A 57,671-nucleotide genomic window follows, 5' to 3' on the forward strand; every position below is an offset into this window, starting at 1 on the left:
AGTAGAAGCTTGGCAAGAGGAGCGCAATCAAGAGAAGACCTGGATTGATTGGCGATTTACGACCGCAGATGCCAGGATAAAACTGCATCGACTTTACCCGTCAACTAATAATTGACTGACTACTAGGAATCCGCAGATCCTCCTAGTAAAGCGCGATTTAACTCTAGGATGGGACAAAACAAACGAGCTTCCGCCGGAGTTAAGTGCTGCCGCACCACATCTTGCATGAGTTGGTAGGTGACATCACAACTCCGTTCGGCTCCAAACGCTTTCATCACCGTTTGCATCCAGTACAGCAGGCGATCGCGTAGCCAATCGGCGTCATTGAGTAGCATGGCGATCGCGGAATAGCGCAAGACTCGGAGGGTATCTCGCCGCCATTTCCCAGTTACATCTTCAGCGCCATTCTGCAACAAAGTTGGGTCGAGCGATCGCATCTTAGCTTGCACCTGTTGGACAATGGTAGCCTCAGCCACTTGGAGTCTGGCATAAGCACTTTGTCGGAGATTAAAAGACTGGAGATAGTCACTGAAGAACTGTAGCTCTTCATCGGTGGCATAACGACCATCTACGATTTGGCTCAAATATTGTATTTGACTCAGCATGTAGTTAATTGCTCTTAAACATCAGTGGTATGAGGGAAATATTCCCCGACTTTGAAACTCGTGTCTTCTAGTTGTTTCAGCATCGAACGAGTAATCAATTTTCCGACTTCAACCAGCACTTGGCCTGTAATCGGGTGGAGTAAATCTTGCTCGGCACGTCGCCCAATTAACGCCTCAATATCTTGTAGCGAATTAATATACATACCAGGTGGCAGTTCTACTACCACACCATTGCCCAAAACCCGCGATTGACAAGCGAGGCGCGAGTTGGGTTTACAGGTAGTAATGATTTCTAGAGTCCGCTGCTCCCGGCGATTCATAGCGGAGAGGGAGTCCATCCCCTGACTCACATAAACGTGACAGGTGGCACACATGCCACGACCACCACACTCTTTGAGTACGTCTAAGTCTTTGTTAATCAGAATGGAGAGCAGACTACCGTTGGTTTCAACAGAGGTTTGTTGAGCGATCGGTTCTAGTCTGACAATTTTGGCCATATTTTTAACACTGAATGCTGTAGAAAAACTTATGGAGATTGCTGTAATAAGATTTGTTTTTGGCGATCGTTGAGGGCTCTTTGTTCTACGATGGTCGGGAAATCCCGAATGACTTGCGAGCACCGCTTGATAAAGGCCATCACCCATTGCTGAATCCACTGCTGCTGCTCAGCCGTAATGAGTTGGTTGGTGCCTTGAGCTAACGGACTCGAGAAGTTGAGGTGCGCAGAACGGTCAACCTGGAAGTTGTGCAGCCAGTCGAGATCGGGGCGGCTCGATTTCCAATAGTTAGTGATCACTGCCGTACCCAGATACTGAGTGGTGAAATGGCTGAGGTGGTTGAGCGTTGCTAGTAGTTCTTTGAGATCCACCGAAGCATCCACTTCTGATGGCGGTGGCGGCGTGGGCTTGGGTTCAGGAGGGGACGCTGTTGGTGCAGGTGATTCTACTTTGACAGCAGGGTTTGCTTGGGATGGGGCAGGAGAGATCTGCGCTCCATTGGGGGTGGCAGTTGGCTCCGCGTCGGAGGATGTGGGGTTGGTAAGAGCAGAGGAACCGCTCCTAAAGGCATGAGAGCCTGTCGCTAAGGTGGAGTCGAGGGTGCTGGTGGGATTGCCGTCTATCCGCTGCTTCCAGTAGTTGTGGCCTGATATTGTGACATCACTGGCCAATAGCCGGAAGGTCGCGATCGCCGTGGTGATGTCTTCTTGCAAAGCGGCTTTGAGGTTAACGATCGCTTCTGAATAGTCGGCATAAACTAACTGCGCTCGTGCTAAAACGAGCAAGATAATGCCGTGATCAAGTTTATAAATGTAAACTTGGTGCCCCGTGAATTGAAACACGAATGATTCAAATCCATCTGGGGTCGTTTCAACAACTTGCCGAATTCCTTGAGCGAGTGCTTCTTTTTGTTGAAAGTTCAACGTTTGATCGACACCGCAAAAGTAAGGGCGCGATCGCCCATCCATTAGGGCAACACCCGCAATTCCTGGTAAATTCAGAAAGTCCCGGACAACCTCCCGCTTCATAGGTGCTCTAAACGCTAAGTTTCATTTATTTTCGATTTCGCTGCAATGGATTCGGTTCAACTTATGCCACAAAGTAGTGTGGGGAGGAAATTTGGTTTTCGATTGCCTAACTAGCATCATCCTAGAATCCATACAATACATGCACCCACTATCCCAAATTTCACATTTCCCTAAATTCTGTAAATTCTGTTAATTTCTGTTCATTGACTTGGTGCTACTAGGCTCCTTTTTCGCAGGTTTAGCCGTTATGTCTGACCTTCCTTTTACCTTGGATCAACTCCGTATTCTCAAAGCGATCGCCGCTGAGGGAAGTTTTAAGCGAGCCGCTGACAGCTTATATGTCTCCCAACCTGCTGTCAGTTTGCAAGTACAGAATCTAGAGCGGCAACTCGACGTGCCGTTGTTCGATCGCGGTGGCCGCCGGGCACAACTGACTGAAGCAGGTCACCTACTCCTCAGTTATGGGGAAAAGATCTTAACTTTATGTCAAGAAACCTGTCGCGCGATCGAAGATCTGCAAAATCTCCAAGGTGGCACCCTAATTATTGGAGCGAGTCAGACAACCGGAACCTACCTACTTCCCCGGATGATTGGTCTGTTTCGGCAGCAGTATCCTGATGTCTCGGTGCAGTTGCACGTTCACTCCACCCGTCGTACGTCCTGGAGTGTAGCAAATGGGCAAATCGACCTAGCGATCATTGGTGGCGAGGTTCCTCCCGAACTACAGGACTCATTAGAGATTATTCCCTACGCTGAAGATGAACTCGCACTCATCTTACCTGTGTTTCATCCTTTTGCTAGGGTTACCACGATTCAAAAAGAAGACCTTTATAAACTGCAATTTATTGCGCTGGACTCGCAGTCCACCATTCGTAAGGTAATTGATCAAGTCTTAACGCGGTGCGGGATTGAAACTCGTCGCCTCAAGATTGAGATGGAGCTGAATTCTATTGAAGCAATCAAAAATGCGGTGCAGTCGGGCTTAGGCGCTGCCTTCGTCTCTGTTTCCGCCATTGAGAAGGAGCTTCAAATGGGAGTCTTGCATCGAGCCAGAATTGATGAAGTGGTGGTCCAGCGGATGCTCTCAGTGATTCTCAACCCCAATCGTTACCGCTCGAAAGCTGCTGAAGCGTTTCTCAATGAGGTTTTGCCTCGCTTCAGCAATCCGACTCAGGCGATGAAGCAGCATGATAGTGAATTACTAGAATCACCCGCTTTGACAGCTGTGGTTCCTAGCTCTAGCGGTATGGACTAGCACAATTGCCATCACCTGACTGACTAAGCTCATGGATCTTTACTGCACCCGTCCAGGCTGTCCCAGACCGCAAAACTCATGTCCCGACCTAGATAACACTCAAATCTTAAAAACAGTGGCGCAGAAGTATTGCACCACCTGTGGCATGTCTTTAATTTTAATTGGTCGCTACTTGCCCCTAAAGCTATTGGGTAAAGGTGGCTTTGGGGCCGCATTCCTGGCCCGCGATCGCTATACTCCAGCGATGCGGCAATGTGTTGTAAAGCAATTTCAACCTTCTGGCGATCTCAATCCTGATCAGATAGAAGTTGCTAAAAATCTGTTTGAGCGTGAGGCAGAAGTTTTAGAACAACTTGGCAATAACCACCCTCAAATTCCCGACTTGTTTGCATTTTTCTCTTTGACGGTGCCGAGCCGTACTGCGAACAAGCAAGATGAGTTTTTCTACTTGGTGCAGGAGTTTATTGACGGCCAAACTATGGAGGAGGAGCTAGCTCAAAAAGGGCAGCTTTCTCCAGATGAGGTGGCGGAAGTTTTGGTTGAAGTGCTGAAGATTTTGCGATTTGTGCATGACAACCATTCGATTCATCGCGACATTAAACCCTCTAACATCATGCGGCATCGGAATGGCCGTATTTACTTGCTAGATTTTGGCGCAGTTAAAAAGGCCGCAGGCGCTGCTGCAAAAACATCGACAGGGATCTACTCCACCGGATATGCTCCACCCGAACAAACTTCTGGTGGCCAGGTCTACCCTGCTACAGACTTATACGCCCTTGCTGTCACTTGCCTTCACCTACTAACTGGAAAAGAACCCGCCGATCTCTTGGATTCCTATAGTAATTCTTGGAATTGGCGATCGCAGGTAACCGTGAGCGATCGGTTGGCTGCGGTTTTGGATCGGATGCTTTTATCGGCACCTAGTCAGCGCTTTCAGTCTGTGGCCGAAGTCACAGCAGCGCTAGCGCCCAAGCCTACTCCATCTGTTGCCCCGCCCCTTTCTGTTTCTCCCGCTGCGGTAACTCCCCCTTCGCCTGTCCCAATTCCTCCTCCGCCTGCTCCAGTTCCTGTCACTCCACCTGCCCCCCCTGCTGTCGCTCGTTCGCAATTCTCCACCCTGGAGTTAATTGGCGGCGCGGCGTTTACAGGGTTTGAAGGCGGACTGATTGCGATCGCCTTAACCAGCCTTTTGCAACCAATCTGGCTGGGAGCGGGTGTTTCGCTCTTAGTCCTGAGTGCTTTAGTGTTGGCTCAGGCTCGTCGGGTGATTGAAAAGGTGGATCTGGTGATTATTACCGGAATCACCTTAGGGCTAATGTATCTGCTTAGAGGTTTCTGGAGTCTCGCTTTTGTCCTTTGACCCGGAGTTTGTACGTGGTTATTCAACAAAATGGTCAAGCTGAGGAGCAAGCAGGCGAAGCTTACGCTAATTTTTTATTGACAGAAGAAGGCCAGACTTTAATCGCCAAAGCAGGTTTTGTCAGAATTCGTTGAGCAGCTATGTCCCCCAAAAATGAAACGACCGTTCTTGCTGTCTCGTTGCTAATTACCCTAGGTCTTCTGGGTGCTGGTGCTTGGTGGCTGACGCATCGCACCCCTGGTTCGGGGATCGGGGCTTTGTTGGGTTCTCAAGGTGACAGGGTCGCTAATCCTGATCTGTCTGTCCCAGGGTCAGCGCAAATTAGCTTTGGCGCACAATCTCTAACGGGTGGGACGCTTAGCTCTAGCAAACAACAAGGCATGAAAGCCTTGGCTCAAGAAAGCTATGACCAAGCCGTTGCTAATTTTACGGCGGCTTTGCAGGAGCAGCGCAATGATCCAGAGACTTTGATTTTTCTCAATAATGCTCGGATTGGACAGCGCAAAAGTTATGCGATCGCGGTTGTTGCTCCCGTTAAGACTGACTTAAATGGAGCGTTAGAAATTTTTCGGGGGGTTGCTCAAGCCCAAAGCGAAATCAATCAGGCTGGAGGCATTAATGGTGCTTTTCTCAGAGTGGCGATCGCTAATGATGATAACGATCCAGATACAGCTAAACGACTCGCCGCCAACTTAGTTGAAAACCAGCAAATCTTAGGTGTGGTCGGTCATTACTCTAGCGATGTGACTTTAGCTACTAAGCCAGTGTATGCAGATGGAGAGCTGGTGGCAATTTCTCCGGTCAGTACTTCGGTGGAGCTATCAGCTTCAGGCGGCCAGCCAGCAGGTTCCCCCCACTATGTTTTTCGCACTGTCCCTAGTGATTATGTAGCGGCTAGAGCCTTAGCTGACTACATGCTGACGAAGTTGCAGAAACAAAATGCCGTGGTTTTCTTCAACTCGCAAAGCAATTACAGCAAATCGCTTAAGTCCGAATTCGTCAGTTCGGTTCTGACCCGAGGTGGACAAGTAATGGCTGAAATTGATTTGTCTGACCCCAGCTTTAGTGCTGCTAAGAGCATTGAGCAAGCGTTGAAGCAAAATGCTGAGGTGCTGATGTTGGCAGCGAACACGAGTAGTTTGGACAGGGCTTTGCAAGTGGTGCAACTCAATCGCCAACGCCTGAGTCTTTTGGGCGGCGACGATGTTTATACGCCTAAAACTTTAGAGATAGGCGGTGATGCTGCGGTTGGCATGGTCTTATCTGTGCCCTGGCACATTGATGGCGATGCCACGGCTAAATTTCCTAGCCAATCTCGACAGCTGTGGGGTGGGGATGTCAACTGGCGGACGGCTCTGGCTTATGATGCGACTCAAGCACTCATCGCAGGTTTGCAGCGTAACCCTACCCGCGCGGGTGTTCAGCAAACACTGTCTAGCTCAGACTTTTCAACCACGGGTGCGTCTGGAACCATTCGCTTTTTGCCATCTGGCGATCGCAACGCCTCTGTGCAATTGGTTAAGATTGTGCCAGGACAGCGATCGGGAACTGGATACGATTTTGTGCCTGTACCATTACAATAGTTTGCGTTAGAGCAATTCGTGAATTAGTTTTTTGCCCTAACCAAAAAATTTGGTGAGAACCCAGAACTTTGCTTCCATCTACAACAGTTCTGGTATGAGGTTGCGGAAAAAACACGTTTTTCTACTGATGTCTCTGGCCGTTCTTTCCCTAATATTAAAACCAGTCGTTCTGATACCAAGGTAGCTTTAAGTTTTCTTTTTTCTCTGTGCCAAATGTTAAGGCAAGTCTTTTAATATTAAGCTCAAATCTTAATCTTTGTTTGCAGCTCCAAACAAGTTTTGGTTCTCAGTTTGATCATAAATCTAATTTAGACCCTGATTTAGCTTCTGATTCAGGTATCTGAAAAACTAGCTTGATTGTTGATAGTCAAGCGATCGCCGCTCTTCTCAAAGTTCTTATCATGGCTACAGCGATTCCTTAAAACGCGAAGACCGTTGTAACTACGTGATGCTGCCTTAGCTTTCTTATCAGAGTTTTCTCCAGATTTCTCTTAGTTCCGTAAACCCGTCTCGCTGCCGATGGATAGCCTAAATCAATTACTGCAACATGCACCCATTGGTATCCTCTACGAAAGTTTAGATGGCGGTATCTTGAGGGCTAACACTGCTTTTTGCCGTTTGATTGGCTATAGCGAAACTGAACTGCGGCGCTTAGATTACCGCACTATTACTTATCTCCCCGACCTGGCCTTAGAACTCAGTTTGTTACAGCAAATAATTCAAGGACAACAGCGAGAAATTACCCTAGAAAAGCGATTTCTTTCCCAGGACGGCTCTATCATTTGGACTGAAGTAAAACTGGTCTTAGTTGGCGAGTTGGAAGATGAAGATAGCTATATTCTGATTTTTGTCACAGATCTCAGCGATCGCCAGAAAGTAGTGGCAGAAATTCAACAACGGCGAGAACGCGAAGCTCTGTTGAGTAAAATTTCAGCCCAAATTCGGACAACTTTTGATTTTTCGGCCATCTTGCAGTTAGCTGTAGCGCAACTACGAGAGGCACTAGATACAGATCGGGTCTTAGCTTATCAGTTGCTGCCCGACCAGAGTGGTACCTGTATTGCCGAGTCGGTCAACCTAACCTATCCGCCGATGTTAGGGCAGAATTTTCCAGCCGAGTGTATTCCTCCTCCTCACTTAGAGTCTTATCGTCTTGGTAAGCTCTGGTGCATTGCCAATGTTGAGCAAGAACCTTTGGCAGACTGTCACCAAACCATGTTGAAGCAGGTGCACACCCGCAGCATGGTTGCCGTCTCTATCCAACACATTCGAGAGGCCTTAGATCCCCAAAAGCGCAGTTTATGGGGTTTGCTGGTTGTCCACCACTGTCGAGCCCCGAGAAACTGGACTGCCGATGAGCAACAACTCATCCAAGCCGTTGCCGATCAGGTCGCGATCGCTTTAGAGCAAGCAAATCTTCTGCAACAGTTGCAAGCCTATGCTCAAGAACTAGAAGGTCGGGTCAACCAACGCACCCGCTCCTTAGAGCGATCGCTACAGTTTGAGCAACTGATTCGCAACCTCACAGAAACCCTCCGCAAAGGCTTAGATGAAGATCAAGTGCTGCAAGCTGCTGTCGAGGGTCTAGTAGAAACTTTAGCGGTTGATGGATGCTATGCCAGCCTGTTTCACTCACAACAGCAAGCCCTAGAAGTACGCTCTGAGCACTGCCAACCCTCCTTTGCTCAGTCCTTAGTAGGTCAATCTTTTAGCATTCAAAGCTGGCCTCCCCAGTATCGCCAAAAGCTTTTGGCGGGTGATGTTTGTGTGCATGAAGTTGCTTTAGCGGCACTCTCAGATTTACCCTTACCTGTACCGATCTGGAGCGATCGCCCTAGCTCAGATCGCTTAGACGCCAATGCCACCGTGATTGCCCAACTGGTTAGCCCCATCCTCGACGACCAAGGTTTGATTGGAGCCTTGTGTGTTTACCACACTCAATCACGCTATTTTGAGCCATCGGAGATCAAGCTGATCGAGCAAGTCGCCAATCAGTGCGCGATCGCCCTACGCCAAGCCTACTTGTATCGACAAGAACATCAGCAACGAGCCAGCGCCGAACATTTCCGCTTGTTTCTAGAAAAATCAATTGACATCTTTGTGGAATATGACCAAGAGCATCGCTACATCGCCATTAACCCTGCGGGGATCGCACTCTTGGGATATTCCCTCCCCGAAATCTTGGGTAAAACGAACCAAGAGTTACTAGGCTCCTCCGCCCAAGAGTTGGATCACCTCATTCATCAAGCCTTCAAAACTGGAGAACCTGTTTTTGTCGATCACGAATTATCCCTGCCTTCTGGCTTCAGGTTGTTTGAAACCATTTATACGCCAATCACCGATCCAGCAGGGATTGTTCAACGAGTGGTGGGAGTTTGTCGAGACATCACTGAATTTCGTAGGCAGTGGCAGCTCTTAGAAACCCAAAACCATCAACTGACCGAAACGACTCGCCTCAAAGAAGAATTTATTGCTACCACTAGCCATGAACTACGAACCCCTTTGACAGCAATCTTAGGCTTCTCCAACGTTTTGCTACAAGAATTTTTCGGTCAGGTGAATCCTAAGCAAAAAGATTACATCGAGCGCATTCATACCAGCGGTCAGCACTTACTGGATCTGATCAATGACATTTTAGATTTGTCACGCTTAGAAGCCGATCGCCTAGAACTCGAACTACAGCACATTTTCATCAACGATATTTGTGAAAGTGCCATTAGTTTTATTCAAGAGCGAGCCGAAAACCAAAATCTGCGCTTAGAAATGGAGATTGAGCCAGAACTGGAATACATCGTGGCTGATCCCAGACGGTTGAAACAAATGCTGCTTAACTTAATGACTAATGCTGTGAAATTCACACCTACTGGAGCAGTGGGCCTGAAAGTTTACCGCTCTTGCCAGCAGCGATCCGACAATATTCCAGATACCATTAACTTCTTGATCTGGGATACAGGCATTGGCATTGCCGAAGCGGACCAAGCTCTACTCTTTATGCCCTTCTCCCAAATTGACAGCTCTTTGTCTCGGCAGCATCAAGGTACTGGACTAGGTCTTGTCATTACCCGTAAGTTGGCAGAACTCCACGGCGGTTCGATCACCTTAGAATCGGCTTGTGGGGAAGGTTCACGGTTTATTTTGTCCTTACCGCTGCAACAGCCATCTCAGTTACTGTTGGGCTGGAGCTATGCAACCATGCAGCACCCGCTGTAAAGTGAGCCTGCGTGGGCAAAACGCAGACTCTGCTTTACAAGCCAAGCAACGATTTTAACGATTTGCTAGAGAATCAGCAGGCAGACACAACAAGTTATCGCCCTGATTGTAAATCAATCCCTTTTGGCGCAGCTTACCCATCAAGCGTGTCACTGTAACACGAGTGGAACCGATCGCGCTGCCAATTTGGGCATGGGTGAGAGACCAAGGCAGAAAATAACCGTTCTCGCAAGGTTCCCCAAATTCTTCGATTAATAAGGTGAGGAATCCTAATAAACGGTCAATGGTGCGACGCTGCCCTAGAGTACTCAACCACAGTAGTTTGCGCTGGTGCTGGTAGCGGAAGGCATCTAGCACTTCACGGCGGAAATGGGGCCAATTGTCCAGGTCATGCCAGTACATCCAAACTACAGAAGTTTGGTCTACGTGAGCATAACTTTGTAGGGTAAAGGGAGACTGGGCCACAATTTCAAAGGGTTGTCCTGCACCTACAAAGCCCAAGAAAGCTTCTTCAGGGCTAATGCGAGGCAAGCGTGAATTGCTAGTCGCACTAACTTGGGCGCTGCCAACTAATCGGACAGAACCTTTCTGCACCAGATACAGTAAGCCAGGGCGAGCTGGAATCTTTTCATCTTTGCTGAAGACACGACAGCGGTAGTGCTCCTGAGACCAATCTAAGATGCGCTGCCAGGTTAGGAAAGGTCGAGATGCTTCTGAAGGTGAGGATACTGAGTACATAAAACCAGGCTTTTAGAAACTAAACAAAATAGATCTAAGACGGCAAGCTTAATAAGGGGGCAAGGATTGTTAAGCTCAACTCGACTCCTTAGGCCAAGGCAATTTGATACCGCTAGCTTAGATCTAGCTTTTTCCAATGTTTCCATACCCGTACTAAAAATCGTACATAAACTATGTAAACAGGTGTGTAAACACGGAGAAAGCTAAATGTACTAGACTTTCATTATTTTTGAAAGTTTCAGTAGCTTTTGGCCCGTTAGCCTAAAGTGAGCAAGGTTGAACCTGGTTATCCTCGTACCATACATGAGTAAGAGTTTACCGATCGTTACCTACCCTGCGCTGCAATTATTGTTACTGAGGCGGTTACAAGAGGTAATCTGCCTACGGAGTGATGTTTTTCCTCTTGATTGCTTGTCAACACCCCTAAAGACAGAAGCAGGATTGCTACTTCTAGGAGAGATAGATCTACCGATTTCTCTGCAACGAGTAAAAGGGACGCTGCCAGTTTTGTATAGGTCTGCGATCGCTTTGCAACTCGCTAAGCCTTGCCGTCAGCCAGGGCTAAAACTTGCAGGTGCAATCGCTGAGGGGTTTTCTCAAGGGGCGATCGCTCAGGAGGGATCAGATTGCTCAGGGCTGGGAATCAAGGAAGTGATTCTCCGAAATTTTACGGTAAAAGTAGATCCACCGGGTTGGCTATCTTTTGAACTCGCCACCTCTGGTTTAGCGGCTTGGTTGCAGTGCTTAACCCAAGCCTACGTGCCTCTACTAGAACAGGAGTACGATTTAGTTTCTCAAGGCTTCCCGCTAGGATTCACGCCAGAGCACGCATTGCCGAACTCATCAGATTTCTCTAGGGGTCAGGTTTTTGACCTATTTACAGTTCAGTATGCGCACGCTCGCTGTGCTGCTTTGCTACGCTTAGCGGGTAGACATGGCATGACTGGAGATTTGACCAACACGGACCAGAATCTACCGAGTGCGATCGCTCCGCAACCGATTCCTTGGCTGAGTGCCGCAGGTGAGTTGCGCTTAACTCACGCTTCCGAACAAAGTTTAGTTTTTGCCTTGATAGACACAGCGGATCAATTGTTAGATCTGATCACAAGTGCAGCGATCGCTCAGTCACCGCCTTTAGGGTGGCAAGCCAAGGTGGAGAGATTAGTCTCAGCTTTGGCCCAAGCCTTCCTCGATTTCTATGCCGCTTGTCGGCTTTGGGGAGAGGTCCAGCAACGAGATCCAGCTTTGGTGCAAGCGCGACTTGGTTTAGTGTTGGCCACTCAACTGATGCTACAGGGAATACTCCGTGATTTTTTAGGTCTCATGGCACCTACCGAGTTATAGAAATTAATCGCTGCTGGGAGGAAGAAGTTTGGCTAGAACCCCTGACGTGAAATCGCTCTAGCTTCAAATCCCTTATCACAGAACTCCCATATTGGAGCTATCTAACGTTGTATCTTATGAAATTTATTTGAAGAAGGGGTGACAAAGCTGTGTCAGTCAGTTATATTAATTCTTGTGTGAGGAGCGAACCAGTCAGGGCACCGAGACGAAACACGGCCAGTCGTCGGTGCCCTTTCTGACTTTTAAACCAAAATCACCCAAACCAGCTTTTATAAACCCGAATTACAGTACAAACTCTTCAATCGCAGCGGCGGCTCCATCCAACTCTACGCTGGGAGCAACCCAATCAGCGATCGCTTTTACGTCATTGGGTGCATCTCCCATCGCCACACCAATTCCAGCGTATTCCAGCATTTCTACATCATTAAAGTTGTCGCCCACAGTCATGACATTCTCGGCTTGGAGGCCCAGGATTTCTTCGGCTAGGTGCCTTACAGCGACTCCTTTATTCACTAAAGGATTGGTGGCTTCAAAGAAGGTGGCGACAGATTTGGTCAAGTAGAGTTCTGCGGGAGTGTAATGCTGGCGCAGACCACCAAATAATCGCTCAATTACGTCTGTGTCATCGCTCAGAGCCAATACCTTAGTCGGTTCATCGCTCAAGGCTCGGCGTAAGTCCCCCACCACAATCGGCTCCACTTCCGATCGCTCCGCATAAATCTTGGTCTCTGGCGTCAGTTCCCGAACGTAGAGCTGGTCATTGATATAGAAATGCACCGATAGCAGCGATCGCAGTTCTGGCTGTTCGAAATAATCTAACAGGCGATGAGCAGTTTCCTTCGACACAGGCCAATGGCGATGAACTTGTTGAGTCACGACATCTTTAATCAAGGCTCCTTGATAGGCCAGTAGAGGCAAGTCGGAGCCAACAGCTTGATGAAAGCGTACCGCCGAACAAAGCATTCGACCTGTGGCGATCGCCACCTTCACACCTTTGGCTTGAGCGGCTCGAATAGCTTGCTTAACAGGTTCACGAACTTGATTTGAGGTTCCGGCGATCGTGCCATCAATATCCAAAACCAATAACCGGATGTCTTTGGGCGTAACCTCTGTAGACTTTGCCGCAGTGGGTTGAGCAGCGGTAGATTCCTTCATCGTGACCTCCTCAGGTGCTAGCTGGTAAGAGTTGGGCTGCTGTGCCAATTTTTATCCCCAGCGTATCAGGCTCAGCCAACCTTGCTCTAGGTGGTATCAAGAGAGCACTATCCAGGCTTAGATAGGCGCAAATGCAGGACTCAGTCTGGCACAATCCTTTCAAACTATCATTACAGCAGGAGAGTCGCAGTGGCGCAGGAACCTGAGGAACTTCAGGGAGAGCAGGCAGCAGAATGCGATCGCGCTCTGACCCACAAACAACAGCAACAACGATTAACGGAACTCGCACTGGTATTTTTACGGTTGGGGGCGATCGCTTTTGGGGGGCCTGCGGCTCACATCGCCATGATGGATCAAGAGGTCGTGAGCCGCCGTTAATGGATGAGCCGAGAGAAATTGCTCGATTTGTTGGGGGTAACAAACTTGATTCCAGGCCCCAATTCGACCGAGTTAGCCATTCACATCGGCTACGAGCGAGCAGGCTGGCGCGGCTTGTTGGTTGCGGGAGGTTGCTTTATTCTGCCTGCGATGCTGATCGTTTGGGCCTTAGCTGCTATTTATGCTCGCTATCAAACGGTTCCTCAGGTGGCATGGCTGCTCTATGGCATTAAGCCTGTGATCATTGCCATTGTGGTTCAGGCGATATTGAATCTGGGCCAGAAGGCAGCCAAAGATGGGCCTACGATCGTCGCAGGTGTTGGTGCGATCGCCGCCTACGTGGCTGGTTTTAACGAAATTTTGGTGCTGATTTCGTTGGGGGTCGTGGTGATGCTAGCCAAGAACTGGCAAACCAGAGGTAACTCAGTCGGAGCATTCTTGTTACCTTTTTCGGGAATTTTGGCCCAAGGTGGTACCACTACAGCAGCCATCACATCTGTTAGCGGGGTCAGTATCTTTCTCTTCTTTCTCAAAATTGGCTGTGTTCTCTACGGCAGTGGTTATGTATTACTAGCCTTTCTCCAACGGGATTTAGTCGATCGCCACCAGTGGCTGACATCGCAGCAGCTTTTAGATGCCGTTGCCATTGGTCAAATTACACCGGGTCCAGTCTTTACTACGGCCACCTTCATTGGCTATCTGCTGGCAGGAAATTCTGGGGCCATTGCTGGAACCATCGGCATTTTCTTACCCGCTTTCGTGCTGGTGTGGGTTATTAATCCTTGGGTGCCTAAGTTGCGGCAATCCCTCTGGGCCAGTGGTTTTCTAGATGGTGTGAATGTGGCTTCTCTGGGATTAATGGCAGGAGTCACCTACACCTTAGGACGAGCCGCACTGATGGATTGGTTAACCGTGCTCGTGGCAATTTTGAGTGCGATCGCGGTGTTTCAATTCAAAATCAATACAGCCTGGTTAGTGCTGGCAGGAGGAGCGATCGGATTTGTCTCACACCAATTTGGATGGATAGGCTGAGCGAGCCATCGACAAAACCTACACAACGGCTCAGATCCCTTACTGATGCAGGAATAAATTGTGATAGCCTTTGGGCTATGGCTGAGGCATACAGTCGCCGTCGGGCGATCCATCAAGTTTTATTGGCTACTCTTTGGTTAACACTGCTAATTTTTGCAGTGAAGGTTTGGGCTGGCTGGGCAGCTAAATCTCTCAGTCTGTTAGCGGAATCGGTACACACCTTAATCGATGGGTTTAGTACGCTTCTCAGCATCTTAGCGGTCACTTCGCCCTATCGCACCACGGGACGAGAAGTGTGGGGGCATGGTCGCTTAGAATCCGTTGGTGCCCTCTTACTTGTAGCTCTGCTAGGTTTTTCGAGCCTCAGCTTGCTTGGTGCAGCCTTGCAGCAATTAGAAGCTTCGACTCGCAACGGTGCTTTGCCCTTTTCTGTCAGCATGAATCTGCCGCTGATCCAACTCTTAGGGGTTGCGATCGCCATTGGTATTTGTTTAGCGTTTTTCGAGCGCTATGAAGCGAGAGTCCTCGAAAGTGTGGCTCTACGACTCAATGCTAACCATATTTTGCAAGATGCTTGGCTGAGCGTTGTCGTTTTGATTGGGCTCGTAGGAGTCTGGCGCGGCTACGTTTGGCTCGATCCGTTACTAGCGATCGCAATGATCTTTGCTGCCATCCGGAGTTGTTGGCGAGTGCTGAACTGGCAGCTACCCCTCTTAGTGCGGCAAGTGGCGATCGCCCCAGAAATTTTGGCGCAACTGGCACGGCAAGTTGAAGGGGTAACCCACTGCTACCGGATTGAGTCGCGTGGGATTGTCGGTCGGCAGGTATTTGTCGAAATGTACTTAGTGTTGCACCCCGAATTTACGGGAGCCGCCCGCGTCATTGCCGAACGAGTGGAGGGCGCGATCCGGGAACGCTACGGCCCCGTACAAACCATTATTCATATAGACACGGATCAAGCCTCCGCAGAAAATTCCCACGACTCGCTCGGAACCAACCACACCCACGACAAACCCAGGTAAAGACTAGGTAAGGAGCGGAACTCGCTAGAATGGGATCTATGGCTCAATCTACTTCTGCTGCTGTGTCTACTCAAAATTCCCTGCCAGAAAAGCATCCCAAGGTGATTCTGGTTGATGGTCATTCTTTAGCCTTTCGCTCGTATTTCGCCTTTGCTAAAGGGCGAGATGGGGGGTTACGCACTTCCACTGGCATTCCCACCAGCGTGAGTTACGGTTTTCTCAAAGCCCTGCTAGAAGTGATGGAATCTGAGCAGCCAGACTACATGGCGATCGCCTTTGACTTGAGTGCGCCCACGTTTCGCCACGAAGCCGACGAAACCTACAAGGCAGGCCGTCCCGAAACACCAGAAGATTTCAAGCCAGATCTGCAAAACCTGAAAGAACTGCTCCAAGCCCTCAACTTGCCCGTGGTCACAGCTCCTGGTTATGAAGCCGACGATGTGATTGGGACTTTGGCCCGACGAGCCAGTACAACCGGGTATCCTGTCAAGATTTTGAGTGGTGATCAAGACTTATTTCAACTAATTGACCTCAACCAAAATATTAGAGTGCTGCATTTGGGCAACCCTTTTGCTCGCGGCAACACCGGGCACCCGAATGAATTTGGCGCTGAACAAGTAAAAGCCAAATTGGGCATCTTGCCTAGCCAAGTTGTTGATTACAAAGCCCTCTGTGGTGACTCCTCCGATAACATTCCAGGGGTGAAGGGCATTGGCGCGAAAACAGCAGTGCAATTGCTCAGCACCTATGGCTCTTTAGAACAGATCTATGCCTCCTTAGATGAGATCAAAGGAGCCGTGAAGCAAAAGCTGGAAGTGGGGCGAGAAGAGGCGCGTCACTCGCAATGGATGGCCCAGATTCATCTGGATGTACCCTTAGACATCAGCTTAGAAGACTGCCAGCTCAAGGGCTTCGATCGCGAAGCTGTGGTGCCATTGCTCGAAAAACTAGAGTTTCAGTCTCTGCTCAAGAAAACCTTACAACTGCAAAAACTCTTTGGGGGTGCGGAGTCTGACAATGATGCTACCCCCGATTTCTCAGAAACTGACGGAGTCGCAGCCGCATCAGCTGCTCAGGAAGGCACTGCCACGACTCAACCGTTTCTGTCAGACTTTGAAAGCGAGGACTTAGCTTTTTTCAGTGCCGAAGAAACTGATGCTGCCCAGCAACAGAAGCATGGCCCTGCCCTGATTCAGCCCCAAATCATTCAATCGCCAGAGCAGCTAGCCGAACTGGTGCAGCGGTTACAAGCCTTGAGCGATCCAGCGACCCCCGTTGCTTGGGATACCGAAACCAGTGACCTAGAGCCACGAGATGCTGAGCTAGTTGGCATTGGCTGCTGCTGGGGAGCGGGCGAAAGTGACATGGCCTATCTGCCCGTGGGACACAAAACTGGCTCTAACTTGGACAAAGCCACGGTCCTAGAAGCGCTACGGCCCATCTTGGAAAGCACTGCATACCCGAAAGCCCTGCAAAATGCCAAATTCGATCGCCTGGTGTTCCGCTGCCAAGGCATTGAGCTAGCAGGGGTAGTGTTTGATTCGATGCTAGCCAGTTATGTGCTTGATCCAGACAATAGCCACAACCTCACCGACTTAAGCCGCCGTTATCTAGGGATCACGCCGCAAAGTTATACCGAACTGGTTCCCAAAGGCCAAACGATCGCGGATATTGATATTCCTTTAGTCGCTAACTACTGCGGCATGGATGTCTACACCACCTTCCACTTAGTCGCTAAGCTGAGAGCTGAGCTAGTAGAGGTTCCAGAGCTACACCGCTTGCTGCTGGAGATAGAACAGCCGCTAGAACCTGTGTTAGCGGAGATGGAATATTGTGGGGTCCGCATCGATCAGGAATATCTGCGGGAGTTTTCGCGATCGCTAGAAAAAGAGCTAGCTTTGATCGAGGCCAGAGCCTACGAAGCAGCGGGTGAGAAATTCAATCTTGGCTCACCCAAGCAACTGAGTGAGCTGTTATTCGACAAACTCAAGCTCGATCGCAAAAAATCCCGCAAAACTAAAACAGGCTACTCCACGGATGCCGCCACATTAGAAAAGCTGCAAGGTGATCACCCTGTCGTCGATGCCATGTTGGAGTCTCGGACTCTGTCCAAGCTCAAGTCTACCTATGTCGATGCGCTGCCCAATCTAGTGCGGCCCGATACGCATCGAGTCCATACCAACTTCAACCAAACAGGCACCACCACAGGACGGCTCTCCTCCTCCAACCCCAACCTACAAAACATTCCGATTCGGACTGCCTTTAGTCGGCAAATTCGCAAAGCCTTTATTCCAGAGGAGGGGTGGCTTTTAGCAGCGGCTGATTACTCCCAAATCGAGTTACGGATTTTGGCCCATCTTAGTCAAGAACCTGTTTTAGTTGAAACCTACCGCAACAATGAGGATGTCCATACCCTCACCGCTCGGTTACTGCTGGAAAAAGACACCATTACCTCTGAAGAACGCCGCTTGGGTAAGATCATCAATTTTGGCGTGATTTATGGCATGGGGGCGCAGCGGTTTGCTCGTGAGTCAGGCGTGAAAGCTTCAGAAGCCAAGCTCTTTATCGATCGCTTTAACCAACGCTACCCGAAAGTTTTTGCCTACTTGCAGACCATGCAACAACAGGCGATCGCGCGAGGCTATGTTGAAACCATTTTTGGTCGTCGGCGCTATTTCAACTTTACGAATGACAGTTTGCTAAAGCTACGCGGTCGTAAGCCCGAAGAAATTGATCTCGATAGCTTGCGGCCTGGTCAATACGATGCAGGTTTCCTGCGAGCTGCGGCCAACGCCCCGATCCAAGGCTCTAGTGCTGACATCATCAAGATTGCGATGGCAAAACTGCACGAGATTTTGCGCTCTCACCAAGCTAATTTGCTGCTACAAGTTCACGATGAACTAATTTTTGAACTGCCCTTAGAAGAATGGGAGTCACTAAAACCCCAAATTAAATCCACGATGGAAACCGCTGTTCAACTCAGCGTACCGCTCTTAGTGGAAATAAACGCAGGTAAAAACTGGATGGAAACCAAATAACAAGCTGATTGGAATTAGCAAGCTCTTATTCTTGGCTCAAGGAGCATTGGCGTGACCTTCCGAAAACCAATTACCACTTTGGGTGGCCTCATGTGGTGGCAAAACATCAAGCAAGACATGTACTTCTTGATGCAGGAGCATAAAGTTGGTTTACCGATTTGGCCCTATAAATATCGCATCCTGCTTCGCGAGAACAGAATGGAGATTGCTAACTCCAATGACCTCCAAGAGATTGAGCTGGATTGGGAATATTTACAGGTTCATGCAGTTCCTCAGTTGAATCAAAAGATTGATTTGGGAGCGATCGCTCCTGTGGACGTGATGACAGTTTTGGCAGGAGTCATTAAAGTTTTTGTCCTCTAAAAAAGCCTGTTGAAGGCATTACAGCACTGTCAGAAGACCCAAAAAAAAAGCTTCTGTCCACTCCACTACGGCTCCGTAGGTATCACCCGTATGACCGCCGAGCTTGTGGTTAAACCATGCGCCCATTAGCCAAGCGATCGCCACGCCTCCCACAGCCATCCCTAAGGCAACAGGCCATTGAGCTGGATCGAGCGCCACTTGCAGCCCACTCAGACCCAACAACAAAAACAAGCTAGGCACTGCCTCCCAGAGCGAACGAATGGCTTCCTTATGAAATGCCCCTTTCCCTGTGGGTTTGAGGTACGGATAACGCGCGATCGCCACGAGTTGTCCCCAGCGGCCCCAGCCTGCCGCCGCCATCAAAGCCAGCCATCGATCTCCCTCCAAGTCATTCAGAGCTGTGGTTTTGAGCAAGACGAGAGCGATCGCCACCATCACTCCAAAAGCACCGGAGCGGCTATCCGTCATTACCTCCAAGCGGCGTTCTGGGTCTAAAACCGCCAGACCGTCTGCAGTGTCCATCGCTCCATCTAAGTGCAAGCCACCTGTCACAGCTATCCAAGTCGCTACGATCAAGGCACTGCGAGTCAAAATAGGCATCGCGATCGCTTGTAAGCCCGCATCCAGCAAGCCTAACAACCCCCCGATGAGCAACCCTATGCAAGGCGCGAGACGAGCTACTCCTTGAAACTCTAAGGCCCAATTTGGGGGGATGGGCAGACAGGTATAGAAGGCGATCGCCGCCGCTACTCTAGAACTAACTCCCACAAATACTCCATTTTATTAGCGCCACTACCCCGGCGTTGATTCGCCCCGCTGACCAGTCTCGGTGATTAGAGGGTAGTTTTCAGCCTTTTGACCGAACTCATACTTCCCTGAAACCAGCAAAATTAAGGAGAAGAATAGACTTTATGGTGGCTTTAGGTTCCTTACTTTAAGACCCCTTCTATGCGGTTGGATCAGAAACCGAGTCCTTAGCTTGGACCCATCTTAGGTTGGAAACACTCAATAAATTTATTCAAGTGAACTATGGTGACCAACCACCCAAGAGGGTGTTGCTAAATCGGGTAAAATCAGCAGATTCTCTCAAATTTTGTTAGTAGCGAACCGAAAATCTTGAGCTAAGATTGTTTCGTACCCAACCTTTTCCTGATCCAGCAGGCACCCTCTCAGGGGCTAGCTGTCCTGAAGTCGTCCCGTTAGCGTATCTTTAGAGCTGCTTCTAGCTTTGGTCACCAAGTCCTTGGTTACTAAATTCTTAGCCGAGTTCTAGCGTCAATTCTAATCCCTGCATCCCGCTATAAGGCCCATTTGAGGCTGTTTCCCATGAGTCATGATCCCCTGTCTAGAGATATGAGGTTGCCAGCCCCCTGCATTGTTGATACTGGCATCATTGTGAGTAAACAAGATATGCAGCGGCTGCTAGCTGACTTGGGCCGAGTTCGCTATGTCTACACCCAAGACGGCAATCTTCTCAGTGAAGGGGAAGGATGCGTACTAGAAGTCTTTGCCGATCCGCAACAGTCAACCCTCGTTGCCAACCACGCGCTGTATTTAAACGTTTATAGCTTTGACTACTTAAAGCTAAAAAAATCAGTTGAGCTACAACCTTGTTTTGATCTAATTCAAGATGCAAGACAACTCCGGCTGATTCCTGTCTCCAATCCTCTGCAAGATCAAACTACCCGAAACTTGAATGCAGCCGCTCTAGAAGCAGTCGTAGCTGAGGTGCTGTCTGCTAATTGGGATGTCAGAATTGATGATGAAGAGAACTTTTCTTTTTAAATTCATCTTTACGTCTGGTTTTGATGAATGAAGGTTGCGGTCTTCAGTAGCAAACCCTATGACCAAACGTTTCTAGCAGCTGCCAACACCCAACACGGTCATGAGCTGCATTTCTTTGAATCTCACTTAACTAGCCAGACTACGGTGCTAGCGGCTGGTTTTTCTGCAGTTTGCGTCTTTATCAACGATTCTCTAGATGCTGAAGCGCTAGCTGCTTTATTGCAGTAGGGAATTCGCTTGGTTGCGCTGCGTAGTACAGAATTTAATCATGTGGATATAGCAGCTGTCGTTTATTGGCATACGATCGCGTTCCCAATCCTGCTTATGAGGCGATCGCGGTGGAGTATGTTTTGTTAGCCAACTTACTCGCAGCCTCCGATATTATTACGCTGATGCTACCCAACAACCCAACCTAAGACAGATTCAGGGTTAAGGTTCTGATTTTAGGCTTAGGGGATGCTGTAACAGGCTGGTTTAACTGAAACTTTACTTCACAAATTTTGAAGTTGTTGTTGTTAGCTATCTTGCAATTTGTGAAGCTCTGCTTTAGTGTCAGATATGTTTGAAAACTAGCAAAAACAGTTCTCTAGCTCTGCTAATGTCTACCGTTAGTTGGAGCTTCTCCAAGCTAGTAATCACCCAGGTCGTCCTTCTAGAGATATTCGTATGAATCCCGAACTAAAAACATCTGATTATATTGAGTCCAGCACCCCTGAGTTAGCTGACGTTGAGGATAGAGCAGACATTGATGTAACTTCTGCTGAACCTGCTCCAATCGTGGTGTCGCCTCAAACCTCTCAGTCTTCTGATCAATGGTCACAAATCGGAGAGCGCGTTTCTTACTATCTAGGACAGCTACCCGATCTGTTATCTGATTTCTTTAGTCAGAATCAGCGCCTTCTGATTAACTTGGGTCTTTTGTTTGGCGGCATCGTTACTGTCAAGCTGACACTAGCGATTCTAGACGCTGTCAATGACATTCCTCTCCTCGCCCCCACTTTTGAACTTGTGGGGATTGGTTATTCAGCTTGGTTTGTGTACAGATATTTATTAAAGTCTGAGAATCGCCAAGAGCTATCTCAAGAAATTGATGCGCTCAAGCAGCAAGTTGTCGGCAGTCAGAAGTAAGTAGCCTCAGCGTTGCTAAACTTGACTGCTGCTGATGTGCTCTTGAAGATTTATCCATCGATTTAGTGAAAAAGCCCGCTATTGAAGCTAGTGGGCTTTTTTGTGCTAGAACCAAAGCCTTGGGGGCGCTTGCCCCCAAACCCCCGCTGAGGGACGGCTGCGTCCCCCAGACCCCCTCCAGAAGGGTATTGAGTGTTTGACTCTTTACGCGCCTGATTGGAAAAAAGGGGGATGGGTTCAGTTAAGGGGTTATAGGGCGGAAACAGTGAGTTGATTAGGTTGAGCGGGGTTGCCGTGGATGGTGAGGGTACGCTGGTTAGCGGCTAGATGACGGACGATTTTATAGATCGACTCAATTTGGTCGGGGGAACCTGCTTTCTCCGCGATCGCTGCTAAGGAGAGGGGTTGCCCGGATTCCTGTAAAGCTTTGACCACTTGTTTTTGCAGGTCGAGGACGGAGGCGGCTGCTTTTTTACCTGCCTCTACGCCGGGTTGATGGTAGGCGTTGACGTTGACTAGGAAGCCGTACAAGCCTACAGCTCTTTCGTACAGAGCAATTAAGGCTCCGACGTTGTAGGGATCAACTTGCGGAATAGTGACGGTGATCGAGTCACGCTGGTTTTCGTAAAGAGCGCGCCGAGTGCCTTGCAGCAAACCGGAAAGGTAGTCGCCTGAGGTGACTCCGGGTTCGACTTCTAAGGATGGGCCTTGGCGATCGCGCAGTACTTCAATCAAGGTGATAAAGAAATTGGCGACGCCTTCTCGCAACTGTTGCACATAGGCGTGCTGATCGGTAGAGCCTTTGTTGCCATAAACGGCGATGCCTTGATGTACCACTTGGCCGTTGAGATCTTTCTCTTTACCCAGAGACTCCATGACTAACTGCTGGAGGTAGCGGCTGAACAGCAGCAAGCTATCTTTGTAGGGCAGCACCACCATGTCTTTTTCGCCCCGACCATTCCCGGCGTAGTACCACGCCAAGGCTAGGAGAGCGGCTGGATTGCTTTTGAGATTGGGAATCCGGGTCGCAGCATCCATTTCCTTGGCACCCTCTAGCATGGTTCGGATGTCAATTCCTTGTAGGGCAGCGGGCAACAAGCCTACAGCGGAAAGCTCGGAAGTGCGTCCTCCCACCCAGTCATGCATCGGGAATGTAGCTAACCACTCTTCGGATTTAGCCAGCTTGTCTAAGCCGCTATCTCGGCCTGTGATAGCGATCGCATACTGAGAAAAATTCAGCCCCTGATCGCTGTAGGCTTTTTGCACTTCCAGCATGCCGTTGCGCGTTTCGGGGGTACCGCCAGACTTAGAAATCGTGATCACCAGGGTGCTAGAGAGACGGTCTTTGAGTTGAGTCAGGACGCGATCGATGCCTGCGGGATCAGTGTTGTCAATGAAATGAAGATTAAGGGGCGGAAAATCTGGTGCTAGGGCTGCGGCAACAAATTGTGGCCCTAAAGCTGAACCCCCGATACCGATGGAAAGGACATCGGTGAATTTTTCAACCTGGGGAGGACGAATTGCCCCAGTATGGATTTTTTGAGTAAATGCTTCAATCTGCTCTAGCGTTTCAATAATGTCTTGTTTGAGTTCTGGGGTGGGGGCTAAGTCGGGATCGCGAAGCCAATAGTGGCCGACCATCCGATTTTCGTCCGGGTTGGCGATCGCTCCTTGCTCTAGATCTGCCATGTCCCGAAAGGCTCGCTCAAATTTAGGCTGTAGTGCTGCGACAAAGGCATCATCAAACCGCATACGGCTGATATCGAGATAAAATCCCAAGCCCTCGTGGTAGTAAAGCCAGTCTTGGTAACGTTGCCAAAGTGCAGCGGCATCCATAAACAGTATTTCCACCTATTATCTTTACCATTCATCAGTTTACCGATGGAGTTAGAGTCTGTATGAGAACTCTAAACATTCGGCTTCGGAAGGATACGCAAAAATTTGATAATTTGACCTGTAACTTCGATGCCAACAAGGTGCTGATCGAGGGTAAACCGATAAAAAATTGCCCTAGACCCCATTTGGCGGAGTTCTGGCAAGTCTTGCAATTGTGTGAGCTGTAAAAACTCCACAAAGACAAATCGGCAAACCCGCTGATACACAGCTGGCTCTAAATCTTTTAAGTCTAAGAGAAAAGACCTCTCGTAACGAATTTCCAGCTTCAAAGGCTTTCGCAATCTATATTTCTAGCGGTAATTCACGTATTTTGGCATTGCCGCAGCGCTAAATGAATTACAACGTTCTTTATAACAAGGGCAGCGATCGCAACGCTTCTTCTAGAGTTAGCGTGTCACCTGGCTGTAGGGTCTGCTTTGACTCTTGGATCGCCCGAATCATATAAAAGTCGTAATAAAGTGCTTCTAGAACTGGACATAGACTCTCTACCTCCTCATCGGACAATTGATCAATCAAGCGATGTACCCTACTTCTCAGAGGATTCATATTCAAATCTGCTGTAGTAACCGATTAGCCCGCGATCGCGCCGCTACTTTTACAACACAACAATACTGCATTGGCTGAATTTGGTTGCGAAACTATCTAGAGAGATGTGACTCACCTGCCACTCTGAAGCCGATAGTTGTTGCCAATAGCTGTTGACTGAGGTTGACTGAGGACACCGAGATGATGCAGATTGCTTAATGCAGCGATCGCACAAGTCATGAATATTCGCATTGGCAACGGTTACGACATTCACCGCTTGGTAGAAGGACGCTCCCTGATTTTGGGTGGTGTGAACATTCCCCACGAACTTGGCTTATTGGGTCATAGTGATGCAGATGTGCTGACCCACGCCATTATGGATGCCATGCTGGGGGCACTGAGTCTGGGTGACATTGGCCTCTACTTTCCCCCATCTGATCCAAAGTGGGCAGGGGCTGACAGCCTCAAGCTACTAGAGCAAGTACACCAATTAATCCGAAACGAAGGTTGGCAAATTGGCAACATTGACTCTGTGATTGTGGCGGAGCGGCCCAAACTCAAGCCCCACATCTCAGCCATGCGCGATCGCCTTGCCACCGTTCTAGAACTCAACCCCAACCAAGTGGGTATCAAAGCCACAACTAACGAGAAGCTAGGCCCCGAAGGTCAGGAAGAAGGGATTTCCGCTTACGCAGTCGCACTATTGCAGCAAGCAATCTAGCGAGTTATTGCAGCAAGCAATCTGGCAGGTAGAATCGAGGCAACCGAGCCACCCCTTTAAACATGTTTGATCCGTTGCGCCGCTTAAAATTTTTACCTTGGCGATCGCTAGCCTTACTGACCCTTGCGACCTTCGTGATTGTGGCAGTGATAGAAGTGATATTAGGGCTGGGCTACACCCAAGTTAGTGTCGTTCGAGCCGTGTTAAATCCCTTGTTTGGCGCACCCTGGGTGGTGTTGACACTTCTGGCCGCTGGATTTGGTATTGGAGTGTTAGCAGTTTTCCTACTAGAGACTAAGTGGCCTCAGGTATCGATCAATGCTGGTGTATTGTGGGCACTGGTGCTGTGCTTGATTTTGGGGGCAGTCATCCGATCTCTAATGCCATTGCCAATAATCTTGGTGAGTCCTGGTCAAACTCAGTTTATGGGTTTCCTGGTGGGAATATTTTGGCGCGGTCGTCCCTATTGGCGCTAAAGCACTCACAGCATCACTTGGACTGCTGCCGAGAAAACTGACTTTTCGCTTCACCTGCCTACTTCCGAGAAATTGAGATCTATGATGGCAAAGAAGCTTGATGTTCGTGCAACATGTTCTCTGCTGCTTTTTTGACTCTACCGCTGCGTCGTTTGGGTTTAGTTGCTTTGGTCGCGACTGTGGCGATCGCCCTGGGTGCTTGCAATCCCACTGACTTAAAGACTGAAGCCGCTCAAGTGCCTCAGATCGTAGTCAGTGCCCTCAGTGACCCCAAAACCTTCAACTATCCGCTCAGCCAAGAGTCGCCCAACGTTTTTACCTACATTTACGAAGGGTTGATCACCGAAAATGGCAATGGTGAAGTTGAGCCAGCCCTAGCAGAATCTTGGGAGATTTCTGACGATAAGCGGCAAATTATTTTTACGCTACGCAACGGGTTGAAGTGGTCGGATGGAGCCCCGCTGACAGCAGACGACATCATATTTACTTACAACGACCTCTACTTCAACGAGAAAATCCCTACCGATGTGAGGGACGTTTTGCGGATTGGCGAAAGTGGAGCCTTACCCACTGTCACCAAGGTTGACGATCGCCGGATTAAATTTACGGTCCCGGAACCTTTTGCTCCTTTCTTGCGGATTACTGGGTTAGCGATTTTACCTCGTCACGCTCTGATTGACTCGGTAAAGACCTTGGGTTCGGATGGCAACCCCAAGTTTTTATCGATTTGGGGCGTTGATACAGATCCCAGCAAGATTATTGCTAATGGGCCTTATATGCTGTCAGGCTATGTTCCCAGTCAGCGAGTGATTCTTCAGCGTAATCCTTACTACTGGCGCAAGGACGCTCAAGGCAAGGCTCTGCCCTATATTGAACGCTTTATCTGGCAAATTGTTGAGTCTACTGATACATCGTTATTGCAATTTCGCTCTGGTGGTTTAGACACTTTAGGAGTTTCGCCGGAAAATTTCTCGCTACTGAAGGGGGAAGAAAAACGCGGCAAATTCACGATCTATAACGGTGGTCCCGCAGCTGGCACCAACTTTATTTCATTTAATCTAAACAAAGCGCGTCGGCCCGATGGTCGGCCCCTGGTGGACCCGATTAAGTCCAAGTGGTTCAATACGCTGGCGTTTCGGCAGGCGGTTGCTTATGCGCTCGATCGCCAAACCATGATTAATAATACGTTTCGGGGCATTGGTCAGCCGCAAAACTCGCCCATTTCCTTGCAAAGCCCCTACTATCTCTCAGCGGAGGAGGGTTTGAAGGTTTATGACTATAACCCCGATAAAGCCAAGCAGTTATTGCTAGGGGCTGGGTTCAAATACAATGCCCAAGGCCAGTTGCAAGATGCGGACGGCAATCTGGTACGTTTTACCTTAATTACCAATTCTGGCAACAAAATCCGGGAGGCGATGGGGGCGCAAGTGAAGCAAGACCTCCAGAAAATTGGTATTCAAGTGGATTTCAATCCAATTAACTTCAACATCCTGGTTGAGAAACTCTCCACGACTAGAGATTGGGATGCCTATCTTCTGGGCTTAACTGGAGGGGTCGAACCCAACGATGGGGCCAATGTGTGGTCCAGCAAAGGCGGATTACACAGCTTTAATCAAGGCCCAACGCCGGGGCAGCCTCCGATTCAAGGTTGGGAAGCAACCGAGTGGGAAAAAGAGATCGATCGCCTCTATATTCAGGGAGCCCAAGAGCTGGACGAAACCAAGCGTAAAGCTATCTATGCTAGGACGCAGCAGATTACGCAAGAGCAGTTGCCTGTGATTTATCTGGTCAATCCGCTCTCTTTGTCAGCGGTGCGCGATCGCATCGAAGGGGTGGAGTTCACGGCTTTAGGCGGCTCCCTCTGGAACATTTACGAACTTAAATTGGCTGAGTAATTTGCCTAGAAATAGCAGTGATGCGGACAGCAGCAACTCAGCGGTTTATGATGCGAAAAGCTTTGCAACTCCGTCACCATGACCGCTATTTCTTTTGGGGTGAGACTCCGTCGTTGGTTCTCTGTTCTGCTGGTACTGAGTTTGGCGATCGCGACGATCTTCGGGTTAACGGGATGTCGCCCGACGGAGTTTCGCACTGCCGCAGCTCAAGTGTCGCAATTAGTCCTGACGGCGCTGAGTGATCCCAAAACGTTTAATCCTGCCTTTAACCAGGAATTTCCTAACGTGTTTCTCTTTACCGAGGAGCACCTGTTACGCGAAAACGGGGTCACGGGTGAAGTAGAACCTGCTCTAGCAGAATCTTGGAGTATTTCAACAGATAAACAGCGGATTGTTTTCAACCTCAGGCCGAATCTGCAATGGTCGGATGGGCAACCTCTGACTGCTGCCGATGTGGTCTTTACCTTTGAGCAGGTGATCTTCAACCCAAAAATTCCTACTGATTACGCCGATACCTTGCGGATTGGCGCTAGCCGAGCTTTCCCGCAGGTGCGCCAACTAGACGATCGCCGAGTGGAATTTATTTTGCCCGAACCGTTTGCGCCGTTGTTGCGATCGCTGGCGGGCCATGAGGGCGCGCCGATTTTGCCTAAACACACTTTAGAGCGATCGGTGCAGACGCTTGGTTCAGATGGCAACCCTCAGTTCATCTCTACTTGGAGTACCGCTACAAATCCAAAGCAACTGGTGGTGAATGGCCCCTATCAAGTAGAGAGTTACGTTTCGGGACAACGGATTGTGTTTCGCCGCAACCCCTACTACTGGCGGCGCGATTCCCAAGGTCAACCCCTACCTTATGTCGAGCGGATTGTTTGGCAATTTATTGAGAATACTGATACTCAACTGCTCCGATTCCGCTCTGGTGACTTGGATGTGATGGGTGATGTGCGTCCTCTGCGGCCAGAGTACTTTTCGCTGTTAAAACGGGAAGAAAAACGGGGCAAATTCAAGCTTTACAATGGTGGGCCTTGGTCTGGCACTACCTATCTCACTTTTAACTTGACGGAAGCTAAAGATAAAAATAATCGCCCCTTTGTGGACCCGATTAAGTCGCGCTGGTTTAACACCTTGGCGTTTCGACAAGCGATCGCCCATGCCATCGATCGCCCCCGCATGAACAACAACTTGTTTCGGGGCATCAGCGAGTTACAGGATTCGCCCATTTCCGTCCAAAGCCCTTACTACCTCTCACCCCAAGAAGGACTCAAAACCTACGACTACAATCGGCAAAAAGCGCGACAACTCTTGGAAAGCGCAGGTTTTAAGTACAATGCTCAAGGCCAACTACTCGATGCTGAAAACCATCTAGTCCGCTTTACATTACTCACAAATGCCGAAAATCGACAGCGCGTAGCGATGGGAGCGCAGATCAAGCAAGACCTCGGTGCCATTGGGATTCAAGTCGATTTCACCCCGATTAGCTTTAATACCTTGCTCGACAAAGTTTCTAGTTCGCGGGATTGGGAAGCCCACATGATTGGCTTTACAGGTGGGATTGAACCCCACGGTGCCGCCAATCTTTGGATGAGTAGTGGGGGATCGCACGCTTTGAATTTGAAGCAACAGCCAGGACAGCCGCCCATTCAAGGTTGGCAACCTAAAGATTGGGAGTTAGAGATCGATCGCCTGTATACCGCTGGAGCCAGAGAGCTAGATGAAACCAAACGTAAAGCGATTTATGGCGATTTTCAGCGGATTGTGCAAGAGCAGTTGCCTGTAATTTACCTGGTGAATGAGATCGCGATCGTAGCGGTGCGCGATCGCGTCCAAGGGTTGAAGTATACAGGTTTACCAAGTTGGGGCCTATGGAATATCCCGGAACTTAAAATTGAAGACAATCAAGTTTAATTAATTCTGAATCCCGTGACTCAACCTGAAGCAATCCGTCTCCTTCTCCAAGCTGTAGCCCAAGGTGAGGTAAGCCCTGACTCGGCTCTCGAAAAACTCAAGCATTTTGATTTTGAACCCGTGGAAGATTTTGCTCGTGTTGATCACCACCGCACCTTGCGTACAGGTTTTCCGGAGGTGATTTGGGGGCCTGGCAAAACTCCAGAGCAGATCATTGAAATTATTAAAGTGATGCGCGATCGCAATCCGGTGGTGATGGCAACTCGGATCGAGCCTGATGTGTACGCTCAGCTACAAGCCCATATTCCAGACCTGCACTACTATGCCCTAGCGCGGATTTGTGCCTTGGTGCCTGCTCACTTGGAGCCTCGCCATTCCGGCACGATTGGTTTGTTGTCAGCGGGTACAGCCGATTTGCCTGTCGCGGAAGAAGCGGCCATTACCGCTGAGCTGTCTGGTTTCCAAGTCAAACGATTTTGGGATGTGGGGGTCGCCGGAATTCACCGTTTATTGAGTAACCGTCAGGCGATCGCGGCGGCTGACGTGTTGATTGTGGTGGCAGGCATGGAAGGTGCGTTGCCCAGCGTCGTCGGTGGCTTAACCGACTGCCCGGTGATCGCAGTGCCTACCAGCATCGGCTATGGAGCAAGCTTTAACGGCTTAGCGGCCTTACTGACCATGCTCAACTCTTGTGCCGCTGGGATTGGGGTGGTGAATATTGACAACGGTTTCGGAGCCGCAGTGCTGGCAGGCCAAATCCTCCGCACCGCTCAGAAACTGCGATAAAGATCTGCGAGTGTACCTGGAAACCAGCAAAGGTCTGGTGAATTCTACCGTAGCTATTTCAAAGCCCTGGTATAGGTGGGCACCACTGCCTCAATTAGCCAATTTAGCTACTAAGTTAGAATTCACCCTGCAATGGAAACGCCAATCCCTGATCTTTGGGTTCGTCAAGTGGCTGCTAGCGCGATCGCTGGATACCAGACACATCTCTCTCCGCACAAAGGCTTCTCCTGTGCCCATCGACTGCTGCATGGGGGTGATTCCTGCTCTCAACATGTGAAGCGGGTGATTCTAGAGCAAGGCTCATGGGCGGCGATTCTAGCGATGCGATCGCGCTTTGCGGAGTGCAAGGTTGCGAACCAAGTTTTGCAAGCTCGGCGAACCCGACACCTGCTACAGGCTCAAAGCAGAAGGTCACGAGATGCAGAAAAACCAGGCGATCGCGGCTCCCATTCTCAAAACTCCTGTTCTGAAGTGGATGGATTAATCTCCTGCCTCGATTGCGCCGAGCCTTGCTCAGTGATGGATTGCAGCAGTATGGACTGCACCAGCATGGATTGCAGCTTAGGGGAGCAGTCAAACTGCGCTGACTTTGATTGCGGCTCTGGCTTAGATTACTCTGGCTGCGACTGTAGTGGTGCTGATTGCGGCAGCTGTGGCTAAGCGATCAGCAATCTGAGCAATCCTTCCTGCTGGCAAATTCCCCCTAAATGAGACAATGAAGGCACAAAATCACGGAACCAGTGGGTTATTCGGTTAACTTCATTGAGTACTTGATTAGTACATCGGGGAAAGGTATAGCAATGCTGAGAAAAATCGCAGCACTCTTGATCGTTTTAAGACTCAGCCTCTCTGGTTGCACCGCTTCAGCCACCAGCGGCATGACCAGTTATGTTGATAGTATTGATGGCTATCAGTTTTTGTATCCGCTTGGCTGGACTGAAGTCAAAGTCACCAATGGCCCAGATGTGGTGCTGCATGATTTGATCGAACCGACTGAGAATGTCAGCATTGTGATCAATCCCGTCCCTAACCAAAAAACACTAGAAGATTTAGGCAGTCCAGGTGAAGTTGGCTATCAGCTCTCCAAAAGTGCGATCGCTCCAGCAGGTTCTAATCGCAAAGCTGAACTAGTTACCGCCGACTCCCGCGAGTTCAACGGCAAAACCTATTACACCCTGGAATATGCAGTTCAGCTGCCCAACAACCAACAACGCCACAATCTCGCTAGTGTAGTGGTGAGTAATGGTCGGCTCTACACGTTGAATGCTTCTACCACTGAGCAACGCTGGCCCAAAGTGCATCATTTATTAACAAACGTTGTTAATTCTTTTTCAGTCAATTAAGTCCAGTTAATTAAGGTTGGATGGGTATCCCACAGTTTGTTTTAGCCTCTGCTTCTCCCGCTCGTCGGCGCTTGCTACAAAACGCGGGCATTCAGCCGCTTGTCAGTCAGAGTAATTTCGACGAGTCTCAGGTACAGCTAACCAATCCAGCAGACCTAGTGCAAACGCTGGCGTTACGTAAAGCTGAAACCGTCACTCCCTACTTCACAGAAGCCCTGATCTTAGGGTGCGACTCTGTCCTAGCCATTGATGGCGAAATTCACGGCAAACCCGCTGATGCAGCCGATGCGATCGCCCGTTGGCAACAAATGCGAGGCAAAATTGGCGACTTATATACAGGCCACGCTCTGATTGACCTCACCCAAAACAAATCTTTAGTCCGCTGCCGTGTGACTCGCGTCTACTTTGCGACTATCAGCGATCGCCAAATTGAGGCATACGTGGCGACAGGTGAGCCGTTAAGTTGTGCTGGCTGTTTTGCGCTAGAAGGTAAAGGTAGTGCCTTTGTCGAGAAACTAGAAGGCTGTCACACCAACGTTATTGGCTTGAGTATGCCTCTGCTCCGACAAATGCTGAGTGATCTAGGCTATGACATTACTAACTTTTGGGGTAGGACTATTAGTTGACAGGTTAACCCAGTATTGTAACCAAAGGAGTATAAAGATTTCAACAAAAACGAGGCATCTCTGACTAGACTGTAAATAGCACGCAAATCCTGGGGTGGTCTGTCTTAGATCACATTGCCACAGCTCCATACCAGTTAAAGTTTGTATGAAGCTGGCTCGGAATCTTTTATTCCAGCAGTCATGAGTAAAGTCTGATGGCTCCTTCATTAACAGATCTATCTAATTTCCGCGCTAACATCCTGAACCAAACGGCACCAGGGCAACTTTGTGGTTCGGTTCAGTTGTTTCGCGATCGCTACAAAGTTTTGCGAGTTCTAGGTCGAGGTGGCTTTGGTGTCACTTTCCTAGCACGGGATGTCTCCCTGCCCTATCACCCGCTCTGTGTGATCAAGCAACTATGCCTCAAAGTCAACGATCCCTTGACATTGGAGCGAGCCCGGAAGCGGTTTGAGCAGGAAGCCAAAACTTTGAGCAAATTAGGGAGCCATGCGCAAATCCCTCAACTGTTGGACTATTTTGAGGCGGACGGCGAGTTTTATCTCGTGCAAGAGTACGTCCGTGGCTCTACTCTAACCCGTGAAATTCGGCGCTATGGCCCTCAGTCTGAGGCGGTGGTTAAGCGATTTTTACTAGAGATGCTGCCACTCCTGCGCTACATTCACAGCCATCGGGTGATCCATCGGGATATTAAGCCGCAAAACATTATTCGCTGCCGAGATGACGGTAGGCTGGTTCTGATTGACTTTGGTGCTGTTAAGGAGCAAATTGCCCGATTAGAGGACACTAGTCAGCGAGCTCCTACTACCCATTTTATTGGCACTGTTGGTTTTGCTCCTCCAGAGCAGTTGTCCATGCGACCCGTTTTTGCTAGTGACCTCTACGCTCTGGGCGTTACTTGTGTGTATCTCCTCACAGGCAAGTCTCCCTTCGATTTCGACTACGACCCCGCCACGGGAGAAATTGACTGGCAAGGCTCTGCTCAAGTTAGCGATCATTTTGCTCGCGTGCTCACCAAAATGTTGCACCATGCACCACGCGATCGCTATCAATCAGCCGATGCTTTGCTTCGGGCGCTTAATCTGGAGCCCTATCTCGATACCCTCTCTAATTGCATGATTGTGCAACCCCATCGCCCTGAACCAGAACATCCAAATACCCCTGGAGCGGGCGATGGGTATCAGTCTCCCATTACCCGGACAGCGATCGCCATTCGAGAGTGGAGAGCCAAGTTACAAAACCGAGATTTGATGAAGCGAAAACATCTAGTTCCTGTGGGTGCCGTTAGTACTCCTGCGCGCACTCAGTTTCGTCATCAAGACACTTGATGTTTTAGATGCATCCGGATTCGTGTGATGCCATGTATAAATCTTTGATTAGCATTCTGGATAAGTCCTCCGGATGCCAGAGTTCTGTAGGAGCTAATTGAACTTAGATTAAACTAAGTCAATTTTTAGATGAAGTTCATTCAGACTCCTTGATTTAAGCTTGGATATCTAGGAAACAGCAGTTATTCTGGCTGTAAGGCTCTGTGTCCCTTCACTTTCCCGCGTAGTGCCATGCCATTCTCGAAACAGCTTCCCGCTCCAGTGAGTCACCTAAAAGCCAGATTACGGGCTCTCAAGCGGCCTATGGTATGGGGACCTGGCATCATTCTGCTGCTGATTGTGTTCTTTACCCTAGAGTATTGGCTACATCCAGAGTGGTTTGACAACACCAGGAGCGCGACGAATGTGGAGGAGGGGTTTAACCCTTCAGTTTCCTTAGAAGACGGTGCCATTGGTGCAGACATCGACAGCTTACCGTTGTTACTTAATCAGCTCAATGGAATTGCGGCTGATGAAGCAGAAGATGCGAGTCAGAAAAAAAACGACAAGACCGCTACAAAACCTAGCTTGTTTAGTGAACTGTTGAAATCTCAGGGGCAAGCTGCTAGTCCAGATGGCAACCTGCCTAACAGCAATTCAGCAGCTCCCCAATCATCCCCTAGCTCTTCACTTCTCAGTGCTAGCAATGTCCCAGGTCAACCTTTAGTTGGCGCAACCCCTGGGTTGACAGGAATAGGTTCCTCCAGTCTACCCTCCGCAGTTCCAAGTTCTCTGCTACCTCCATCTGGGATTTCAACTCCAACTCCCAGCTTGAATCTCAATTCACCTAATACCTCTAGCACTAATCCTTCGGCACCCGTGAGTGCCCTGCAAAGAGCATTGGAACAGTCCCAAGCGCAAAATAACTCTACTGCTCCCTCAACATCAGGCTCACCCACAGCCGCTGAGTTAGGTAGTAACGTTGCTGCGCCTACTTCAACGACTCAAACCTTGACTCAACCCGGTGCGATCGCGCCTGTAGGCAACAGCGGCATCAACTACAGCTCAACACCGGGCGTCAGCAGCGCACCTCCAAGCAATTCCTTCAACTATTTGAGCCAACCGCAGCTAGGTAGCAATGTACCTGCTGGCATTGAGCCTGTTGTTCCCACAGCTCCTTCAATTACCCCTGTGGTACCCAGCAGTAACCTAAACCCTAACTTCGGGCAGTCTTCTCAGGGGCAAAACAACAATGGATTCAATAATTCCGGTTTTTCTGGCAATGCAGTCCAGCCTAGCCAACTTAATCAGCAGCCTTTCTCGGTACCTCGTCGGGTTCCAGGGCGCAACATTGGTGGAGGTCAGATCAACACCTTCTCCAATCCGTAGAAAACTTTTAATAGGAATTTAAGAGCCAGGAGCCAGGAGCCAGAAAATCTATAAAATTTCTGACTCCTGGCTTTGATTTTTGACCTCTAGCTTCTGTCTACTGACTCCTTTTCTAATCGTTGAAGTGCTTAATGATGGCTTCGGCAAATTCAGAACACTTTAGCGGTTCCACCGGAGGCTCTATCATACGAGCCAAATCGTAAGTTACTTCACCGTGGGAAATGGCAGCACCAAGTCCTTTCTTGATCAAGTCTGCTGCTTCCTGCCAGCCCATATATTCCAGCATCATCACGCCGGATAAAATTACAGATCCAGGATTAATGCGATCGAGTCCTGCATGCTTGGGAGCTGTGCCGTGAGTAGCTTCAAAGATGGCACAACTGTCGCCAATATTGGCTCCTGGTCCCATACCCAAGCCCCCGACGATCGCCGCTGCCGCGTCAGATAAGTAATCTCCATTCAGGTTCATCGTCGCCAGAATTGAGTATTCATCAGGCCGAGTCTGAATCTGCTGAAAAATGCTGTCTGCAATGCGGTCATTCACCATGACTTTAGTTTTCCACTGGCCGTTGCCGTGAGTAGCCCCAATGCTATTGAGCACAGCTTCTACTTCTTGACGAATCTGGGCTTGCTTTTCTTCTGTTAGATCGTCATATCCCGGTTCAATCTGGCGAGCATTCTCTTCTGTAGAGAGGTTGGAGTTGCTTTCTTTGTTGCTAAGAATCCAAGATTCGCGCTCTGTTACACACTCTTGGCGAAACTCAGTGGTTGCTAGCTCATAGCCCCAGTCGCGGAATGCGCCTTCGGTGTACTTCATGATGTTGCCTTTGTGCACCAAAGTCACCATTTGCTTGTTGGCTGGAAGTCGCAGCGCATGTTTCATGGCCCGTCGCACCAGACGCTGAGAGCCCGTTTTACTAATGGGCTTAATGCCAATTCCTGAATCTAGGGGAATTTGTTTGTTGCCGTGCTCTGGAGTGGCAGGAATTAGGTCAGTATTGAGTAGCTTAATCAGGCGATCGCCAATTTCACTACCTTGCCGCCACTCAATGCCGAGGTAAATATCTTCTGTATTCTCGCGGTAGACAATGACATCTAGCTTTTCTGGGCTTTTGTGCGGCGAGGGGGTGCCTGGGTAGTACTTACAAGGACGCACACAAGCGTAAAGGTCATGAATTTGGCGCAAGGCCACGTTGAGCGAACGAATGCCACCGCCGACTGGAGTTGTCAGAGGGCCTTTAATGGCAACTCCATACTCTTTAATGGCGTTTAAGGTGTCTTGGGGCAAATATTGGTAAGTACCATACTTTTCGCAAGCTTCATCGCCAGCGTAGACCTTAAACCAGGCAATTTGACGCCTGCCACCATAAGCTGCTTGCACGGCGGCATCAAATACTTTTTGAGCAGCAGGCCAAATATCAATCCCTGTCCCATCACCCCGAATAAACGGAATAATTGGGTTGTCGGGAACAATCGGTTCTCCGTTCTCAAATGTGATGCGGCTTCCAGTTTCGGGGGGAGTAAGCTTTTCGTACATAACCTAACAGCGGCTCCAGATAACCACGCAGCAAAAGGGTCCAGGGGAATATGCTAAGCGATCGCGTGGGCAAAAAAACACTCAATCTGAACCAAGTTACTTTTGTTGACTTGGCTACTAATGCCCCATATTTCTCTGGTAGGCTATCAGACTTACGATCATTTCGGTTTAGGGCGGGTTGGTACAGATTAATTGGATTCGTAAGTTTTTAGCTGATTAAAGAATTTTTGTGTTGTCTAACCTTAAGAATGAGTGGCTACTAGGGAATTCTTACAACAGGAGTGGTGTGCTTAATCAAGTCGCTAAGGGGCAACAAAATGCAGATAGCAATCTTACCTAAGATTTCGCTGGAGCAATTTCTAGCAAACTAATATACAACCTAATTGGGAATGATTGAGTGCCTGTTAAGCTGTTTGTACTGCGTGCGTGAGAGCCTGGATGAAAAGAATTTTAGTCGTCGATGACGATACTACTTTACGAATTGCTTTAACACGCTACCTCCAAAACCGTGGATATGTCGTTCAAGATGCTGGCTCTGGAGTAGAGGGACTATCATCTTTTGAGCAAAGTTCGCCGGATTTAGTGGTTTCCGACGTCATGATGCCAGAGATGGACGGCTTTGAGTTCTGCCGCCGCCTCCGAGCCCTGCGAGCTGGTCAACTGGTTCCCTTTATTTTTCTGTCGAGCCGAGGTGAAGTTGAGGATCGCATCCAAGGGCATGATATTGGAGCAGACGACTACTTAATCAAACCGTTTGAACCTAGAGAGTTAGTCGCAAAAATTGAGGCTCAACTGGAGCGATCGCGCCGCACTCATGCCGAGATTATTCGCTTAATTCAGCAATCCAACGTTACTACCGAAGCCAGCCCGACGCCCTTACCCCTTACCCCCGCTGAAGAAAAAGTTTTTTGGGAAGTGATTCAAGGCTACACCAACAAGCAGATTGGCGATCGCTTATTTGTCAGTCCCCGCACTGTACAAACCCACCTCAGCAATATCCTTAGCAAGCTCCAACTAGAAAACCGCTCTCAGCTAGTACGCTTTGCCTTTGAAAGAGGCTACCATCCCCCCACCGGAGCCAAAGAGGCCGAGTAACTTAGCTGAATCCAGGCTCAGCAGAGTTACGGAGTGATTTGTTGGTACGATAAGCAATGGGCGGAGCATCTCCGCAGGAACTTGAATTGACTGCTGAGCGCAAAGCTAACTGATGATTCCTGGCGTTTACACTTTGACTGAACTACAGCAAGCAATTGCCGCAGCGCCAAACCAATGGCGACCTTTAGTGCTGACCAATGGTTGCTTCGATCTACTTCACGTCGGACACGTTCGCTATCTTCAAACAGCAAAAACTCTGGGGCGATCGCTGGTGGTAGGTCTAAACAGTGACGAATCCGTGCAAGCCATCAAGCCTCAGCCTCTAGGACAGCCTGCTCGCCCTATTGTTCCAGCCCCTCAGCGAGCCGAACTCCTAGCCGCCCTCAAGCCTGTAGATGCTGTTGTAGTCTTTGCTGAGAGCACTGCCGCTCCTCTGATTGCCGCTCTTGAGCCAGATGTCTACGTCAAGGGAGGAGACTACAAGCTAGAAACGCTACCTGAAGCTTCTACTGTGCAAGCTTGTGGTGGTCAAATCGAATTCGTTGCCGTAGAAGTACCCACTTCCTCTACTGCCATCATTAATCAAATTTTGCAGTCCAGCGGATAAAGTAACTTTTCTGAGACCCAGCTATTCAGCGGCGATCGCGGTCATTAAGATTCAATCTAATTTTTCCAGCCAGCGTTGGGCAAGAGCTTCCAGTCCATGAATGAATTGCAGCAACTTGACATGAGCGGTTTTACTACTGATTCAAATCTTTCTTCTGCAACCCATACAGCGAGTCAACTAGACGACCTCCGGCTCAAGTTAAAGTCTGAGCTTCCTAAGGCTCAGTTGCAAGCCTTACAAGACAGCATTCAGGCAGGTGAAGCAGGGCTAGTCTTATTGATGGAATTTCTGCTAGAGCGTCGTGCTACAGTTGCAACCTTCGTTGAAGGCACAGCTTATCAAGCGCTTTATGCTGCTAACTCCCCCAAAACTGTAGAATTTCTCCAAACCCATTTCCCTACAGGCATTGTCCCTTTACGCTCAGAGCGCAACATCGACTACAGCGAACTGCAAAAACTGCTGGCCCAACACGACCTAGAAGCAGCCGATCGCCTCACCTTACAAAAGCTTTGTGAATTAGCTGGCCCTGCCGCAGTTCAGCGCAAATGGGTTTACTTTACGGAAGTTTCTAGCTTACCAGTTACAGATCTACACACGATTAATAGTCTTTGGCTCGTGCATTCCGAAGGTAAATTTGGCTTTTCTGTACAACGAGAAATTTGGCTAAGCGTTGGAAAAGACTGGGATAAGCTTTGGCCCAAAATTGGTTGGAAATCAGCGAATAACTGGACAAGATATCCCCAAGGGTTTACTTGGAACCTCAGCGCTCCAAAGGGCCATCTGCCGCTTTCTAACCAGTTACGAGGCGTACGAGTGATGGCTGCTCTCTTGGCTCACCCAGCTTGGCTCCCTCCCTCAAATGCTTAATAGCTAATAGTGCTTGAATCTAATCGTGCTTGCCATGAGTTGGAGCTGCTTCCACCCTCCTTGTCCCTCTGATGGAAGTCTGCTAGGAGTTGAATATGCCCTTAATCAAAAAAAATGTATAACGAACGGGAGTTACTATAACCTATTATTTGGCAGCATAATTTGATACTGCCAATTTTAGGAAATCTTTATTTTGTTCCGGGAATTTTACTGGCCCACCTGAAAACTGTAGTGTGGCGAGAGGTGGCAAGTCTTGATTGTGCCTCTGCTTTGTACGCTCTATTTCTAAAGATTGTTTCCGGTTCAACTAGTTCTCAACATGCTCTTAGTCTGTGTTTTAGTGGTTTTGCTCTTGGCATCAGTATATTCTCGGTTCTGTAGTTACAGTTTGCGTCCTACGGCAGCTCAAAGCTACCCGATTCAACGGAATGTAGAATGTTGATTGCACTCTAGGTTTGGGCATAGTGAGGGCAGAAACACTAGCAATTTATACCAAGTGCACTTAAGGGCTTTAGTATTTGCCGATTAATCATAGATTTCATTAATCTCTTGCTTACCACGTTTGTCAGGCACAGAGTTAGGGAATTCTCTGTATAGTTGACTACCCTTGGTAAGAGCTAGATGAGTCACATGGTCAACAAGTATGGGGGTAGGGGTTAAAATAATGAACCCTGAAAACAGACTATTTTTTCATCACAACAGCTTGGCAAGCTCAGCTCGAGAACAACAACGCTTATTAGCGTTAGTGGACTTGGGATTGCTAGAGGCAGAGAGTGTTCCAGTTTTTGAAGAGGCCACGCAAACAGCTGCCCTTTTCTTAGACATTCCTGTTTGTATTTTGGGCGTTATTGATCAAGATCGCCAATGGATTAAGTCAGCGGTAGGCTTGTCCAGGTTAGGTCTGATGAATGAGTTGGCGGCCTCTCGTCAGATGCTACGCAGTGAATCTTTTTGTAGCAAGGTGATCGAGAGCCATCAAGTTCTAGCGATCAATGACACTAGTGCCGACCCAGAGTTTGCCGCTAGCTTACTGGCCCAACGCTATCGCATCCGGGCTTACCTGGGCGTCCCCTTGCTGGACTCAGTTGGTAATTGCCTTGGAACTCTGGCCGTGATGGATTTAGTTCCTCGTAACTTTACGAGCCGCGAGATTCAGTTCTTAGAACTCACAGCGCGCTGGAGTATGAGTGAATTTGAGCGCAACCGCCTCGTCAAAGCCCAGCAAGCGATTCCTCTTCAGGGGCAATCTCGCCTAGGCCCTGTTGAAGATGAGTCGGGTTATGAGTTAAGTGCGGCTCCTACCAGTGCTCTTGCCATTTCGTTAGAGCAAGCTGCCCGGAATGTTAGTCAGGCAGAAAAGTTAGCATTAGCCCAGACACCTCTGAACAACCCAGTCAAAATTCAATTGTTGGCTCAACTCACTCAGGAACTACGCACCCCCTTAACCTCGGTGATGGGAATGGCGAGTGTGTTGAATCGGGAGATCTATGGCCCGCTGACGAGCAAACAAAAAGAATATCTCAACATTGTTTATCAGAGTGGACAGTATCTCCTCTCGCTAGTGAACGAAATTCTGGAGTTGGGGGCGTTAGACGATCGCGCTGAAACTCTCAACTTGGCATCTGTAGACATTGAGATGCTGTGTCAGCAAGCTATCAATACTCTGGAGCAAGCTGCATGTCGCCGCGAACAAGAAGTTCGTCTGAGCATTGAGCCAGGTCCTCGCATCTGGTTGCTAGACAAAAATAAAGTCAGGCAAATTCTGTATCACTTAGTTTTCGGGCTGATCCAAGCATCGAGTGCTGGAAGCATTGTCCGCATTCATGTGTCTCGGAAGCAAAATCGGCTGAATATTGCCATTTGGGTTTCCCATCCTTGGCTAGGAGATAGCTTACCCAACACAGAGCTTTATACCTATCAATCTCCTGCTGCCGAAACGAGTGGCTCTGAAACAGCGTATTCGGGGCATCAGGCTTGGAATAGTAGTGTAGAGAGCAATGGTTTGGCAATTAGCACTACGAGTAGCACGCTGACGACTGCGGAAGCTCCAGAACCCGCAGAATTTACTCAGGAAGTTGGTTCGCGTGAAAGTCTAGGAGTGCTTTTGAGCCGTCAGTTGGCAGAGATGCATGGTGGGCAGATCTCGATCCAAGGGACACCGGAGGCGGGATACCGCTATGTGGTCAGTTTGCCGCAAATGGCTGATATGGAAGAAGCGCTCTAGTAATCGGGATTCTTCCGGAGCCAGCTTGCTGAGGGGTTGTTTTTAGGGATAATGGCAATGACCTTTGCGGTCGCTACAGCCGTTTCCCTTCGATCGCTTAAAACAGCCTATGAACTTAGCATGGCAACAGCTAACTCTCGCCAATCTATCACTGGCTCAGTGGCAGGGTGCGAGCTATTTATATCGATTAGTCGGTCCATTACAAGCTTGGCGGCAGAGTAGCTGGCTGGTTCAATGGTCAGAACCCATTGGAGCTTTATTGTTGAGTTTGGTCTTTGGCCTTGCTCCGTTTGTCTCTAATGCTTTGCTCGGAGTGTTGTTGGTTGCCTGTTTTGGCTATTGGGCACTTCTAACCGTTTCGGACTCCTCTGAGTCAAAACTCAGCACTCCCATTCATTTATTAGTGTTGTTGTACTGGGGTGTTTCCACAGTTGCAACGGCTCTATCTCCGGTGAAGCAAGCAGCGATCGCGGGTTGGGGCAAGCTAACCCTTTATTTAGTGTTGTTTGCTTTGATGGCACGCATCCTGCGATCGCCTCGACTCCGCTCTTGGGTGATTACGCTCTATTTACACGTGTCTCTGATTGTCAGTGTGTATGGCTTGCAGCAGTGGCGCTTGGGCACAACTGCTTTAGCTACTTGGGTTGATCCAGAATCACCCTTGGCTAAAACCACTCGTGTTTATAGCTATCTGGGCAATCCCAATTTACTGGCAGGATATTTGGTTCCTGCTGTGGCTTTTAGTCTGGCGGCTTGCTTTGTTTGGCGACGTTGGCCCGCGAAGGCATTAGCCGTGACCATGACCCTAGTCAACACGAGCTGCTTGTTACTCACGTTTAGTCGTGGTGGCTGGATTGGCTTAGTTGCGGCTGTATTTGCCTTATTAATACTGTCAACTTACTGGTGGAGTACTTACTTACCTCGATTCTGGCAAACTTGGCTGCTGCCAATGGTTTTGGGAGGGGTCGCAGGTTTCTTAGTGCTGGCGGTGCTGCTGGTAGAGCCATTGCGCGATCGCGTCACCAGTATCTTTGCGGGTCGGGGAGACAGCAGCAATAACTTCCGGATCAATGTCTGGGCTGGGGTGATTCGGCTGATCCAGGATGATCCTGATAATCGGCTGCTTCCCAACTACGTCTTGGGTGTAGGACCTGGCAACACTGTATTTAACAAAATCTATCCCACCTACATGGTGTCACCTCGCTACAGTGCCTTGAGTGCTTACTCGATTATTTTAGAAATTTTGGTGGAGACGGGAGTTGTGGGCCTAGCTTGTTTTGCTTGGCTCTTGTTAACCACGTTTACTCAAGGCTGGCTGCAACTGCAACGTCTAAGAAGCCTAGCGAGCCGAGAGGGCTTTTGGCTAATGGCTGCGATCGCCAGCCTTTTGGGTATGTTGGTGCATGGTCTCGTCGATACAGTGTGGTATCGGCCTCAAGTTAATACGCTTTGGTGGTTGATGATTGCGCTAATTGCTAGTTACTATGTGCCTCGACCTTGGATAGACAAACACTCAGCTACTGAGAAACCCAATATCTAAACTAGCTGTGGGGGCGAATCACGGTTCGCCCTTATTAGTCTCGTTTCAGCCTCATCAAGCCTGATGACTAATAACTTTTCATGGCCCGTTCCATATCTCGTTTGTCGTCACGACGCTTCACATCTTCGCGTTTGTCGTGCAATTTCTTACCCTTGACTAGCGCCAGATCAATCTTGACCCAACCGCGCTTCAGATACATTTTTAGTGGCACTAAGGTTAATCCCTGCTGCTCCACTTTGCCAATCAGCTTGCGAATTTCTTCGCGATGCATCAATAGTTTGCGCGTGCGGCGGGGGTCGTGGTTAAACGCTTGGTTGGTGGTGGCGTGAGGAGAGATGTGCACGTTCAGCAACAACACTTCTCCATCTCGCACCAAAGCAAATCCATCTCGCAAATTGACTTGTCCCCCTTTGATGGATTTGACCTCGGTTCCCCTCAGCTCAATCCCAGTCTCATAGGTTTCTAAAATCTCGTACTGATACCGAGCTTGACGGTTATCGCTAACAATTTTGTAACCGGTACTATCCTTACTCATAATTCACACAATTAAAAAATTAAAACGTTGCTGCTGCCAGCAATTACTCCACTACAACTCGCCACTCGTAAAGCTGATAATCAACACAGCCATTTTCTACAAGTGGGTCTTGAGCCACGATCGCGCTTGCTTCATCCATTGACTCCGCTTTAAAGATCAACATCCCTCCGCCTCGTTGAGCCCAGTAACCCGTTTTGGCTTCATGTCCTTTCTCGATTAGAGATTGAACATAAGCTTTGTGGGCTGGAACATATTTGTCAAAGGTTGGTTTATCAAGCAAACCTTTTTCAATTTTCACGAACCAGGGCATGCACGTCTTCCTTACAACGGTGTATGAATTGTAGGTAGCCTATCTAGACTAGCTTGCGCTTTGAACCAGCAAAAACGTCGTTTCTTCATTGCATTAGTTCCACCGCAGCCGATCCAGGACTATGCGAATGAGATTAAGCAGTACTTCGCCGAGCACTACGCCAGTCGAGCGGCTCAAAAATCTCCCCCTCACATCACGTTACAGGCTCCATTTGAGTGGTCAATGGATGAGATTGACACACTGAAGCGGAGTTTAAGGGAGTTTGCGATCGCTCAAACCCCTATCCCAATCTCATTATCCGGGTTTAGTGCCTTTGTGCCACGGGTGATTTATATCAATGTCTTAATCACCCCTGCTTTGCTGAATCTGCACCAAGCTCTCTTAACTCATCTGGAAGCAGCCTTAGGAATTGAAGATCCGAAAGCAAAACAGCGTCCATTTGCCCCCCATATGACGGTAGCGTTTCGGGACTTAACCAAGCAGAACTTCCGCGCCGCTTGGCCAGAGTTTCAAGATCGGCCTGTAGAGTTGGAATTCGTCGCCTCGCACTTGACTTTACTGCTCCATGATGGACATCGCTGGAACAGCTACGAAGACTTTCCCTTGTCATCATCCGCCACTTCTACCCATCTGCCAATGAGTTAGTTGCTGCGCCCACTGCTGCCAGCGAATATCATACTCCGGACTTTAACATAGATAAAAATCTATGCTATGAATTGGAAACATTGTATTTTCTTTATGGATTACTAAGAGTATTATCTTGACTATAGAGAAGTCCAATTCCCTTCCACAACACATTGCACAGTCCCAAATCGCAGGCTTTGGGGTTGTGCTTTCCCTCCCGACTTTTACCTATTCCAGTGGCAGGAGTCCGTCAAACCGATGATTCGGCATTAGGTCTAGTCATCTGTTAACGAAACTCTGCCTCAGCTTAATTGCATCTAGAGCTTCTTTGTCTCTAGGGGATTGATATTGGCGTTTTTTCTGGAACCGCTGCGTTATTCACCTGATGAGTTTCTAAGGATAGGATATGAGCCCGTTTGATCGTTCAGTTTCGCGTCGCAAGTTTTTGATTACTGCTGGAGCCTCTGCGGTGGGTTCTGTATTTCTTCACGGCTGTTTAGGAAACCCTCCCGATTCGCTGACTCGATCTCAAGCGGTACAACCTGTCTCAGCAGCTAACTTGAGCCCAGAGCAAAGGCCAGAAACCACCACAGTTAAGCTGGGTTACATCCCCATTGTTGAGGCAGCCCCCCTAATTATTGCTAAAGAAAAAGGCTTTTTTGCTCGGCATGGCATGAGTGATGTGGTGCTTGATAAGCAGTCTTCTTGGGGCACCATGCGGGACAACACAGAGACGGGCTTTGAAGGCGGGGGCGTGCATGGAGGGCAGTATCAGATGCCGATGCCTCACCTGATTGCAGAAGGAATTATCACAAAGGGCAACAAAAAAATCCCGATGTACAACCTATTGCAGCTCGTTACGCATGGCAATGGGATTGCGATCGCGAATAAGTATCGAGATGTGGGATTTGACTTAAATGCCAGTCAGGCAAAAGGGTTGATCAGCAGGGAGAAGTCTGTAGGCTCTCAATTTGTGGCAGCACATACCTTTCCCCATGTGAACCAAGACTTCTGGATTCGCTATTGGTTCGCCGCAGGTGGAATCGATCCAGATAATGACATTAGTCTGCTACCTGTTCCCTCAGCCCAGACCGTTGCCAATATGAAGACGGGCACGATGGGAGCCTTTAGCACCGGAGATCCTTGGCCCTACCGAATTGTGGCTGACAAAGTAGGCTTCATGGCAGCCTTAACCGCAGAAATCTGGAAAGAGCACCCGGAGGAATATCTGGCGATTCGGGCGGATTGGGTAGACAAACATCCCAAGGCTACCAAAGCGATTCTTAAAGCCGTGATGGAAGCCCAACAGTGGTGCGATGACTTCAACAATCGCCAAGAGTTGTCAGAGATCCTAGCGGGTCGGCAATACTTCAATGTGCCCGTCAATGTCCTCCTCGATCCTTACATGGGCAAAATCGATATGGGCACAGGTCGTGTAATTGACGATCGCTCGATGGCTCCTCTGTATTGGAAAGGCGAGAAAGGCAGTATTTCCTATCCCTTCAAGAGCCATGAACTTTGGTTCCTTACCGAGAGCGTGCGCTGGAACTTCCTGCCTCCCGATACCTTAGCGAGAGCCAAAACCATTATTGATGCAGTCAACCGCGAAGATTTGTGGCGAGAGGCTGCCAAGGAATTAGGAGTTGCCGCTGCGGATATCCCTCAAGGTACTTCTCGGGGTGTAGAGACCTTCTTTGACGGCATCAAATTTGACCCGGAAAATCCCCAAGCTTATCTCGACAGTCTTCAGATTAAACGTGTGTAAGTCGCTATTTTAGCTCCGCTCCAAAACCTGACCCCCAAACAACATCAAGGAGAGTTTTTCAAATGACTATCAGCCTCAAAAGAAATCGTCGTAGCTTTGATCTGTTCGGTTCTGTGGGTAGCCTATTCAAGGCGATTAAGTCACCTGCGATCGCGATCGCCATCTTTTTAGTTATTTGGCAATTGTTTAGCTGGCTACCTGGAGCTACACTTCCTGGCCCGATTCAGGTGGTGCAGGATACCTGGATTTTAATCATGTATCCTTTTTACGATCGGGGGGGCACAGATGTTGGTCTATTTTGGCAGTTGATGGCTAGCTTAAAGCGAGTCGCTGTGGGCTTTACAGCTTCTGCGATTGTGGGCATTGGGCTGGGTATCCTGATTGGGGTCAATACTGGCATCTACAAATCTCTCGATCCGCTGTTTCAGCTATTACGCACCATCCCTCCCCTAGCTTGGTTGCCGCTCTCCCTAGCCGCCTTACAGAAAAACGAACCTGCGGCTATCTTCGTCATCTTCATTACTTCCATCTGGCCGATTTTGATCAATACATCGGTGGGAGTGCGGCAAATTCCCCAAGACTACAACAACGTGGCTAGAGTCTTGCAGCTCTCGAAACAGGAATATTTCACCAGCATCCTGATTCCTTCTGCCTTACCCTACATTTTTACAGGCTTAAGAATTGGGATTGGTTTGTCCTGGTTGGCGATTATTGCCGCAGAGATGTTGGTTGGCGGTGTGGGAATTGGCTTCTTTATCTGGGATTCCTGGAACGCCAATAAAATCAGTGAGATTATCTTGGCCTTGGTTTACATCGGTGTGGTCGGTCTCTTGTTGGACAAAGCAATGGCCTATATCGAGACGCTGATTCTTCCCGCAGAGCAAAAGTAGAGGCGATCGCTTCATTACTTGTCATTCTTCTCGCTCCAAACTCACGCCCTTGCCAGTTCAGAGGATTCAAGCAGGCGTTGTCAACCTTACCTTCGAGATGAACCATGTCTACCTTTGTTGCCGTTGAGCAAATTGATAAAGTCTTTCACCTGTCCGACGGTCAGGAATATATTGCGCTAAAAGGCATTGACCTGCAAATCCAAAAAGGAGAGTTTGTTTCTCTAATTGGTCACTCTGGTTGTGGCAAATCCACACTCCTAAACATGGTGGCAGGGCTGGATTTGCCCACAGAAGGCATCGTCACACTAGAAGGAAAAAAGATTGCCCAACCTGGCCCCGACCGCATGGTGGTATTCCAGAATTACTCGCTGTTACCCTGGCGAACCGTGCGAGAAAATATTGCTCTGGCCGTAAATTCGGTGATGAAAGACTTACCCGTGAGTGAGCGTCGCTCCATCATCGAACAGCACATTGACATGGTGGGATTGCGGCCCCACGCTGACAAACCACCCGCGATGTTATCCGGAGGTCAAAAACAGCGGGTGGCGATCGCTCGTGCCCTAGCCATTCGGCCCAAGCTGCTGCTGCTCGACGAGCCTTTTGGAGCCTTGGATGCCCTGACGCGGGGCAACTTGCAAGAACAGTTAATGAAAATCTGTGAGGAAAACCAAGTCACCGCCATTATGGTGACGCACGATGTCGATGAAGCGGTGCTGCTCTCCGATCGCATTGTCATGCTCACCAACGGGCCAGAATCCAAAATTGGACAGATTTTGGAAGTAGATATCCCTCGACCCCGCAAGCGCTTGGAAGTGGTAGAACATCCCAGTTACTACAGCCTGCGTAGTGAAATTATCTACTTCCTAAACCAACAAAAGCGAATTAAAAAGCTCCGGGCTAGGAAAACTGCGGCGATCGCCCGTCATGGCCTAGAAAAAGTCAACCTGGAAATTGGGTTTGTGCCGCTGACCGCTTGTGCTCCTCTGGCGATCGCCAAAGAAAAAGGCTTCTTTGCCAAGCATGGGTTAGATGAAGTCACCTTGGTGCGGGAAACCAGTTGGCGAGGCATTGTGGATGGGATTGCCGGAGGATATCTGGATGCCGCGCAAATGCCATCGGGAATGCCAATGTGGTTAACCCTGGGAGGACATGAAGAGCGATCGCTTCCCACAGTTACTTCCCTCACCATGACCCGGAATGGCAATGCCATCACCCTAGCCAAACGCTTCTATGAGGCAGGTGTGTATAGTCTCTCTGACTTCCGGAAATATCTTCAGCGTACGGCTCAGCAACGGCACACGATGGGGATTGTCCATCCTTCTTCTATGCACAACCTGTTGTTGCGGTACTGGTTAGCGGCGGGAGGCATTGATCCAGATCAAGATGTCTCCCTGACCACGATTCCACCCGCGCAAATGGTGGCAGATCTCCAGGCAGGGACGATTGATGGCTATTGTGTGGGCGAACCTTGGAATATGCGTGCTACCGAAGAAGGCGCAGGTTTCGTCATTGCTACTGACCTAGAAATTTGGTTGGGGCATCCGGGTAAAGTGCTGGGGGTACGAGAAGACTGGGCAGCCGCTTACCCCAATACCCACATTGCCTTAGTCAAAGCCTTGCTCGAAGCAGGTCAATATTGTGCTGACCCCGCCAATGCCGCAGAAGTTCGCGAAATCCTAGCTCGCCGCGAGTATCTCAGCACGGATATGGCTTATATCCAGATTGAGGAGCATGACCCCACCATCTGTGACCTCGATCGCCCCATGCAAGAATATGCCCACCATCAGTTTTATGGCGAAGGGGTGATTAACCGTCCCAGCCGCACCGAACAGTTGTGGATTATGACGCAGTTGGCCCGCTGGGGAGATACGCCGTTTCCGCGTAATTGGGTGGAAATTTTGGAACGAGTCTGTCGAGTTGGAGTCTTCAGCACTGCCGCTCGCGAATTAGGACTAGAAGTGAACTACAACCGCACCCCGATTCAACTGTTTGATCAGGTGCCATTTAATGCAGATGACCCGATCGCCTATCTCAACCAATTGAAGATTAAACGCGCTTTCAGCGTTGCAGATGTGGCGGTTCAGCCCTCCACACGTACAGCCGCTTAGTAATTTGCCCCCCATACTGGCTACTGTGTACACACATCTCTCAACTACCCTCAAAATGCTGCATTCAGCCCCCCTAGCCCCCCCAATTCTGGGGGGAACAAAACCTTTCAAAGTCCCCCAGAATTGGGGGATTTAGGGGGCTAGACAAAGCGTAACCTCAAACAGACTGACTTGTATGCACACGCTAGCCAATTCTAGGGGAATGAACTTCAAAATACTCTTCACCCAACGATAATCATTTGAGATTCAACCAATGAACAATCGCACCTTTGCTTACACCAACTCCCAGCCCAGTAGCACCCAGCAACGTAGCCCGAGCGCGATCTCCTCGGAACCGTTTCTTAGCATTCAAGATGTCTCCAAGGTCTACCCTACTTCTAATGGGCCTTATTCCGTTTTGCAAGGCGTGAATTTGACGGTGCAGCAGGGAGAGTTTATCTGTGTGATTGGTCACTCCGGCTGTGGTAAGTCCACCCTGCTCAACATGGTGTCTGGTTTCGCCACCCCTACCCGTGGCGAGGTACGGCTGCGATCGCAACCCATCACTCAACCTGGCCCCGATCGCATGGTGGTGTTTCAGAATTATGCGCTGTTGCCCTGGAAAACCGCGTTAGAGAATGTCTACATTGCCATTGACGCGGTTCACAAGCAAAAGTCTAAAGCTGAGAAACTCGCGATCGCCCGTGACCATCTCGCCTTAGTGGGGCTGACGGAGGCGGCTGACAAAAAGCCAACGCAACTGTCTGGAGGGATGAAACAGAGGGTGGCGATCGCCCGGGCGCTAGCCGTTCGGCCAGAGGTGTTGATTTTAGATGAGCCCTTTGGCGCATTAGATGCCATCACCAAAGAAGAACTCCAGGAAGAATTGCTAAAAATCTGGAATGACCATCGTTGTACGGTCTTGATGATCACCCACGATATTGATGAAGCGCTATTCTTAGCCGATCGCTTAGTCATGATGACCAATGGCCCTGCTGCCAATATTGGCGAAATTATGACCATCCCCTTTCCTCGCCCCCGCGATCGCGCCCGAATCATGGAAGATCCGCAATACTACAAGTTACGCAACCAAGCCCTTGATTTTCTCTATCACCGTTTTGCCCACGATGATGTGGGATAAACCTACTGAATACACTATCCCCCGTTATCTCTTTGCAAATCCAGTACGTTGCTAACTTCTGAGTTTTCTGAGGTATCTAATCATGGCTTCGACAACTTTTAGCCTGCTTTTCATGATTAATTGGGTACCCCAAGATGCCACTCCTACTCTCAACTTTGCCAGTTTTCTCTTGGTTCTCGCCAGTGCGATCGCCCTAGCAACCTTGCAAATTGCCCATAAAAATTAATAGAAACCTAACCCTCCACTCCTTTGCTATCAAGACAGCAAGATTAAAAGCCCCTTTCCTACAGGAGAGGGGTTTGGGGAGAGGTTTATCCAAAGAGTGGACGAGAAGGCGCATGTGGAAAGAAATTAGAAGTCAAATCTCTGATTGGAGCGAGGATGAAGCTTTTCTCATCCGCTTGAAACAGCTGGAAAACCTGGCTTCCAAAGCCTTGTCGATCGCGATGGTCATTGTTATTTTAGTTGCGATCGTTGATTTGGGAGTTGTCCTAATCAAAGACTTATTATTGCCACCCTACAACATCCTGGGTAAAGATTTACTCGAGATTTTTGGGCTGTTCTTAAATGTTTTAATTGCTCTAGAGATTCTAGAAAATATTACAGCTTATCTCCGAAAGCATGTCATTCAAGTTGAATTAGTCATTGTCACTTCAATTGTTGCGGTCGCTCGCAAAATTATTATTTTGGATTTTGGTAAAACGTCAGGGGTAGATTTAATTGGCTTGGCGATCGCAATCTTTTCCTTAGCCGTTAGTTATTGGGTGATTCACCACACCAATTCCAGGTCATCTCATCACTAGTCTCGAAGCAAATGCTAGAGTTTTCTGCGTTTAAAGATCGCGTTGCTGTCTTAGCAACCAGCTACGCTTCGCAAACGATACTGCAACCCTTAAAATCCAAATAATTTGCCGCCCCCTTTGGGCAGAACTATTTAAGCGATCGCCGTTTTGTTATCATATAAACACTTTCCATAGATTTAAGTCTATGGAAAACATTTAACATATTGACTTTTACTTATAGCGAAGTCACTCTATGATGTTCATAGAGCGAACTAGTTGATCGCTTTCAAGCCATCTTCAGGTGCCTCCTGAGCTTGCAAGCAGCCAACCGCTCGTAATCCCTGTTTTTTAATCATAATTAATCAATTGCTATGAGCCAGCTTCTCCTGCAGAGCGTCTGGTTGATTCCTTGCTATGCCTTAGTGGGCACGATACTGGCAATTCCCTGGTCACCAGGATTGTTAGACCGCGTTGGCCCACGACCCGCAGGCTACCTCAACCTATTAATGACCAGTGTGGCGTTTGCCCATAGTCTGTTGGCCCTTCAGGCTATTGGGCAACAAGCACCCCAACAAATCCTTTTTCCTTGGCTCCATGCAGCGGGCTTACAAGTAGATCTCGCTTTCATGGTGTCTCCTGTGACTCTAGGCGCGATCGCTGTGGTTACTGGGCTAAATTTACTCACCCAACTCTATGCGATCGGCTATTTGGAGATGGACTGGGGTTGGGCTCGTTTCTATGCCTTGATGGGCTTCTTTGAAGCGGGAGTATGCAGTTTAGCTCTCTGTAATTCTCTATTTTTTAGCTATGTCTTTTTGGAATTGCTGACGCTGGCGACTTATCTTTTAGTCGGATTTTGGTTTGCGCAGCCATTAGTAGTGACTGGGGCTAGGGACGCTTTCTGGACCAAGCGAGTCGGCGATTTGATCCTATTCATGGGCGTAATCGCACTGCTTCCCTTAGCAGGTACTTGGAATTTCACAGACCTAGGAGAATGGGCTGCTACTGCCCAACTCTCTCCCTCAAGGGCGACACTGCTAGGACTAGCTTTGATTGCAGGGCCACTAGGCAAATGCGCTCAGTTTCCGTTCCAGTTATGGCTAGATGAAGCGATGGAAGCTCCTATTCCTGCTTCGATCTTGCGGAACTCAGTGGTCGTTGGGGCAGGGGCTTATGTGCTGATTAAACTGCAACCAGTTTTAGCTCTCTCTCCGGTAGCTTTGACTGCTCTGGTAGTCTTTGGGACTGCGACAGCTTTGGGGGCTTCCCTGATCGCGATCGCTCAAATCGATATTAAGCGGGCGTTGTCTTACTCCGTCAGTGCTTACATGGGGTTTGTGTTTATCGCCGTGGGCACCCAACACCCAGAGGCAGCGCAGTTACTCTTATTAACTCAGTCCTGTGCTTTTGCTTTGTTGTTCATGGCGGCTGGGGCAGTGATTTGGAGCACGATTACCCAAGACTTGACTCAGTTAGGCGGCTTGTGGCCTCGACGACCCATCTCTGGTTTGGCCCTACTGATTGGTGCTGCTGGGTTAATTGCTCTCCCTCCCTTCGGTGGTTTTTGGGGACTCTTACAGCTAGCCGATGCGTTATGGACAACAAAACCTTGGTTAGTCGGAGTCTTGTTATTGGTGAATGGGTTGACGGCTTTTAGTTTGATGCGTGTGTTTGGTTTAGCCTTTGGTGGCAAACCAACTCAAATGACGGAGCGATCGCCCGAAGTGCATTGGCCAATGGCTTTACCCATGTCTGTGTTGACTGTGTTTACGCTGTTGTTGCCGCTAGTTTTACAGCACTTTGATCTGTTGCCGAACTGGGCAGAACTGAACAGGCAATTGGCTCCATTGCTAGTCTGGTCTACTGTCTTAGGTGTCAGTTTGGGTGGCGCAATTTATTTGGGCAATGCTGTGCCCAAGCCTGTAAAGCTGTTCTGGCAACCCCTGCAAGAATTTTTGGCCTACGATTTTTATATTCAGCAACTCTATCAACTCACAATTGTGAACTTGGTGAATTCCAGCGCTCGGTTGACTGCTTGGTTCGATCGCCATGTCATTGATGGTGCGGTGAATGCAGTAGGCTTCGTGACCTTGTTTAGTGGTCAAGCGTTGCGGTATACCGCGTCTGGTCAGTCGCAGTTATACGTTCTGTTGGTCATTTCCAGTTTGATTGCGCTCGGATTTTTAGTCAGTTGGTCGTTCTAGACCGCAGCATTTTTGGCTTCTCGTTGACAGCATTTGTAAGCATAAAAGGATCAATCGTGATGAGTGTTCGGAAACAGCTTTCCCGTCGGAACATGTTGAAGTTTGGTGCGGGAGCTTTGGGCAGTGGGGCGATCGCCGTTGGTTTGGGTTCTAAGTCTCAGGCGACTGAACCAGCTGCTGCCAAACCAGCCACCACCAAACCAGCCGCTGCCAAAGCAAAAGTCAGTAAAGACAATCCCACCCCTGATCAAGCGCTGAAATTATTAATGGATGGCAACAAGCGCTTTGTGACCCGTAAGTTAGAATATCCGCGTCAAGATTGGGCCAGAGTACAGGAAGTGGCTAAAGGCCAAAATCCCTTTGCTGCCGTTCTGAGCTGCGCCGATTCCCGCATTCCAGCAGAAATTGTTCTCGACCAAGGATTTGGTGACTTATTTGTCTGCCGTGTTGCAGGTAATGTCGCAACTCCTGAAGAGGTTGGCAGTCTAGAGTTTGGCGCAGCGGTACTTGGCACCAAAGTAATTATGGTGGTCGGTCATGAACGCTGCGGAGCCGTAGAAGCCACAATCAAGGGTGCCCAGGTACCAGGACAAATTGGCAAGTTGATTGATGCGATTAAACCTGCTCTAAGTCGCACCAAAAAGTTTACAGGTGATCCGCTGGCAAAGGCAGTGAAAGCCAATGTGTTGCTACAAGTTGACAATCTCAAAGCTTCCCCAGTACTAGCCGATCTAATTGCATCGGGACAACTGAAAATCGTGGGCGCTTACTACGACTTGGATGCTGGAACAATCACGTTAGTTTAATTGATTCACCTTGCTGGAGCGAATTGCGTCATGCTCAGTACAATCATTTGGCTGCCTGTGGTGGGCGCTGCTTTAATCGGATTTTGGCCGCAAACCTGGAGTCCACAGCGATCGCATTTTGTGGCTTGGGCGATCGCGGGTCTGACTTTTCTCGCCACGGTATTCTTGGCGATCAACTTCGACTTTCACAGCTCAGGGATGCAATTTCAAGAACATATTAGTTGGATTGCTCCCCTGGGTCTCGACTATCGCCTAGGAGTGGATGGCTTGTCGTTGCCGTTGGTGGTGCTGAATGGATTCCTAATTTGGATCGCAATTCAAAGCACTCCTGAGCAAGTGTCCCGCCCTCGACTGTTCTACTCACTAATTTTCTTGCTCAGTGCGGCGGTAGCAGGAGCCTTTCTGGCCCAAAACTTGCTGTTATTCTTCTTGTTCTACGAGTTAGAGCTGATTCCCATCTATTTACTAATCGTGATTTGGGGTGGCGATCGCCGGGGATATGCAGCGACCAAGTTCCTGATTTACCAAGCGCTGTCTGGGATTGTCTTGCTGGTTGGATTCTTAGCTTGGGCTTGGGCGAGTGGATCGAGCACCTTCACGGTGGAAGTGGAAGCGTTGGCATCTTCTTTACCGATGGGACTACAACTCATATTGCTCTCGATTCTGATTCTGGGCTTTGGCATCAAAATGCCGCTGGTGCCGTTCCATACTTGGTTACCGGATGCCTATGTGGAAGCTTCCACACCTGTTTCAATCCTTTTGGGTGGAATCGTTTCCAAACTGGGCACCTATGGCCTGATCCGATTTGGTCTTGCTTTGTTTCCCGATGCTTGGAATGTCGTGGCACCTTGGTTGGCTACGGCGGCTGTTGTCACTTCTCTCTATGGCGCTTTAGTCGCGATCGCTCAGACCGACATGAAGAAGATGATCGCCTACAGTTCTGTCTCCCACCTCAGCTATGTGTTGCTGGCTAGTGCGGCGGCGACTAACCTGAGCCTCTTGGGTGCAGTTTGTCAGATGGTGGCTCATGGCTTGATCTTGGCACTCCTGTTCTATCTAGTGGGTGTGATTGAAACCAAAACAGGTAGCCGCGATTTGGCTCAACTGCAAGGACTGTTAAACCCCAAGCGTGGATTGCCCTTAATCAGTGGGATTTTAATCTTGGGGACAATGGCGAGTGCTGGAATTCCTGGAATGGTCGGCTTTGTCGGTGAGTTTCTCAGCTTTCAAGGGAGCTATACCATGTTTCCGGCGCAAACGCTGCTCTGCCTAGCCAGTACTGGACTCACCTCCGTTTATTTTGTGCTTCTGATTAACCGAGCCTTATTTGGTCGCTTAGAAGACAAGCTCAGCTATCTGCCTAAGGTGACTTGGGAGGAACAAATTCCGGCGATCGCCCTAATCGCGTTGATTGTTCTATTAGGGGTGCAACCGAATGCCCTGGTGAGCTGGAGCCAAACCACTACCAATTCTCTCGTAGCACTGGTATCTGAACACAGCCCGCAGCAGGTTGCTCTCACCCCGAATTCCTCTCAATCCGATTAGGAAAACCACGATGCAACCTTCACCCCAGCCAATTTCTTCTGCTTCCGCTCAATTCTCAATCAAATCTTTACCGTTTGCGCTGGTGGTGATGCGCTTGCTAATTGCTCCCTGTCTCGTTTGGGATGCCCTGGATCGCAACATATCTGTCTGGTTTCTAATTGGCTTTATTGCCGCTTTTCTCTCTGATATCTTCGATGGCATGATTGCTCGGCGTTTGGGTGTCAGTACAATGCAGTTACGACAAGCGGATAGTTGGGCTGATGTGGCACTTTATAGCGGCATCGCGGCCAGTGCTTGGTTAGTCTATCCCCAAGTGTTGATTGACTTCCGCCTTCCCCTGCTCACGGTCATGGCTGTACAGGTCTTATTGTTTAGCCTGAGCTGGCTGAAGTTTGGCAAAACTCCCAGTTATCACACCTACAGCGCTAAAGTTTGGGGTCTAACTTTGTTCGCTGCCACAGTGGCTTTGTTTGGCTTCAATGATGCAGGTTTAGCGTTGTGGAGTGCGATCGCCCTCGGTCTGATCAACAGCCTCGAAGAAATCATCATGACACTAGTTTTGCCCACCTGGACTCATGATGTTCTGAGCATTGTCCACGCCCTAAAAATACGACGCGATTATTCAGCTACAGTTTCTTGAATCAATTCCTATCCCGAAAAGGAGATCTGCATCATGACAACTGCAACCGCAACCCAGTTACCTCCTTCTACCCATGAATTTGCCGAGGTGATTCATCGGCTAGAAGCGGGTGGTGCCATGCTGCCTGATACGCCAGAGAACCTCATGCAAATTATTGGTATCTACAAAGCCTATGCAGTGCCGATGGATTTCTACTGGCGCGATCTCCTTTATATTGCGGAGCGAGTCTTCCTTAACCCCCTACCCTTTTTCAAGTATTTCCTGCCTCAAGAATATTTAGACCTGCACAACCACTACGCTGGAGACGACGCAGATTTGCGGATTTGGCGTGGTGAAGCAACTGCCCATCCAGAACTATTAGAGTTCATGCAGAAGGGCGAAACCACCCAAATGCCCAAACTGTTCCACCATTTGCTGCACGATCGCGTCAATATGGAGTTTGCCGAAGCTTGTATGCGGGCGATGTTGTGGCACCGAGGCATGGGAGGTAAGTTTGACCCTTATCTCGACACCCCAGAATATAAAGCTGCTGCCGATCGCGCCATCAAGGCTTACTTCAAGGGCAACCCTGCCATGCTGGGCCTCTACAAGCTGTTCCCAGAAATGTTTATTGAGCAGGTACGGCAGCTCTCCTACTACGCCAACCTGGGTCTGTTCTGGGAAGTCATGGCTCCGGTGTTCTTTGAGATGAGCGATCGCTACGATTGCGGCGAAATCACCAGCGTTCCCGAAGCGATGAATTTCCTGGTGAATGGCATCTTTGCAGTTGCAGGCCGACCGATTTATCACCATGTCTATATCGGGGGAGAATGCTTTGAAATCATCCCCAAATCTTGCGGGTTTACCTGGCTGTATGAAGCCGCTCTCCCTTATGTAGAAGCTGTGTTCTATCGCACCGCTCCTTTCCGGGGCACCAAGTCTTACAATGCTCAGGCAGAGCAAGTGCCAGCCGAACAAAAAGATTTCCACTACGGTATTCTTTACGCCGATGTGAATCCGGTAGGCACAGCAGGGATTCCTCCGACATTACTCATGCAGGATATGTTGCACTTCCTCCCACCTTACTTGGTGGACTATTACCAGCAACATTGCCGTGGCAAAGATGACATGCTGATTCAGCTAGGGGTGAGTTTTCAGCGATCGATGTACTGTGTGACTTCGGCGGTGATCCAAGCCCTACGGACAGCCTTGCTCTATCCTTTAGATGATCAAAATCCCAAGCATTTGCAAGCCAATCGAGAGTTCTTTGAAGCGCAGATCGATCGCTTTAAACGCCCAGAAGCTCGTTTGCGGGATATTCAGGCTCAGTCTTATCGATAACTCAACCTATCCGCAAATGTTCCGCAAAAAGGCGGGTGAAGCATTCGGAAACGCCCCTCTGACTCAATCTTACGCATAGCTGCCCGAATACTTCACCCCTACGATGACCGTAACCTATTGTTCTTTAACTTCTCCTCCTTAAACCTCAAACGCTATGGCTGATATTGTTGATATTGCAGTAAGTGCTGGTTCTTTTAATACGTTGGTGGCAGCAGTCCAAGCCGCAGGTTTGGTCGAGACACTGAAAAGTCCGGGGCCGTTCACAGTCTTTGCTCCAAATGATGCTGCCTTTGCTAAGCTGCCACCCGGAACCATTCATACGCTGTTGCAAAATATCCCTCAACTGGCCCGCATCCTCACCTATCATGTGGTGCCGGGGAAATGGACTCAAGCTGACCTCGCCAAGGTAGACTCTCTCACCTCTGTAGAAGGATCACCGATTCGTCTTGATCTGTCCGATGGCTTTGAGGTCAAAAACGCCACGGTGGTCGCTCCTGACATCGAAGCCGATAACGGCATTATTCATGTCATTGACAACGTGATCTTAATGGGCTGAATCGGTGTGGCAAGGGCGATCGCGCTAGGTTTGCACGAATTGCGATCGCTTTGTTTATCTCGGCCTATTTATCTCGCCGAATGCGGTTGATCTCTTTTTGCAATTCTTCCAACTGCCGCCGCAACTCTTCTGCTTCTGCTTGAGGCGATTTTGCTGAAGTATTGACTGCTCCCGCCGCCTCAGCACGGGCATAATGACCTTGGCGA

General features: G+C 49.1%; 52 protein-coding genes and 1 pseudogene (1 of these 53 running past the window's edge). 40 read left to right on the forward strand and 13 right to left on the reverse strand.

The window, feature by feature from the left end; genetic code table 11:
• Window positions 1-122: 122 nt before the first annotated feature.
• The 3 genes from KME12_16555 to KME12_16565 are packed head-to-tail and all read right to left on the reverse strand — an operon-like array spanning window position 123 to window position 2,130.
• Window positions 123-605 carry a phycobilisome protein gene (locus KME12_16555; GenBank protein MBW4489399.1) on the reverse strand — a complete coding sequence of 161 codons (483 nt, stop codon included), beginning with the start codon at window positions 603-605 and terminating at the stop codon, window positions 123-125.
• A 14-nt stretch (window positions 606-619) separates the two neighbouring features.
• Window positions 620-1,102: a 2Fe-2S iron-sulfur cluster binding domain-containing protein gene (locus KME12_16560; GenBank protein MBW4489400.1), complete on the reverse strand. Its 483-nt coding sequence runs from the start codon at window positions 1,100-1,102 to the stop codon at window positions 620-622.
• Between the two features lie 29 nt (window positions 1,103-1,131).
• Window positions 1,132-2,130 (reverse strand): hypothetical protein, encoded by a 999-nt coding sequence (locus tag KME12_16565; GenBank protein ID MBW4489401.1) that lies wholly within the window; start codon window positions 2,128-2,130, stop codon window positions 1,132-1,134.
• Window positions 2,131-2,377: 247 nt separating this feature from the next.
• Between KME12_16565 and KME12_16570 the strand changes: the two genes are divergently transcribed.
• The 4 genes from KME12_16570 (at window position 2,378) to KME12_16585 (ending at window position 9,538) form a co-directional block, all read left to right on the forward strand.
• Window positions 2,378-3,385: a LysR family transcriptional regulator gene (locus KME12_16570; protein ID MBW4489402.1), complete on the forward strand. Its 1,008-nt coding sequence runs from the start codon at window positions 2,378-2,380 to the stop codon at window positions 3,383-3,385.
• 31 nt (window positions 3,386-3,416) lie between these two features.
• Complete coding sequence (locus KME12_16575) at window positions 3,417-4,745, forward strand: serine/threonine protein kinase (protein ID MBW4489403.1); 1,329 nt, start codon at window positions 3,417-3,419, stop codon at window positions 4,743-4,745.
• A gap of 140 nt (window positions 4,746-4,885) precedes the next feature.
• Complete coding sequence (locus KME12_16580) at window positions 4,886-6,328, forward strand: ABC transporter substrate-binding protein (protein MBW4489404.1); 1,443 nt, start codon at window positions 4,886-4,888, stop codon at window positions 6,326-6,328.
• A 519-nt stretch (window positions 6,329-6,847) separates the two neighbouring features.
• A complete protein-coding gene (locus KME12_16585) occupies window positions 6,848-9,538 on the forward strand; it encodes a PAS domain S-box protein (GenBank protein ID MBW4489405.1) in 2,691 nt (896 codons plus the stop codon).
• 54 nt (window positions 9,539-9,592) lie between these two features.
• Here KME12_16585 and KME12_16590 read toward each other — a convergent pair whose 3' ends face one another.
• Window positions 9,593-10,276 carry a Crp/Fnr family transcriptional regulator gene (locus KME12_16590; GenBank protein ID MBW4489406.1) on the reverse strand — a complete coding sequence of 228 codons (684 nt, stop codon included), beginning with the start codon at window positions 10,274-10,276 and terminating at the stop codon, window positions 9,593-9,595.
• Between the two features lie 411 nt (window positions 10,277-10,687).
• Between KME12_16590 and KME12_16595 the strand changes: the two genes are divergently transcribed.
• Window positions 10,688-11,620 carry a hypothetical protein gene (locus KME12_16595; GenBank protein ID MBW4489407.1) on the forward strand — a complete coding sequence of 311 codons (933 nt, stop codon included), beginning with the start codon at window positions 10,688-10,690 and terminating at the stop codon, window positions 11,618-11,620.
• Window positions 11,621-11,902: 282 nt separating this feature from the next.
• Here the strand turns inward: KME12_16595 and KME12_16600 are convergent, their stop codons facing one another.
• A complete protein-coding gene (locus KME12_16600) occupies window positions 11,903-12,775 on the reverse strand; it encodes a Cof-type HAD-IIB family hydrolase (GenBank protein MBW4489408.1) in 873 nt (290 codons plus the stop codon).
• 189 nt (window positions 12,776-12,964) lie between these two features.
• On the opposite strand from KME12_16600, the pseudogene KME12_16605 reads away from it, so the two are divergent.
• From KME12_16605 to KME12_16620, 4 genes and pseudogenes are all read left to right on the forward strand, one after another.
• Window positions 12,965-14,185: pseudogene (locus KME12_16605) on the forward strand (chromate transporter).
• Between the two features lie 77 nt (window positions 14,186-14,262).
• Window positions 14,263-15,207 carry a cation diffusion facilitator family transporter gene (locus tag KME12_16610; GenBank protein ID MBW4489409.1) on the forward strand — a complete coding sequence of 315 codons (945 nt, stop codon included), beginning with the start codon at window positions 14,263-14,265 and terminating at the stop codon, window positions 15,205-15,207.
• A 38-nt stretch (window positions 15,208-15,245) separates the two neighbouring features.
• Window positions 15,246-18,245 (forward strand): DNA polymerase I, encoded by a 3,000-nt coding sequence (gene polA, locus KME12_16615; protein MBW4489410.1) that lies wholly within the window; start codon window positions 15,246-15,248, stop codon window positions 18,243-18,245.
• A gap of 51 nt (window positions 18,246-18,296) precedes the next feature.
• Entirely contained in the window at window positions 18,297-18,608 is a 312-nt protein-coding gene (locus KME12_16620; protein ID MBW4489411.1) for a hypothetical protein, read from the forward strand.
• Window positions 18,609-18,626: 18 nt separating this feature from the next.
• Here the strand turns inward: KME12_16620 and cobS are convergent, their stop codons facing one another.
• The gene (gene cobS / locus KME12_16625) at window positions 18,627-19,376 is read right to left on the reverse strand and encodes an adenosylcobinamide-GDP ribazoletransferase (GenBank protein MBW4489412.1); all 750 of its coding nucleotides are present in this window, start codon (window positions 19,374-19,376) and stop codon (window positions 18,627-18,629) included.
• Between the two features lie 558 nt (window positions 19,377-19,934).
• On the opposite strand from cobS, the gene KME12_16630 reads away from it, so the two are divergent.
• The 3 genes from KME12_16630 to KME12_16640 all read left to right on the forward strand — a co-directional run bounded on the left by KME12_16630 (window position 19,935) and on the right by KME12_16640 (window position 21,521).
• Window positions 19,935-20,393 (forward strand): hypothetical protein, encoded by a 459-nt coding sequence (locus KME12_16630; GenBank protein ID MBW4489413.1) that lies wholly within the window; start codon window positions 19,935-19,937, stop codon window positions 20,391-20,393.
• A gap of 27 nt (window positions 20,394-20,420) precedes the next feature.
• A complete protein-coding gene (locus KME12_16635) occupies window positions 20,421-20,621 on the forward strand; it encodes a hypothetical protein (GenBank protein ID MBW4489414.1) in 201 nt (66 codons plus the stop codon).
• Window positions 20,622-21,059: 438 nt separating this feature from the next.
• Window positions 21,060-21,521 (forward strand): CAAD domain-containing protein, encoded by a 462-nt coding sequence (locus KME12_16640; protein ID MBW4489415.1) that lies wholly within the window; start codon window positions 21,060-21,062, stop codon window positions 21,519-21,521.
• A 249-nt stretch (window positions 21,522-21,770) separates the two neighbouring features.
• Here the strand turns inward: KME12_16640 and KME12_16645 are convergent, their stop codons facing one another.
• The 3 genes from KME12_16645 to KME12_16655 all read right to left on the reverse strand — a co-directional run bounded on the left by KME12_16645 (window position 21,771) and on the right by KME12_16655 (window position 23,963).
• Window positions 21,771-23,357, reverse strand: a complete 1,587-nt coding sequence (locus tag KME12_16645) for a glucose-6-phosphate isomerase (protein MBW4489416.1) — start codon at window positions 23,355-23,357, stop codon at window positions 21,771-21,773.
• Between the two features lie 71 nt (window positions 23,358-23,428).
• A complete protein-coding gene (locus KME12_16650; protein ID MBW4489417.1) occupies window positions 23,429-23,698 on the reverse strand; it encodes a cytotoxic translational repressor of toxin-antitoxin stability system in 270 nt (89 codons plus the stop codon).
• A gap of 67 nt (window positions 23,699-23,765) precedes the next feature.
• Window positions 23,766-23,963: a hypothetical protein gene (locus tag KME12_16655; protein MBW4489418.1), complete on the reverse strand. Its 198-nt coding sequence runs from the start codon at window positions 23,961-23,963 to the stop codon at window positions 23,766-23,768.
• A 217-nt stretch (window positions 23,964-24,180) separates the two neighbouring features.
• Here KME12_16655 and ispF point away from each other — a divergent pair, with 217 nt between their 5' ends.
• From ispF to KME12_16705, 10 genes are all read left to right on the forward strand, one after another.
• On the forward strand, window positions 24,181-24,663 hold the full coding sequence (gene ispF, locus KME12_16660; protein MBW4489419.1) for a 2-C-methyl-D-erythritol 2,4-cyclodiphosphate synthase: 483 nt from the start codon (window positions 24,181-24,183) through the stop codon (window positions 24,661-24,663).
• Window positions 24,664-24,725: 62 nt separating this feature from the next.
• Complete coding sequence (locus KME12_16665) at window positions 24,726-25,139, forward strand: peptide chain release factor 1 (GenBank protein MBW4489420.1); 414 nt, start codon at window positions 24,726-24,728, stop codon at window positions 25,137-25,139.
• A gap of 113 nt (window positions 25,140-25,252) precedes the next feature.
• Window positions 25,253-27,034 carry an ABC transporter substrate-binding protein gene (locus KME12_16670; GenBank protein MBW4489421.1) on the forward strand — a complete coding sequence of 594 codons (1,782 nt, stop codon included), beginning with the start codon at window positions 25,253-25,255 and terminating at the stop codon, window positions 27,032-27,034.
• Between the two features lie 78 nt (window positions 27,035-27,112).
• The gene (locus tag KME12_16675; GenBank protein MBW4489422.1) at window positions 27,113-28,942 is read left to right on the forward strand and encodes an ABC transporter substrate-binding protein; all 1,830 of its coding nucleotides are present in this window, start codon (window positions 27,113-27,115) and stop codon (window positions 28,940-28,942) included.
• Window positions 28,943-28,957: 15 nt separating this feature from the next.
• Window positions 28,958-29,728 carry a nickel pincer cofactor biosynthesis protein LarB gene (gene larB / locus KME12_16680; GenBank protein MBW4489423.1) on the forward strand — a complete coding sequence of 257 codons (771 nt, stop codon included), beginning with the start codon at window positions 28,958-28,960 and terminating at the stop codon, window positions 29,726-29,728.
• A 132-nt stretch (window positions 29,729-29,860) separates the two neighbouring features.
• Window positions 29,861-30,388 (forward strand): membrane protein insertion efficiency factor YidD, encoded by a 528-nt coding sequence (yidD, locus tag KME12_16685; protein MBW4489424.1) that lies wholly within the window; start codon window positions 29,861-29,863, stop codon window positions 30,386-30,388.
• A 140-nt stretch (window positions 30,389-30,528) separates the two neighbouring features.
• Window positions 30,529-31,071, forward strand: coding sequence for a photosystem II reaction center PsbP family protein (locus KME12_16690; GenBank protein MBW4489425.1), 543 nt, complete (start codon window positions 30,529-30,531; stop codon window positions 31,069-31,071).
• A 20-nt stretch (window positions 31,072-31,091) separates the two neighbouring features.
• The gene (maf, locus tag KME12_16695) at window positions 31,092-31,697 is read left to right on the forward strand and encodes a septum formation inhibitor Maf (GenBank protein MBW4489426.1); all 606 of its coding nucleotides are present in this window, start codon (window positions 31,092-31,094) and stop codon (window positions 31,695-31,697) included.
• Between the two features lie 194 nt (window positions 31,698-31,891).
• Complete coding sequence (locus KME12_16700; GenBank protein MBW4489427.1) at window positions 31,892-33,022, forward strand: serine/threonine protein kinase; 1,131 nt, start codon at window positions 31,892-31,894, stop codon at window positions 33,020-33,022.
• 231 nt (window positions 33,023-33,253) lie between these two features.
• A complete protein-coding gene (locus tag KME12_16705; protein ID MBW4489428.1) occupies window positions 33,254-34,390 on the forward strand; it encodes a hypothetical protein in 1,137 nt (378 codons plus the stop codon).
• Window positions 34,391-34,502: 112 nt separating this feature from the next.
• Here KME12_16705 and KME12_16710 read toward each other — a convergent pair whose 3' ends face one another.
• Window positions 34,503-35,927 carry an NADP-dependent isocitrate dehydrogenase gene (locus tag KME12_16710; GenBank protein ID MBW4489429.1) on the reverse strand — a complete coding sequence of 475 codons (1,425 nt, stop codon included), beginning with the start codon at window positions 35,925-35,927 and terminating at the stop codon, window positions 34,503-34,505.
• A 438-nt stretch (window positions 35,928-36,365) separates the two neighbouring features.
• Between KME12_16710 and KME12_16715 the strand changes: the two genes are divergently transcribed.
• The 5 genes from KME12_16715 to KME12_16735 all read left to right on the forward strand — a co-directional run bounded on the left by KME12_16715 (window position 36,366) and on the right by KME12_16735 (window position 42,260).
• Window positions 36,366-37,022 carry a response regulator transcription factor gene (locus tag KME12_16715; GenBank protein ID MBW4489430.1) on the forward strand — a complete coding sequence of 219 codons (657 nt, stop codon included), beginning with the start codon at window positions 36,366-36,368 and terminating at the stop codon, window positions 37,020-37,022.
• Window positions 37,023-37,134: 112 nt separating this feature from the next.
• Entirely contained in the window at window positions 37,135-37,629 is a 495-nt protein-coding gene (locus tag KME12_16720; protein ID MBW4489431.1) for an adenylyltransferase/cytidyltransferase family protein, read from the forward strand.
• A 120-nt stretch (window positions 37,630-37,749) separates the two neighbouring features.
• Window positions 37,750-38,496, forward strand: coding sequence for a GUN4 domain-containing protein (locus KME12_16725; protein ID MBW4489432.1), 747 nt, complete (start codon window positions 37,750-37,752; stop codon window positions 38,494-38,496).
• 643 nt (window positions 38,497-39,139) lie between these two features.
• Window positions 39,140-40,720: a GAF domain-containing sensor histidine kinase gene (locus KME12_16730; GenBank protein MBW4489433.1), complete on the forward strand. Its 1,581-nt coding sequence runs from the start codon at window positions 39,140-39,142 to the stop codon at window positions 40,718-40,720.
• Between the two features lie 109 nt (window positions 40,721-40,829).
• On the forward strand, window positions 40,830-42,260 hold the full coding sequence (locus KME12_16735) for an IctB family putative bicarbonate transporter (protein ID MBW4489434.1): 1,431 nt from the start codon (window positions 40,830-40,832) through the stop codon (window positions 42,258-42,260).
• Between the two features lie 67 nt (window positions 42,261-42,327).
• On the opposite strand, the gene smpB is transcribed toward KME12_16735, so the two are convergent.
• Both smpB and KME12_16745 read right to left on the reverse strand, forming a co-directional pair.
• Window positions 42,328-42,795: an SsrA-binding protein SmpB gene (smpB, locus tag KME12_16740; protein ID MBW4489435.1), complete on the reverse strand. Its 468-nt coding sequence runs from the start codon at window positions 42,793-42,795 to the stop codon at window positions 42,328-42,330.
• Window positions 42,796-42,838: 43 nt separating this feature from the next.
• Window positions 42,839-43,105, reverse strand: coding sequence for a YciI family protein (locus KME12_16745; protein MBW4489436.1), 267 nt, complete (start codon window positions 43,103-43,105; stop codon window positions 42,839-42,841).
• A 60-nt stretch (window positions 43,106-43,165) separates the two neighbouring features.
• Here KME12_16745 and KME12_16750 point away from each other — a divergent pair, with 60 nt between their 5' ends.
• The 13 genes from KME12_16750 to KME12_16810 all read left to right on the forward strand — a co-directional run bounded on the left by KME12_16750 (window position 43,166) and on the right by KME12_16810 (window position 57,465).
• Window positions 43,166-43,750: a 2'-5' RNA ligase family protein gene (locus tag KME12_16750; GenBank protein MBW4489437.1), complete on the forward strand. Its 585-nt coding sequence runs from the start codon at window positions 43,166-43,168 to the stop codon at window positions 43,748-43,750.
• Window positions 43,751-44,135: 385 nt separating this feature from the next.
• Window positions 44,136-45,494 (forward strand): ABC transporter substrate-binding protein, encoded by a 1,359-nt coding sequence (locus KME12_16755; protein MBW4489438.1) that lies wholly within the window; start codon window positions 44,136-44,138, stop codon window positions 45,492-45,494.
• Window positions 45,495-45,556: 62 nt separating this feature from the next.
• Window positions 45,557-46,384: a nitrate ABC transporter permease gene (ntrB, locus tag KME12_16760; protein ID MBW4489439.1), complete on the forward strand. Its 828-nt coding sequence runs from the start codon at window positions 45,557-45,559 to the stop codon at window positions 46,382-46,384.
• Window positions 46,385-46,488: 104 nt separating this feature from the next.
• The gene (locus KME12_16765; protein MBW4489440.1) at window positions 46,489-48,492 is read left to right on the forward strand and encodes a nitrate ABC transporter ATP-binding protein; all 2,004 of its coding nucleotides are present in this window, start codon (window positions 46,489-46,491) and stop codon (window positions 48,490-48,492) included.
• A gap of 253 nt (window positions 48,493-48,745) precedes the next feature.
• Entirely contained in the window at window positions 48,746-49,612 is an 867-nt protein-coding gene (locus KME12_16770) for a nitrate ABC transporter ATP-binding protein (GenBank protein MBW4489441.1), read from the forward strand.
• 82 nt (window positions 49,613-49,694) lie between these two features.
• Window positions 49,695-49,838, forward strand: coding sequence for a hypothetical protein (locus KME12_16775; protein ID MBW4489442.1), 144 nt, complete (start codon window positions 49,695-49,697; stop codon window positions 49,836-49,838).
• Between the two features lie 112 nt (window positions 49,839-49,950).
• Window positions 49,951-50,415: a phosphate-starvation-inducible PsiE family protein gene (locus KME12_16780; protein ID MBW4489443.1), complete on the forward strand. Its 465-nt coding sequence runs from the start codon at window positions 49,951-49,953 to the stop codon at window positions 50,413-50,415.
• 350 nt (window positions 50,416-50,765) lie between these two features.
• The gene (locus KME12_16785) at window positions 50,766-52,598 is read left to right on the forward strand and encodes an NAD(P)H-quinone oxidoreductase subunit F (GenBank protein MBW4489444.1); all 1,833 of its coding nucleotides are present in this window, start codon (window positions 50,766-50,768) and stop codon (window positions 52,596-52,598) included.
• A gap of 41 nt (window positions 52,599-52,639) precedes the next feature.
• Window positions 52,640-53,404, forward strand: a complete 765-nt coding sequence (locus tag KME12_16790) for a carbonic anhydrase (protein MBW4489445.1) — start codon at window positions 52,640-52,642, stop codon at window positions 53,402-53,404.
• Window positions 53,405-53,434: 30 nt separating this feature from the next.
• A complete protein-coding gene (locus KME12_16795; protein MBW4489446.1) occupies window positions 53,435-54,949 on the forward strand; it encodes an NADH-quinone oxidoreductase subunit M in 1,515 nt (504 codons plus the stop codon).
• A gap of 10 nt (window positions 54,950-54,959) precedes the next feature.
• Complete coding sequence (locus tag KME12_16800; GenBank protein ID MBW4489447.1) at window positions 54,960-55,589, forward strand: CDP-alcohol phosphatidyltransferase family protein; 630 nt, start codon at window positions 54,960-54,962, stop codon at window positions 55,587-55,589.
• A 33-nt stretch (window positions 55,590-55,622) separates the two neighbouring features.
• A complete protein-coding gene (locus KME12_16805) occupies window positions 55,623-56,909 on the forward strand; it encodes a CO2 hydration protein (GenBank protein MBW4489448.1) in 1,287 nt (428 codons plus the stop codon).
• 154 nt (window positions 56,910-57,063) lie between these two features.
• Window positions 57,064-57,465, forward strand: coding sequence for a fasciclin domain-containing protein (locus KME12_16810; GenBank protein ID MBW4489449.1), 402 nt, complete (start codon window positions 57,064-57,066; stop codon window positions 57,463-57,465).
• A gap of 64 nt (window positions 57,466-57,529) precedes the next feature.
• Here the strand turns inward: KME12_16810 and KME12_16815 are convergent, their stop codons facing one another.
• Window positions 57,530-57,671, reverse strand: the 3' portion of a protein-coding gene (locus KME12_16815) for a M48 family metallopeptidase (GenBank protein MBW4489450.1). 827 nt of this gene lie beyond the right edge of the window; 142 of the gene's 969 nt are visible here — the last part of the coding sequence; the start codon falls outside the window, past its right edge — the gene reads right to left on this strand; it ends in the stop codon at window positions 57,530-57,532.

Origin of the sequence: Trichocoleus desertorum ATA4-8-CV12 (genome assembly GCA_019358975.1) — a bacterium.
Classification (GTDB): Bacteria; Cyanobacteriota; Cyanobacteriia; order FACHB-46; family FACHB-46; genus Trichocoleus; species Trichocoleus desertorum_A.

Excerpts from the sequence above, each read along its gene's own strand:
- ispF (MBW4489419.1), top strand. The coding sequence starts at position 24,181 with ATGAATATTCGCATTGGCAACGGTTACGACATTCACCGCTTGGTAGAA.
- KME12_16715 (MBW4489430.1), top strand. The coding sequence starts at position 36,366 with ATGAAAAGAATTTTAGTCGTCGATGACGATACTACTTTACGAATTGCT.
- KME12_16600 (MBW4489408.1), bottom strand. The coding sequence starts at position 12,775 with ATGAAGGAATCTACCGCTGCTCAACCCACTGCGGCAAAGTCTACAGAG.
- KME12_16705 (MBW4489428.1), top strand. The coding sequence starts at position 33,254 with ATGCCATTCTCGAAACAGCTTCCCGCTCCAGTGAGTCACCTAAAAGCC.
- KME12_16590 (MBW4489406.1), bottom strand. The coding sequence starts at position 10,276 with ATGTACTCAGTATCCTCACCTTCAGAAGCATCTCGACCTTTCCTAACC.
- KME12_16655 (MBW4489418.1), bottom strand. The coding sequence starts at position 23,963 with ATGAATCCTCTGAGAAGTAGGGTACATCGCTTGATTGATCAATTGTCC.
- KME12_16670 (MBW4489421.1), top strand. The coding sequence starts at position 25,253 with ATGTTCTCTGCTGCTTTTTTGACTCTACCGCTGCGTCGTTTGGGTTTA.
- KME12_16635 (MBW4489414.1), top strand. The coding sequence starts at position 20,421 with ATGAAGGTTGCGGTCTTCAGTAGCAAACCCTATGACCAAACGTTTCTA.
- KME12_16730 (MBW4489433.1), top strand. The coding sequence starts at position 39,140 with ATGGGGGTAGGGGTTAAAATAATGAACCCTGAAAACAGACTATTTTTT.
- KME12_16565 (MBW4489401.1), bottom strand. The coding sequence starts at position 2,130 with ATGAAGCGGGAGGTTGTCCGGGACTTTCTGAATTTACCAGGAATTGCG.
- KME12_16560 (MBW4489400.1), bottom strand. The coding sequence starts at position 1,102 with ATGGCCAAAATTGTCAGACTAGAACCGATCGCTCAACAAACCTCTGTT.
- KME12_16610 (MBW4489409.1), top strand. The coding sequence starts at position 14,263 with ATGGCTGAGGCATACAGTCGCCGTCGGGCGATCCATCAAGTTTTATTG.
- KME12_16810 (MBW4489449.1), top strand. The coding sequence starts at position 57,064 with ATGGCTGATATTGTTGATATTGCAGTAAGTGCTGGTTCTTTTAATACG.
- KME12_16725 (MBW4489432.1), top strand. The coding sequence starts at position 37,750 with ATGAGCGGTTTTACTACTGATTCAAATCTTTCTTCTGCAACCCATACA.
- KME12_16800 (MBW4489447.1), top strand. The coding sequence starts at position 54,960 with ATGCAACCTTCACCCCAGCCAATTTCTTCTGCTTCCGCTCAATTCTCA.
- KME12_16665 (MBW4489420.1), top strand. The coding sequence starts at position 24,726 with ATGTTTGATCCGTTGCGCCGCTTAAAATTTTTACCTTGGCGATCGCTA.
- KME12_16575 (MBW4489403.1), top strand. The coding sequence starts at position 3,417 with ATGGATCTTTACTGCACCCGTCCAGGCTGTCCCAGACCGCAAAACTCA.
- KME12_16555 (MBW4489399.1), bottom strand. The coding sequence starts at position 605 with ATGCTGAGTCAAATACAATATTTGAGCCAAATCGTAGATGGTCGTTAT.
- KME12_16785 (MBW4489444.1), top strand. The coding sequence starts at position 50,766 with ATGAGCCAGCTTCTCCTGCAGAGCGTCTGGTTGATTCCTTGCTATGCC.
- KME12_16580 (MBW4489404.1), top strand. The coding sequence starts at position 4,886 with ATGTCCCCCAAAAATGAAACGACCGTTCTTGCTGTCTCGTTGCTAATT.
- polA (MBW4489410.1), top strand. The coding sequence starts at position 15,246 with ATGGCTCAATCTACTTCTGCTGCTGTGTCTACTCAAAATTCCCTGCCA.
- KME12_16710 (MBW4489429.1), bottom strand. The coding sequence starts at position 35,927 with ATGTACGAAAAGCTTACTCCCCCCGAAACTGGAAGCCGCATCACATTT.
- KME12_16640 (MBW4489415.1), top strand. The coding sequence starts at position 21,060 with ATGAATCCCGAACTAAAAACATCTGATTATATTGAGTCCAGCACCCCT.
- KME12_16735 (MBW4489434.1), top strand. The coding sequence starts at position 40,830 with ATGAACTTAGCATGGCAACAGCTAACTCTCGCCAATCTATCACTGGCT.
- KME12_16645 (MBW4489416.1), bottom strand. The coding sequence starts at position 23,357 with ATGGATGCCGCTGCACTTTGGCAACGTTACCAAGACTGGCTTTACTAC.
- maf (MBW4489426.1), top strand. The coding sequence starts at position 31,092 with ATGGGTATCCCACAGTTTGTTTTAGCCTCTGCTTCTCCCGCTCGTCGG.
- KME12_16570 (MBW4489402.1), top strand. The coding sequence starts at position 2,378 with ATGTCTGACCTTCCTTTTACCTTGGATCAACTCCGTATTCTCAAAGCG.
- KME12_16755 (MBW4489438.1), top strand. The coding sequence starts at position 44,136 with ATGAGCCCGTTTGATCGTTCAGTTTCGCGTCGCAAGTTTTTGATTACT.
- KME12_16720 (MBW4489431.1), top strand. The coding sequence starts at position 37,135 with ATGATTCCTGGCGTTTACACTTTGACTGAACTACAGCAAGCAATTGCC.
- KME12_16765 (MBW4489440.1), top strand. The coding sequence starts at position 46,489 with ATGTCTACCTTTGTTGCCGTTGAGCAAATTGATAAAGTCTTTCACCTG.
- KME12_16775 (MBW4489442.1), top strand. The coding sequence starts at position 49,695 with ATGGCTTCGACAACTTTTAGCCTGCTTTTCATGATTAATTGGGTACCC.
- KME12_16690 (MBW4489425.1), top strand. The coding sequence starts at position 30,529 with ATGCTGAGAAAAATCGCAGCACTCTTGATCGTTTTAAGACTCAGCCTC.
- KME12_16805 (MBW4489448.1), top strand. The coding sequence starts at position 55,623 with ATGACAACTGCAACCGCAACCCAGTTACCTCCTTCTACCCATGAATTT.
- KME12_16780 (MBW4489443.1), top strand. The coding sequence starts at position 49,951 with ATGTGGAAAGAAATTAGAAGTCAAATCTCTGATTGGAGCGAGGATGAA.
- KME12_16770 (MBW4489441.1), top strand. The coding sequence starts at position 48,746 with ATGAACAATCGCACCTTTGCTTACACCAACTCCCAGCCCAGTAGCACC.
- KME12_16585 (MBW4489405.1), top strand. The coding sequence starts at position 6,848 with ATGGATAGCCTAAATCAATTACTGCAACATGCACCCATTGGTATCCTC.
- KME12_16700 (MBW4489427.1), top strand. The coding sequence starts at position 31,892 with ATGGCTCCTTCATTAACAGATCTATCTAATTTCCGCGCTAACATCCTG.
- KME12_16675 (MBW4489422.1), top strand. The coding sequence starts at position 27,113 with ATGACCGCTATTTCTTTTGGGGTGAGACTCCGTCGTTGGTTCTCTGTT.
- ntrB (MBW4489439.1), top strand. The coding sequence starts at position 45,557 with ATGACTATCAGCCTCAAAAGAAATCGTCGTAGCTTTGATCTGTTCGGT.
- yidD (MBW4489424.1), top strand. The coding sequence starts at position 29,861 with ATGGAAACGCCAATCCCTGATCTTTGGGTTCGTCAAGTGGCTGCTAGC.
- KME12_16745 (MBW4489436.1), bottom strand. The coding sequence starts at position 43,105 with ATGCCCTGGTTCGTGAAAATTGAAAAAGGTTTGCTTGATAAACCAACC.
- smpB (MBW4489435.1), bottom strand. The coding sequence starts at position 42,795 with ATGAGTAAGGATAGTACCGGTTACAAAATTGTTAGCGATAACCGTCAA.
- KME12_16795 (MBW4489446.1), top strand. The coding sequence starts at position 53,435 with ATGCTCAGTACAATCATTTGGCTGCCTGTGGTGGGCGCTGCTTTAATC.
- KME12_16630 (MBW4489413.1), top strand. The coding sequence starts at position 19,935 with ATGAGTCATGATCCCCTGTCTAGAGATATGAGGTTGCCAGCCCCCTGC.